Origin of the sequence: Streptomyces sp. NPDC048248 (assembly GCF_043201875.1) — a bacterium.
GTDB lineage: Bacteria > Actinomycetota > Actinomycetes > Streptomycetales > Streptomycetaceae > Streptomyces.
The window spans coordinates 305,712-361,144 of sequence record NZ_JBICZL010000009.1 but is presented as its reverse complement, the minus strand read 5'-3'; the positions used below and the strand labels follow the sequence as shown (position 1 = coordinate 361,144).

General features: G+C 70.0%; 54 protein-coding genes, 1 tRNA gene and 1 riboswitch (2 of these 56 cut by a window edge). Of the genes, 25 read left to right on the top strand and 30 right to left on the bottom strand.

Annotated elements, in window-relative coordinates:
* Positions 1-173, top strand: the final stretch of a protein-coding gene (gene rlmB, locus ACGFZW_RS21805; RefSeq protein WP_393894818.1) for a 23S rRNA (guanosine(2251)-2'-O)-methyltransferase RlmB. Its footprint begins 784 nt before the window's first position; 173 of the gene's 957 nt are visible here — the last part of the coding sequence; its start codon lies off the left edge, out of view; the stop codon is at positions 171-173.
* Between the two features lie 252 nt (positions 174-425).
* Entirely contained in the window at positions 426-2,039 is a 1,614-nt protein-coding gene (locus ACGFZW_RS21800) for a DoxX family membrane protein (RefSeq protein ID WP_393894817.1), read from the top strand.
* 349 nt (positions 2,040-2,388) lie between these two features.
* Here ACGFZW_RS21800 and ACGFZW_RS21795 read toward each other — a convergent pair whose 3' ends face one another.
* From ACGFZW_RS21795 to ACGFZW_RS21785, 3 genes are all read right to left on the bottom strand, one after another.
* Positions 2,389-3,117, bottom strand: a complete 729-nt coding sequence (locus tag ACGFZW_RS21795; protein ID WP_393894816.1) for an NDP-sugar synthase — start codon at positions 3,115-3,117, stop codon at positions 2,389-2,391.
* A gap of 53 nt (positions 3,118-3,170) precedes the next feature.
* Positions 3,171-3,587, bottom strand: a complete 417-nt coding sequence (locus ACGFZW_RS21790) for a hypothetical protein (RefSeq protein ID WP_393894815.1) — start codon at positions 3,585-3,587, stop codon at positions 3,171-3,173.
* Positions 3,588-3,882: 295 nt separating this feature from the next.
* The gene (locus ACGFZW_RS21785; protein WP_393894814.1) at positions 3,883-5,019 is read right to left on the bottom strand and encodes an ABC transporter ATP-binding protein; all 1,137 of its coding nucleotides are present in this window, start codon (positions 5,017-5,019) and stop codon (positions 3,883-3,885) included.
* A 181-nt stretch (positions 5,020-5,200) separates the two neighbouring features.
* Here ACGFZW_RS21785 and ACGFZW_RS21780 point away from each other — a divergent pair.
* Positions 5,201-5,274 (top strand) — tRNA-Thr (locus ACGFZW_RS21780).
* A gap of 78 nt (positions 5,275-5,352) precedes the next feature.
* Here the strand turns inward: ACGFZW_RS21780 and xerC are convergent.
* The 4 genes from xerC to ACGFZW_RS21760 form a co-directional block, all read right to left on the bottom strand.
* Entirely contained in the window at positions 5,353-6,492 is a 1,140-nt protein-coding gene (xerC, locus tag ACGFZW_RS21775; protein WP_393894813.1) for a tyrosine recombinase XerC, read from the bottom strand.
* Positions 6,492-6,692, bottom strand: coding sequence for a helix-turn-helix domain-containing protein (locus ACGFZW_RS21770; protein ID WP_393894812.1), 201 nt, complete (start codon positions 6,690-6,692; stop codon positions 6,492-6,494). Before ACGFZW_RS21770 ends, xerC begins: the two co-directional genes overlap by 1 nt.
* 475 nt (positions 6,693-7,167) lie before the next feature.
* On the bottom strand, positions 7,168-8,643 hold the full coding sequence (locus ACGFZW_RS21765) for an ATP-binding protein (RefSeq protein WP_393894811.1): 1,476 nt from the start codon (positions 8,641-8,643) through the stop codon (positions 7,168-7,170).
* A 3-nt stretch (positions 8,644-8,646) separates the two neighbouring features.
* Positions 8,647-9,507: a bifunctional DNA primase/polymerase gene (locus ACGFZW_RS21760; RefSeq protein WP_393894810.1), complete on the bottom strand. Its 861-nt coding sequence runs from the start codon at positions 9,505-9,507 to the stop codon at positions 8,647-8,649.
* Positions 9,508-9,637: 130 nt separating this feature from the next.
* Between ACGFZW_RS21760 and ACGFZW_RS21755 the strand changes: the two genes are divergently transcribed.
* Positions 9,638-10,660: a hypothetical protein gene (locus ACGFZW_RS21755; protein WP_393894809.1), complete on the top strand. Its 1,023-nt coding sequence runs from the start codon at positions 9,638-9,640 to the stop codon at positions 10,658-10,660.
* 20 nt (positions 10,661-10,680) lie between these two features.
* On the opposite strand, the gene ACGFZW_RS21750 is transcribed toward ACGFZW_RS21755, so the two are convergent.
* From ACGFZW_RS21750 to ACGFZW_RS21720, 7 genes are all read right to left on the bottom strand, one after another.
* The gene (locus tag ACGFZW_RS21750) at positions 10,681-11,145 is read right to left on the bottom strand and encodes a hypothetical protein (RefSeq protein WP_393894808.1); all 465 of its coding nucleotides are present in this window, start codon (positions 11,143-11,145) and stop codon (positions 10,681-10,683) included.
* Positions 11,146-11,349: 204 nt separating this feature from the next.
* The gene (locus ACGFZW_RS21745) at positions 11,350-13,467 is read right to left on the bottom strand and encodes an FtsK/SpoIIIE domain-containing protein (protein WP_393894807.1); all 2,118 of its coding nucleotides are present in this window, start codon (positions 13,465-13,467) and stop codon (positions 11,350-11,352) included.
* 143 nt (positions 13,468-13,610) lie between these two features.
* Positions 13,611-13,772 (bottom strand): pRL2-8, encoded by a 162-nt coding sequence (locus ACGFZW_RS21740; protein ID WP_393894806.1) that lies wholly within the window; start codon positions 13,770-13,772, stop codon positions 13,611-13,613.
* Positions 13,773-13,774: 2 nt separating this feature from the next.
* Positions 13,775-14,092, bottom strand: coding sequence for a hypothetical protein (locus tag ACGFZW_RS21735; RefSeq protein ID WP_393894805.1), 318 nt, complete (start codon positions 14,090-14,092; stop codon positions 13,775-13,777).
* A gap of 53 nt (positions 14,093-14,145) precedes the next feature.
* Positions 14,146-15,006 (bottom strand): protein spdB, encoded by an 861-nt coding sequence (locus tag ACGFZW_RS21730; RefSeq protein ID WP_393894804.1) that lies wholly within the window; start codon positions 15,004-15,006, stop codon positions 14,146-14,148.
* A complete protein-coding gene (locus ACGFZW_RS21725; RefSeq protein WP_393894803.1) occupies positions 15,003-15,260 on the bottom strand; it encodes a DUF6284 family protein in 258 nt (85 codons plus the stop codon). The genes ACGFZW_RS21730 and ACGFZW_RS21725 overlap by 4 nt, the downstream gene beginning before the upstream one ends.
* A gap of 81 nt (positions 15,261-15,341) precedes the next feature.
* Positions 15,342-15,812 carry a transcriptional regulator gene (locus ACGFZW_RS21720; RefSeq protein WP_393894802.1) on the bottom strand — a complete coding sequence of 157 codons (471 nt, stop codon included), beginning with the start codon at positions 15,810-15,812 and terminating at the stop codon, positions 15,342-15,344.
* Positions 15,813-16,282: 470 nt separating this feature from the next.
* Between ACGFZW_RS21720 and ACGFZW_RS21715 the strand changes: the two genes are divergently transcribed.
* From ACGFZW_RS21715 to ACGFZW_RS21705, 3 genes are all read left to right on the top strand, one after another.
* A complete protein-coding gene (locus ACGFZW_RS21715; protein ID WP_393894801.1) occupies positions 16,283-17,095 on the top strand; it encodes a GntR family transcriptional regulator in 813 nt (270 codons plus the stop codon).
* On the top strand, positions 17,092-17,841 hold the full coding sequence (locus tag ACGFZW_RS21710; RefSeq protein WP_393894800.1) for a glycosyltransferase family 2 protein: 750 nt from the start codon (positions 17,092-17,094) through the stop codon (positions 17,839-17,841). The genes ACGFZW_RS21715 and ACGFZW_RS21710 overlap by 4 nt, the downstream gene beginning before the upstream one ends.
* Positions 17,842-17,964: 123 nt before the next feature.
* Entirely contained in the window at positions 17,965-19,455 is a 1,491-nt protein-coding gene (locus tag ACGFZW_RS21705; RefSeq protein ID WP_393894799.1) for a hypothetical protein, read from the top strand.
* A 481-nt stretch (positions 19,456-19,936) separates the two neighbouring features.
* Here the strand turns inward: ACGFZW_RS21705 and ACGFZW_RS21700 are convergent, their stop codons facing one another.
* From ACGFZW_RS21700 to ACGFZW_RS21685, 4 genes are all read right to left on the bottom strand, one after another.
* On the bottom strand, positions 19,937-21,769 hold the full coding sequence (locus ACGFZW_RS21700) for a hypothetical protein (RefSeq protein ID WP_393894798.1): 1,833 nt from the start codon (positions 21,767-21,769) through the stop codon (positions 19,937-19,939).
* On the bottom strand, positions 21,766-22,248 hold the full coding sequence (locus ACGFZW_RS21695) for an ABC-three component system middle component 2 (protein WP_393894797.1): 483 nt from the start codon (positions 22,246-22,248) through the stop codon (positions 21,766-21,768). The genes ACGFZW_RS21700 and ACGFZW_RS21695 overlap by 4 nt, the downstream gene beginning before the upstream one ends.
* Positions 22,249-22,355: 107 nt before the next feature.
* The gene (locus tag ACGFZW_RS21690) at positions 22,356-23,471 is read right to left on the bottom strand and encodes an ABC-three component system protein (RefSeq protein WP_393894796.1); all 1,116 of its coding nucleotides are present in this window, start codon (positions 23,469-23,471) and stop codon (positions 22,356-22,358) included.
* A 752-nt stretch (positions 23,472-24,223) separates the two neighbouring features.
* Entirely contained in the window at positions 24,224-25,750 is a 1,527-nt protein-coding gene (locus tag ACGFZW_RS21685) for a PepSY-associated TM helix domain-containing protein (RefSeq protein WP_393894795.1), read from the bottom strand.
* Between the two features lie 283 nt (positions 25,751-26,033).
* Between ACGFZW_RS21685 and ACGFZW_RS21680 the strand changes: the two genes are divergently transcribed.
* The gene (locus tag ACGFZW_RS21680) at positions 26,034-26,591 is read left to right on the top strand and encodes a PE-PGRS family protein (protein ID WP_393894794.1); all 558 of its coding nucleotides are present in this window, start codon (positions 26,034-26,036) and stop codon (positions 26,589-26,591) included.
* 266 nt (positions 26,592-26,857) lie between these two features.
* Here the strand turns inward: ACGFZW_RS21680 and ACGFZW_RS21675 are convergent, their stop codons facing one another.
* Positions 26,858-27,124 (bottom strand): zf-HC2 domain-containing protein, encoded by a 267-nt coding sequence (locus tag ACGFZW_RS21675; protein ID WP_393894793.1) that lies wholly within the window; start codon positions 27,122-27,124, stop codon positions 26,858-26,860.
* A 49-nt stretch (positions 27,125-27,173) separates the two neighbouring features.
* Between ACGFZW_RS21675 and ACGFZW_RS21670 the strand changes: the two genes are divergently transcribed.
* From ACGFZW_RS21670 to ACGFZW_RS21650, 5 genes are all read left to right on the top strand, one after another.
* Entirely contained in the window at positions 27,174-27,848 is a 675-nt protein-coding gene (locus ACGFZW_RS21670) for a sigma-70 family RNA polymerase sigma factor (protein WP_393894792.1), read from the top strand.
* A gap of 175 nt (positions 27,849-28,023) precedes the next feature.
* A complete protein-coding gene (locus ACGFZW_RS21665) occupies positions 28,024-28,863 on the top strand; it encodes a hypothetical protein (protein ID WP_393894791.1) in 840 nt (279 codons plus the stop codon).
* A gap of 238 nt (positions 28,864-29,101) precedes the next feature.
* A complete protein-coding gene (locus tag ACGFZW_RS21660) occupies positions 29,102-29,839 on the top strand; it encodes a sigma-70 family RNA polymerase sigma factor (protein WP_393894790.1) in 738 nt (245 codons plus the stop codon).
* A gap of 111 nt (positions 29,840-29,950) precedes the next feature.
* On the top strand, positions 29,951-30,139 hold the full coding sequence (locus tag ACGFZW_RS21655; RefSeq protein WP_393894789.1) for a hypothetical protein: 189 nt from the start codon (positions 29,951-29,953) through the stop codon (positions 30,137-30,139).
* Positions 30,140-30,376: 237 nt separating this feature from the next.
* A complete protein-coding gene (locus ACGFZW_RS21650) occupies positions 30,377-31,480 on the top strand; it encodes an aminopeptidase P family protein (protein WP_393894914.1) in 1,104 nt (367 codons plus the stop codon).
* Between the two features lie 114 nt (positions 31,481-31,594).
* Here the strand turns inward: ACGFZW_RS21650 and ACGFZW_RS21645 are convergent, their stop codons facing one another.
* Positions 31,595-32,767 carry an FAD-dependent oxidoreductase gene (locus tag ACGFZW_RS21645; RefSeq protein ID WP_393894788.1) on the bottom strand — a complete coding sequence of 391 codons (1,173 nt, stop codon included), beginning with the start codon at positions 32,765-32,767 and terminating at the stop codon, positions 31,595-31,597.
* A gap of 373 nt (positions 32,768-33,140) precedes the next feature.
* Here ACGFZW_RS21645 and ACGFZW_RS21640 point away from each other — a divergent pair, with 373 nt between their 5' ends.
* Positions 33,141-33,785 carry a pentapeptide repeat-containing protein gene (locus ACGFZW_RS21640; RefSeq protein WP_393894913.1) on the top strand — a complete coding sequence of 215 codons (645 nt, stop codon included), beginning with the start codon at positions 33,141-33,143 and terminating at the stop codon, positions 33,783-33,785.
* Positions 33,786-33,893: 108 nt separating this feature from the next.
* On the opposite strand, the gene ACGFZW_RS21635 is transcribed toward ACGFZW_RS21640, so the two are convergent.
* From ACGFZW_RS21635 to ACGFZW_RS21625, 3 genes are all read right to left on the bottom strand, one after another.
* Complete coding sequence (locus ACGFZW_RS21635; RefSeq protein ID WP_393894787.1) at positions 33,894-34,391, bottom strand: hypothetical protein; 498 nt, start codon at positions 34,389-34,391, stop codon at positions 33,894-33,896.
* A gap of 90 nt (positions 34,392-34,481) precedes the next feature.
* The gene (locus ACGFZW_RS21630) at positions 34,482-35,183 is read right to left on the bottom strand and encodes a response regulator (RefSeq protein ID WP_393894786.1); all 702 of its coding nucleotides are present in this window, start codon (positions 35,181-35,183) and stop codon (positions 34,482-34,484) included.
* Positions 35,180-36,373 (bottom strand): histidine kinase, encoded by a 1,194-nt coding sequence (locus ACGFZW_RS21625; protein ID WP_393894912.1) that lies wholly within the window; start codon positions 36,371-36,373, stop codon positions 35,180-35,182. The genes ACGFZW_RS21630 and ACGFZW_RS21625 overlap by 4 nt, the downstream gene beginning before the upstream one ends.
* A gap of 622 nt (positions 36,374-36,995) precedes the next feature.
* Here ACGFZW_RS21625 and ACGFZW_RS21620 point away from each other — a divergent pair.
* A complete protein-coding gene (locus tag ACGFZW_RS21620; protein ID WP_393894785.1) occupies positions 36,996-37,556 on the top strand; it encodes a heme-binding protein in 561 nt (186 codons plus the stop codon).
* A gap of 105 nt (positions 37,557-37,661) precedes the next feature.
* On the opposite strand, the gene ACGFZW_RS21615 is transcribed toward ACGFZW_RS21620, so the two are convergent.
* Positions 37,662-38,237 carry a TerD family protein gene (locus tag ACGFZW_RS21615; RefSeq protein WP_393894784.1) on the bottom strand — a complete coding sequence of 192 codons (576 nt, stop codon included), beginning with the start codon at positions 38,235-38,237 and terminating at the stop codon, positions 37,662-37,664.
* Between the two features lie 258 nt (positions 38,238-38,495).
* On the opposite strand from ACGFZW_RS21615, the gene arfB reads away from it, so the two are divergent.
* Positions 38,496-38,924, top strand: a complete 429-nt coding sequence (gene arfB / locus ACGFZW_RS21610; RefSeq protein WP_393894783.1) for an alternative ribosome rescue aminoacyl-tRNA hydrolase ArfB — start codon at positions 38,496-38,498, stop codon at positions 38,922-38,924.
* A gap of 133 nt (positions 38,925-39,057) precedes the next feature.
* Here the strand turns inward: arfB and ACGFZW_RS21605 are convergent, their stop codons facing one another.
* Positions 39,058-39,672, bottom strand: coding sequence for a flavin reductase family protein (locus ACGFZW_RS21605; protein ID WP_393894782.1), 615 nt, complete (start codon positions 39,670-39,672; stop codon positions 39,058-39,060).
* 300 nt (positions 39,673-39,972) lie between these two features.
* Here ACGFZW_RS21605 and cdgB point away from each other — a divergent pair, with 300 nt between their 5' ends.
* Both cdgB and ACGFZW_RS21595 read left to right on the top strand, forming a co-directional pair.
* Positions 39,973-41,646, top strand: coding sequence for a diguanylate cyclase CdgB (cdgB, locus tag ACGFZW_RS21600; RefSeq protein ID WP_393894781.1), 1,674 nt, complete (start codon positions 39,973-39,975; stop codon positions 41,644-41,646).
* 362 nt (positions 41,647-42,008) lie between these two features.
* Complete coding sequence (locus ACGFZW_RS21595; RefSeq protein ID WP_393894780.1) at positions 42,009-42,923, top strand: CBM35 domain-containing protein; 915 nt, start codon at positions 42,009-42,011, stop codon at positions 42,921-42,923.
* 87 nt (positions 42,924-43,010) lie between these two features.
* On the opposite strand, the gene ACGFZW_RS21590 is transcribed toward ACGFZW_RS21595, so the two are convergent.
* From ACGFZW_RS21590 to ACGFZW_RS21580, 3 genes are all read right to left on the bottom strand, one after another.
* Entirely contained in the window at positions 43,011-43,940 is a 930-nt protein-coding gene (locus ACGFZW_RS21590) for a 1-phosphofructokinase family hexose kinase (protein WP_393894779.1), read from the bottom strand.
* A 257-nt stretch (positions 43,941-44,197) separates the two neighbouring features.
* A complete protein-coding gene (gene nagA, locus ACGFZW_RS21585; protein ID WP_393894778.1) occupies positions 44,198-45,451 on the bottom strand; it encodes an N-acetylglucosamine-6-phosphate deacetylase in 1,254 nt (417 codons plus the stop codon).
* Complete coding sequence (locus tag ACGFZW_RS21580) at positions 45,451-46,383, bottom strand: ROK family protein (protein ID WP_393894777.1); 933 nt, start codon at positions 46,381-46,383, stop codon at positions 45,451-45,453. Before ACGFZW_RS21580 ends, nagA begins: the two co-directional genes overlap by 1 nt.
* Positions 46,384-46,660: 277 nt before the next feature.
* Between ACGFZW_RS21580 and ACGFZW_RS21575 the strand changes: the two genes are divergently transcribed.
* From ACGFZW_RS21575 to otsB, 3 genes are all read left to right on the top strand, one after another.
* Complete coding sequence (locus ACGFZW_RS21575; RefSeq protein WP_393894776.1) at positions 46,661-47,929, top strand: extracellular solute-binding protein; 1,269 nt, start codon at positions 46,661-46,663, stop codon at positions 47,927-47,929.
* A 55-nt stretch (positions 47,930-47,984) separates the two neighbouring features.
* On the top strand, positions 47,985-48,314 hold the full coding sequence (locus ACGFZW_RS21570; protein ID WP_393894911.1) for a DUF3263 domain-containing protein: 330 nt from the start codon (positions 47,985-47,987) through the stop codon (positions 48,312-48,314).
* A gap of 70 nt (positions 48,315-48,384) precedes the next feature.
* Complete coding sequence (gene otsB, locus ACGFZW_RS21565; RefSeq protein ID WP_393894775.1) at positions 48,385-49,281, top strand: trehalose-phosphatase; 897 nt, start codon at positions 48,385-48,387, stop codon at positions 49,279-49,281.
* Positions 49,282-49,318: 37 nt separating this feature from the next.
* On the opposite strand, the gene ACGFZW_RS21560 is transcribed toward otsB, so the two are convergent.
* Positions 49,319-50,800, bottom strand: coding sequence for a trehalose-6-phosphate synthase (locus ACGFZW_RS21560; RefSeq protein ID WP_393894774.1), 1,482 nt, complete (start codon positions 50,798-50,800; stop codon positions 49,319-49,321).
* A 47-nt stretch (positions 50,801-50,847) separates the two neighbouring features.
* Positions 50,848-51,810 carry a glucosyl-3-phosphoglycerate synthase gene (locus ACGFZW_RS21555; RefSeq protein WP_393894773.1) on the bottom strand — a complete coding sequence of 321 codons (963 nt, stop codon included), beginning with the start codon at positions 51,808-51,810 and terminating at the stop codon, positions 50,848-50,850.
* A gap of 171 nt (positions 51,811-51,981) precedes the next feature.
* Positions 51,982-52,142, top strand: a riboswitch (SAM riboswitch).
* Positions 52,143-52,159: 17 nt separating this feature from the next.
* On the opposite strand from ACGFZW_RS21555, the gene thrC reads away from it, so the two are divergent.
* From thrC to groL, 4 genes are all read left to right on the top strand, one after another.
* Positions 52,160-53,443 (top strand): threonine synthase, encoded by a 1,284-nt coding sequence (gene thrC / locus ACGFZW_RS21550; protein WP_393894772.1) that lies wholly within the window; start codon positions 52,160-52,162, stop codon positions 53,441-53,443.
* 114 nt (positions 53,444-53,557) lie between these two features.
* Positions 53,558-53,836, top strand: coding sequence for a MoaD/ThiS family protein (locus ACGFZW_RS21545; RefSeq protein ID WP_393894771.1), 279 nt, complete (start codon positions 53,558-53,560; stop codon positions 53,834-53,836).
* 413 nt (positions 53,837-54,249) lie between these two features.
* A complete protein-coding gene (locus ACGFZW_RS21540) occupies positions 54,250-54,453 on the top strand; it encodes a cold-shock protein (protein WP_003986833.1) in 204 nt (67 codons plus the stop codon).
* A gap of 319 nt (positions 54,454-54,772) precedes the next feature.
* Positions 54,773-55,433 carry the beginning of a chaperonin GroEL gene (gene groL, locus ACGFZW_RS21535; protein WP_393894770.1) on the top strand. Its footprint extends 965 nt past the window's final position, so 661 of the gene's 1,626 nt are visible here — the first part of the coding sequence; the start codon lies at positions 54,773-54,775; its stop codon lies off the right edge, out of view.

The following is a 55,433-nucleotide window of genomic DNA, read 5'->3' as shown; positions in this document are numbered from 1 at the left end:
TGGCCGGCCCGCTGGTCATCGTGGTCGGCAGCGAGGGCAAGGGCCTGTCGCGGCTGGTCGGCGAGACCTGTGACGTCCGGGTGCGGATCCCGATGCCCGGCGGCGCCGAGTCGCTGAACGCCGGTGTCGCGGCCGGTGTGGTCCTGTGGGAGGCGGCGCGCCGCCGCGCCTGACGAGAGCACGATCGCGGACCGGTCGTCCCGAGGACGGCCGGTCCGCGCAGCGTAACGGGCTGTCGGCTGCCCTCCCGAGCACGGTCGCGGGCGGCCCGTGGAGGGGCGGAATGCCCCTGCCGCGCCCGCATCGCCCAGCTGGGGGCAAAGCCTGACGCTCCGCACTTCTTGCGGAGATCCCGTGATCTTTGACGGGTCTCGGACAGATCGGGCCGGTCAAAGCAGTGTCTTAACCGCGAGTCACTCGGTTAGATGAGCGTGGACACCAGAACACCCCGCACACCTACGGGGGGACGCTCGCCGGGCTTTGATGACGAGCCGGTCCTGAGCTCGGTCAAGGTGCCGTGCGATCCCGCGCAGGTCATCGTCAACCACGCCAGCTTCCGGGTACAGCTAGCCGCCCCTGTGGTGAGCAGCAGCGCCATGGCCGACACCGCGCACATCCCCGTGGTCCGGGGCTCGACCCCCGGGGCCAGACGCAGGGCGCCCGTGGTCTGGAGCGGCCGGACGGCCCCGGGCGGCACTGCCGGTGCCACCACCCAGCTCCTGCACGCGGTCCGCGACGCCGGCATCGGGCTGGACGGCGGCCACGGCGAGGAGATCGGCACGACCCAGGTCCTGCCCCGGGTACGCATCGACGACGCCGCCCCCGCCTCGACCGTGATCGGCCAGCGCGGCCCCACCGACTCCGAGACGACCCTGCTGCGCGGCGTGCGCCCCGTCGGCAGCGCGTACGGCGACAACACCTATGACCGCGGTCGCGTCGACGACGGCTACGACGACGACAGCTTCGAGGCCCGCGAAGCGTACGACGCCGGCTCCAAGCGGCGCGGCAGCGACACAGTCCGGCACGCCTACTACCCCGGGCGCCGGATGAACCTCGGTGTCGTCCTGCTGCCGCTGCGGGTCTTCCTCGGCCTGATCTCCGTCTACGCCGGCATGGGCAAGCTCTGCGACCCCGTGTACTTCGACGGCGGCGAGCGCGGCTCGATGGTCAAGTGGCTCCAGTCACTGGACCCCTGGGCGCTGGCCGTGCCCCTCCGGGACTTCGCCGTCTCGCACCCCGTCGGCGCGGGCCTGACTGTCGCCTTCCTCCAGGTCGTCGTCGGCGTGCTGACCATCTGCGGTCTGTGGCAGCGCCTCGCCGCCTCGTTCGGCGCGCTGCTCTCCGCGGCCCTGCTGATGACCGTCAGCTGGCGCACGGTCCCCGCCTACGACGCCCCCGACATCATCTACCTCGCCGCGTGGAGCCCGCTGATCATCGCGGGCGCCCCGGTCTACTCCATGGACGCCCGACTGGCCGGCGAGGCCTGGCGGCGGCTCGGCCCGCGTGTCGAGGTCGCCGACCTGCGCCGCCGGGTACTTCGCCGCGGCGCGGTGATGACCGCGGTGGTGGCCGGCCTGACGCTGCTCATCGGCTCGCTGCTCGGCGGCGCCGTACGGTCCGCGACGGTCACGCCCGTGCCGCGGCCCGGCGAGCCGGCGATCAACAACCTCCCCGGTTCGCCGCTGCCGCGTCCGTACAAGAAGGCCACCAGGCCCGGCCAGGGCCAGAACGGCAACAACGTCCCGCAGCGCCGCACCAGGCCCTCCGCGGACGCCTCCCGCAAGGCGGGCCAGGCCGGCAGGCCGTCCGCATCGACGCCGGGTGCGGCTCCGTCCGGCAGCGCCAGCGGTAGCGCTCAGCAGCCCGGCGCGACCACCAGTGGCCCGCCGCAGCGGACCACTCCGACCCGGGCACCGGCGCCGTCCCAGGCGCCGACCACCTCGGGCGGCACCGGCGGCGGTACGACCGGTGGCAGCACCGGCGGCTCCGGCGGCGACTCAGGCGGCCGTGGCAGCACTCTCGGCGGCCTCCTGGGCTGACGCCGAAACCCGCGGCCGCGCACCTGCCCCCGATCGCCCCCGAACCCTCTTCGCCTCGACCACGAGGCGCAGGGGAAGGGGCGACCGGGGGCAGAGGTGTGTTCGGGGGAGTCCGGCCGGCCCGGGCGCGGTGCTCAGGGGGTGAGCCGGACTTCGTGCGTATGCCGTGTGGGCGGGCGGGAGGCGCCACGGCGGCGTCAGAGCGTCCCGGGGGGCCTGGGCCGCGCTGGGAGGCGCCCAGCCGGCCTGTGGCGGGCACGTGGGGGGCCTGGATGGCGCGTACGTGCCTGATGGCGTCGGCAGGCCACCCCGCCCGGGGGCTCCGGACTCCGGGCCGCCAGAGGGCCGCTCAACGCCCTTGCGCGGCCAGTTCCTTGGCGGCCTCGGTGAGGTCCTTGGCGGTGTCGATGGCGCGCCAGTAGGCACCCTGCGGGAGCGGATAGCCGGCCAGCCGGCGTTGGCGGGCGAGGCGGGGGAAGGTGGTCCGCTCGTGGTCGCCGCGGGTGGGCAGCAGATCCGTGAAGGCGGCGGAGAAGACGTAGACGCCCGCGTTGATGAGATACGGCGAGGGGGGTGACTCGACGAAGTCGAGTACGTGCCCGAACGCATCGGTCTCGACTGCGCCCCACGGGATGCGGGGGCGGGCCAGAGCGAGAGTCGCTTCCGCGTCGCGCTCTTGGTGGAAGGCGGCCATCTCGCGGAGCGGGAAGCGGGTCCAGATGTCGCCGTTGGTGGCGTACCAGGGCTCGTCGGGGCGAGGGAGGGAGGCGGCCGCGAATTTGAGTCCGCCGCCGCGGCCCAGCGGCTCGTTCTCCACAACGGTCGTGACACGCAGGGGCAGTTGAGCCTGCGAGAGCCAGTCCTGGAGCACCTCGGCGAGGTGGCCGCAGGAGACCACCGCGTCCGTGACGCCTTCCTCGGCCAGCCAGTTCAGCTGATGGCCGATGATCGGGGTTCCGGTTCCGGGAATCTCGACCATCGGCTTGGGTCGGTCGTCGGTGTACGGGCGGAGACGAGAGCCCTGGCCTCCGGCCAGGACCACGGCTTGCGTGGGGTACGGATGCGGGGCGCCTGTCATGGTTCGCACCCTATGCGGTGCGCGTTGCGGTCACTGCGTGGTGCGGAGGGCGGTCACTGGGACGTGGCGACGCCCGTGGCGAAGGAGGTGTCGCAGACCGGCCGGGAGAAGGCCTGGGCGCGGTGTGCGGCGCCGTACTTGGCGACCGCGGCACGGCCGAGGGCACGGGCGATGGACGCGCAGTGCTTGGCCAGCGAGGGCCGCGCGGTGGTCGCCTTCTGGAGGTGGGTCAGGGCGACACCGGGATCCTTCTCCTGGAGTTCGACGAGGAGGCGGTCGCGGAGGACGTCCTGGGGGGCTCGGGGGCCGGCCTTGGTGGAGGCCTTTCCGGAGGATGCGGTCAGCACCTGCGACTCGGTGGCCGTCGACGCCCACGGGACGCGGGTGACCGCGAGGGTCCCGGAGAGGACGAGGACGACGGGGAGGACGAGGGCGAGAGTTCGGCCGATACGGCGGGCTGCGGAGTTCACGGACGTGATGGTAGCGAGGAGTGATGATTTGGCGACATTTGGTCACCTTATCGAGGGACGAATGGCTCGCCGGTGCGGTTGTTGGGTTGACGTACCGGCGAGAAAGGTCGCTTCTGGGAGGTTTGCCGGGGATTTTGTCGACACGGGGGCAGAGGTCGAGATCCCGGCCGAGACGGGCCCGGGGATTCCCGTACGCGGGGAGTCCCTTACGGGGAACGCACCGCGGCGGCGCCCGGTCCGCAGACCAGGCGCCGCCGCTTCAACCGCTTCCCTCGGGCGCTGCCGCCCACTCCGCTCAGTCGGTGAGGCGCTCACCCGACGACGTCGAGAAGACGTGCGTCTCGCCCGGCCGCGGAACGACGTGCAGCCGCGCGCCCTTGTCCGGCACCTCGCGGCCGTTGACCCGCACCACCAGGTCCTTGACCTCGCCGCCGACCTCGGCCGTCCCGTAGACGTAGCCGTCGGCGCCGAGCTCCTCGACGACGTTCACCGTGACGGCCAGGCCGGCCGGGGCGTCCGCGCTCTCCTTGGACAGCGACTTCGCGGCGGCACCGTTCTGCTCGACGATCTCGAAGTGCTCGGGGCGCACGCCGACCGTGACGGTCCTGTCGCCCTTGTCGGCGGCCGCGGTCAGCGCCTCGCGGTTGACCGGGACGACGCTGTTGCCGAACTTCACGCCGCCGTCGGTGATCGGCACCTCGACGAGGTTCATCGCGGGGGAGCCGATGAAGCCGGCGACGAAGAGGTTCGCCGGGCGGTCGTACATGTTGCGCGGCGAGTCGATCTGCTGGAGCAGGCCGTCCTTGAGGACCGCGACGCGGTCGCCCATCGTCATGGCCTCGACCTGGTCGTGGGTGACGTAGACCGTCGTGATCCCCAGGCGGCGCTGCAGGCCGGCGATCTGCGTACGGGTCTGCACGCGGAGCTTGGCGTCCAGGTTGGACAGTGGCTCGTCCATGAGGAAGACCTGCGGCTCCCGGACGATCGCCCGGCCCATCGCGACACGCTGGCGCTGACCGCCGGAGAGCGCCTTCGGCTTCCGTCCGAGGTACTCCGTCAGGTCGAGGATCTTCGCCGCGTCCTCCACCTTCTGCCGGATCTCGGACTTCGGCACACCGGCGATCTTGAGCGCGAAGCCCATGTTGTCGGCGACCGTCATGTGCGGGTAGAGCGCGTAGTTCTGGAACACCATGGCGATGTCCCGGTCCTTGGGCGGAAGGTGGGTGACGTCGCGGTCCCCGATGCGGATGGCGCCGCCGTCGACGTCCTCCAGCCCCGCGAGCATGCGCAGCGAGGTGGACTTGCCGCAGCCGGACGGCCCGACGAGGACGAGGAATTCGCCGTCCTCGATGGCGATGTCGAGCTTGTCGACGGCGGGCTTGTCGGAACCCGGGTAGACGCGGGTTGCCTGGTCGTACGTGACCGTAGCCATGGTGATGTGTCCCTTCACCGGCAGGAACGTGCCGGACGATCCGAGTAAAAGGAGTGATGTGGTCCACTGCTGTGGACTTCGGCGTGACGCTACCGTCGTCCCGGGCCGGTGTCAGTAGCCTTACGGTCACGAAAACCCGGGGACCGGCATCCGGCGCGCCTGGGTACACTTCTTCACGCACGCCTCCTTAGCTCAGCTGGCCAGAGCACCGCTCTTGTAAAGCGAAGGTCGTCGGTTCGAATCCGACAGGGGGCTCTGAGTGTGACCTGCGTCAACGCTCCCGTGATCTCGGATCACGGGAGCGTTGACGGCAGGACTTGACGGCAGTCCCGTCTATCGACGCCGTTTGAGCAGCCGATCCATGTGGCTCATGGCTTCCCGGCGAGTGTCATCGCTGACGTGTGTGTAGACGTTCATGGTGACCGCAATCTGGGAGTGCCCCAGGATCTCCATGACGGTGCGGGGTGCGACCCCGGCCGCGAAAAGCAGGGATGCACACCCATGCCGGGTGTCGTGCAGACGGACCTGCGGCAGACTCGCTGACACTGATACCCGCTGGAAAGACCGGTACAGGTTCCGCGGTTCGATGGGCCGACCACTGCGGGTGGTGAACACGAGGCCGCTGTCGTGCCACTCCGCGCCGAGGGCGGCCCTCTGGCCGGCCTGGCGCATGCGCTGCCACCGGAGTGGAGCCACGCACATCAGCGGAACGGGGATCACCCTCGAACGCCGGTTCTTGGTCGTATCCAGGTACAGCTCTTTGCCGCCGCGGTTGAGCGTGGTCCGGACCGTCAAGGTTCGCCGGTCGAGATCCACGTCTCGCCACTGCAATCCCAGGATCTCCCCACGTCGCAGGCCGAGGGCGACGGCAAGGACGAACGCCGGGTACAGCGGGTCGGACCGCGCAGCTTCCAAGAACGTCAAAGACTCGTCCAGCGACCACGGGCACAGCTCGCGCGGCTCGACTTGAGGGGCCGGAACCAACTGCACCACGTTGCGGTTGATTAGCTCCTCCCGGCAGGCGGCCGTCAGGGCCGTGCGCAGGACGCGGTGAGCCTCCTTCGCGGTTGCCGCCGACGCTTGCGCGGTCACCGCCGAAATCATCCGGCGCACGTTCGCGGTGGTGAGCGATTCCAGGCGGCGGCTGCCCAGGAGCGGCACGAGGTACAGCCGGGTGTGCATCTCGTACTTCACGTACGTGGTGCGCTTACGCTGTGGCCTGACGTGCTCCTCCAACCAGTACGGCAGCCACTCGGAGAGCTTGGCGGAGCGTGTGGGTGTAGGGATGCCCTGACGGTCACGTCGGACGAGTTCCTGGCGCTTCTCATCACATTCTTCCCAGGTAGCGCCGTAGATGGTCTTGCGCTTGCGGGTTCCGTCGGGTTGAGGGACGTAGACACGTCCCTCCCAGCGGCCGTCCTTGCGCTGCCAGATGCTGCCGGCGCCGTTGGGGTTCCTCTTTCGGGCTGCCATCAGGCGGCGTTCTCCTCAAGTCGTTCCTGCATGTAGTGGCGTACGGCACCGACCGGGATTCGGCGGGCACGGCCGGACGTGTAGCTCGGGAGCTGCTTGGAGCGGATCAGGTCGTAGACCTTGCTGCGGCTGAGTCTCAGAGCGGTCATGACCTCCGGGACAGTGAGGGCTTGAGGGTCGCTCGCGACGACGGTCAGCACGTTGAGACCTCCGGATGAGGGCGGGGCCTGCGAATGGAGTTGGTTCGGGGTCTTCTTGGGGCACGCGTCTGTCCGAGGTGCGGATTTCTGCGTCATTGCGTCATCAGCGTCACTTGAGCTTTTGACCTGCAGTTTTGTGTGACGCGGCGGTTTGGGCCTGCGTCATCGCAGCGTCATGGGGTGCGTCATCGCATGACGCAGATGACGCAGGATGACGCAGAGCCCGCTGTCTGCGTCATGGCTGTTGCCGCAGGTCAGGGGATGTTTTTCGGCCTGCATGACGCAGATGACGCAGCGTCTTCCCTCTTAGGACAAAAGAGGGGGTGTCTGTTGTAGTGCGGTGTTCCTCACAGCGTGAAGAAGGAGCCGCTGCGCGGCGCGACCATCGGCGGCGTTCCGCCGAACAGCAAGAGGAGCACCTGTCCACTGATGCGCCTGGTGCTCCTCTTGCTTGTACGGGCGAGCGGATCGCGGGTCAGAACACCCGCTGCCGCTCGTGCGGAGGCGCGGTGGCCGGGCGGGTCATTTCGAGGTACCGGCCTTCGCTGGTGCGGCCGGTGTCGATGAGGACACCGCGAGCGGCCAGCGTCGGTTGGAGGCGCTTGAGCCGGTCGGAGAGGACTTTGCCCGTGGTGGGCCAGCCCTTGGGCAGGGGGCGCAGTTCGTCGCCGCTGTAGAGGCGGCTGAGGCAGTGCAGCCACTCGGTGGAGGTCATCCGCTGCGCCGAGCCCGGCTCGATGGTGTCGGCATGCCGGAGAACGGTCTGCGCGAGGAGATCCCCCTCGATCACGTCATCGTTCAGGTCGTCCAAACTGGCCCGGTAGGCGGTGAGCGCCCCGAGGCCGGTTGCCGCGTCGAGCTGCGCGCACAGGTGCGCGAAGTCCGCCATCCGCAGGTCCGTGGGGGTCTCCGCCTCGGCTGCGCGGACCTTGACCGTGAGGTCCAGGAGAGACCCGAGAACGATGGGCAGCACCTCCGCGTACTCCGCCCACAGTTCCGCCTCGGTACGCCGGACGCGAGGCCGCTCCAAGCGCAGCGGCAGGAGCCGTTCGGCGAGGTCGCCCCGCAGGACGCCCACATCGATACCGGTCAGGAGCAGGGGGCGGCGGTAGCCGACGCGGAAGACGTCCCCGTCGGTGAACAGGGCACGCTTGACGTTCTCGGCGCCGGTGACGATGCAGCACATGGCGTCGGACAGGTCCGGCGTCATGTAGGAGAGGTTGTCCAGGGCGGTGACCCACCCGGCCGCCACCGCCGCGATCAGGCTCTCCTCCTCCTTCGGCGCCCGACGCAGGTCACCGCTCATGCCCTCGACGATCCTCAAGAGCATGCGTCCTGCGGTCGACTTGCCGGCGCCCTGGGGGCCGGTGAGGAACGGGGCAGGGACGGGCACTGACGGGCCGAGGCAGCCGATCAGCCAGGCGAGGGCCAGGCATTCGGTCTCCGCGGTGGCGAAGTTGGTCAGCCTCAGTAGCAGGTCGATGCCCTTGCCGTCGGTGTCCTTGGCCGGCAGGGGCAGTTCCCCGGTGAGCTGGGTGCGCCGCCAGCACACCTCGCGCGGGTCGGGGGTGCAGATGTCCCACCCAGTCGGGTGGATGCGGACGGACAGCCCGTCATCACGGCCCAGGTCCAGCCACGTCGCCCCGTCGAACCCGGGGGCGACGCGGATATGGACGGGCTGCACGTCCTCGGACAGTGCGAGTGCTTCGATCAAGTCCAACGCCTCCTTCAGGGCGCTCCCGTTGAACACGCCCAGCCCGTCCTTGTACAGGCCGACCATGAGTTCCTGTCGGTGGCTGCCGGTCGTGCCCTGGGAGCGGATCGGGCGGGCGACGGGGTGGCCGTTCTTCTGCGCGTAGACGGTGCCGTCGGGGGTGCGGAAGTACCGGAAGTGCGCCTGTGCGTAGTCGGTGATGATTTCGCGGGCGGGAGTCTTCTCGTCCTCAGACATGGCTCACATCCCCAGGGCGGTGCGGGCGTTGGTCCACGCGTCGGTGCAGTGCCGGGGTGATTCGCCCTTGGCCTGCGCTGCGGCGAACAGCCGCGCCATGTGGGTGTCGGTGAGGCAGCCGCACCGGCCGTGCCTGGACAGCACGGCGAGGAAAGCCCGGTAGACGGTGGCGTGCACCGTGCTGGACGCTTCGGCGATGCTCTGCTCGGCCATGGCAATGCCACGGTCCAGATACGTGGGCGTGCGGTGAGGGCACTCCCCGCCCCCGGCCAGTGCGGGCACGGTGACGGCGCCGGGGATGGGGACCGGCGCCTTGACGATCAGGGCACGCACGGCGTTAGGCAGGGGGGCCATGGCGCCGGTGCCGGGACCGAGCCACCGCGCGTACTGCATGGACGACTTGATGTCGACGCCGGGCCGCACGTCGTTGGCAGACTGCATGGTGCCTTGGTAGAGCCAGTGCTCGCCCCGGGTCGTCGGCACGGTCCGGGTGGCAGGCAGGGTCGTACGGGCCCAGGCGATGGCTTCGGCGTTGTCGAGGTCGACGACGGTGAGGCCGGCCCCGCCGGGGTGGTAGGCCACCCCGGCCGCATCCCGCCACGCCCGCGCCCATGTCGACGAGTTGATGACGCCGGGGTCGGTGGTGGCGGCGGCCCAGCCGTGACAGGGCGCCGGGCAGGTGCAGGGGCCGGGGGTTCTCATGTTGGGCCTACCGCCGCAGGTGTTGCCCGCGCAGGTCCGGCAGTTGCCGAACGGCACCTTGCCCCGGCGCAAGGGCAGCACGGGCACGCCGGACGCGGCGATGCTCAGCGCGGTTTGGAGGGGGTACGGCGTCTCTCGCCGGATGACGGTGGGTTGCGTCATGCTGGGAGACCTCCACAGGTCAGATGGATGGCAGGTGGATAGGCGGCGGCCCGGTTCTTGGCGGAAGGGGCCGCCGTCGGCCTTTAGTTGGGCGGGGAGTCTTGTCAGTGGTGCGCTTTACGGTGTGGGCATGCGGAGTGATCACGTGGAACTGAAGCCGGGGTTTGAGACCACCCGTGCCCAGCTGGCGAAGGTGTTTGGGGATGAGGAAGCGCAGGAGAGGGCATCCCAGCCGGGCATCGTCCCGATGCGGAAGCCGTACAAGAAGTTGTTCGTGTTCTCCGACCCGCACAAGAGCAAGGAGAACGGCTACAACTTCGACGGCTGGACCGAAGGCGATGAGCAGGGCCCTGTCTTCGACTACACAGGCACGGGGCCCAACGCGCATCAGGTCTTGTCAGGGCTGAACGGGACGCTCCTTAACCACCAGGAGCAGGGGCTTGAGCTGCACCTGTTCATCTCGGACGGCTACGTCAAGCCGGGCGGTGCGAAGAAGCAGCGCTACGTCGGCCAGATGGTCGTGGACGCCACGCACCCCTATGAGGAGCGATGGGACTATGACCCCAAGGACATGCTGCGGCGGGTCTACGTCTTCCGGCTGCGCCCGGTGGATACGGAACTGACGGACAGGCGGCCTGGCGACGCGGTGCAGCCGGCGAAGAAGACGGTGGTGTTGCCCATCCCGCCGCGGGAGAAGACTCTGCCGGCCGAGCCGGGTGCCAAGAGCAAGAAGACCGAGAAGCACAGCACCGGTCAGACCATCGCCAAGGTGTCCGTCGGGGAGCGCATCGTGAACCGTCGCGAAGGCCAGTTGTTCACGGCCTTCGAGGAGCACTTGGAGAAGGCCGGGCACACGTTCAGCAGCTTCCAGATCACGGTCGCGGGCGAGACCACTCGACTCACGCCGGATCTGTACGACGAGACCGACCACGTGCTGTACGAGGGGAAGGGGCTGACGAACCGGACCAACGTCCGCATGGCCATCGGCCAGTTGGCGGACTACAGGCGCCACTTGAGAAAGGCGGACACGCTGCGGGTCGCCGTCCTTCTGCCGAGCGAGCCCACACCCGACGTAAAGGCCCTCTTGGAGGCGGAAGGCGTTGCTCTGGTCTTCCAGACCGACGGCGGATTCGCGGGCTTCCCTCTCCCGTAGAGCCTTCCTTCTGGGCCGTACTAGCCGTGGAAGTGGTTGCGCTTGATCACGGCCTTGCGGATGTTCACGGTCGTGCCGCCCTGGTGGCCGCTCGTACTGAAGAGCTGCACGGCGATCCATCCGCCGAAGATGACGGCGGCCAGGATGATGAGTTGGGTGATGAGCGCGGTGAGCGCGGCGATGACTGAGGTGAGCAGGAGCAGCCCGCCGCATACGGCGAGGAAGCCGATGCCCCCGAGGGCGACGTTCACGGCCGTGCTGGAGACGGCCGGCTTGACCGTGACCGGTTCCGGGCGGGTGGGTTCGATGGCGTAGCCGGTGACGACGCGGCCGTCCGGGAGGACGATGCTCACCACCGCCGGAAGGGCGCCCGGCTGCACCGGAACGATCGGTGCCGGGGCGGGGACGGCGGGCGGGTACGGGGTGGGTTGGTGGACTTTCACGGCCCGCTGTACGGGCACGTGCGGGGCGTGGTCGGGGTACATGCGGAATCCCTTCCGGCGCGTGGCCAGGGAGGCACAGACACCCCCTTCGAGGTGCCGTGTGGAGGAGTGTTCGGGGGGTCTGACCTGCGCGCCTCCCTGACTCCCTGAACGATCACTCGTGCAGGTCAGGGCCAGGGAGACGGGTCAGGGAGGCGGTCAGGGAGTTCTCCCTGCCTCCCTGACCCGTCGGCGGCGCACTCCCTGTCATCCGGCGGCAGAAGCGGAACCATCTCCGTCGCGGTTGGCGAGAGCGCGGGCGATGCGGTCGCGGGCGACAACCATCACGCCGTCGGACTTGTAGGGCTCCGCGCCGGCGTCGTCCAGGACGCGCTTGAGGTCGATGAACGACCAACCGCCGTAAGCGTCCGGATTCCGCGTCGCGAGCCGCGCCAACACGTCCTTCGTCCGCACGCGGGGCGCGTCGCCGACGACGGCGGCAATGTCGGCAAGCGCATCGTGCTCTTCTTCTCGCTCGATGGCGTGCAGGGTGGTGACACCGTCGCGCAGGGCCTTCGCCCGGTCGGTGATGGCCTCGGCGGCGTCGTCGTCGATGTAGTGCGTGCGCACCGTGATGGACGACTGCCCGGCCGGGATGTCGATGCCGCTGGAAGCCAGCACCAGCGTTCCCTGGTCCAGGCCCGGACGCAGCAGGTTCGGAGCGGCGCCGCCGTCAACGGCCTTGTCCCCCAGAGCCATGCGGGCCTGGGACTCCGTACCGAGGGCGAGGGAGGCGCGGGTGTGGGCGCCCTCGCGGACCAGCTTGGGAAGGTTCTCGTTGGTCGGGTCCTGGGTGCCCTGCCACATCAGCACGTTCACGGCCCGCCCCTGGTTGTGGATTTTCCGGACGGCCATGAAGTACCGGGAGTTGGCCTTCGAGCCGCCGTAGGGGCGCTTTTCGGCGTCCTTGGCGGGGCACATGAACGCCACCTGCGCTTCGTCGACCAGCACGATCAGCGGCGGGAACACGGTGCCGGGCGGCGCCTGGATACGGCGGTTCATTTCGCTCACCGCGCCCTCGACCATTTCGGTCACCTGGATGACGTGCTCGTCCGTCGGCCCCTGGATCAGGGTCGTGGCGAGCCCGTCGAACATGTTCCAGTCGCCCACGCCCTTGAGGTCGCCCATGAGGAACTGCACCGACCTATCCAGCGCGAGCCACAGGGCCAGGGAGCGCAGGGCCACGGTCTTGCCCTGGTTGGACAGGCCCGTGATGAGCAGGTGGCGCTGATACAGGCTCAGCGCGGCAGCATCTCCGCGCAGGTCCTGGCCCCAGGGGGCGCGGCCCTTGGCGTAGTCGGCGGTCATCGACTCGTCGGTGACCAACGGGGACGGGCCGATCGGCTCATCCAGCGCCCCGGAGTCGGCCACCCACAGGCGGACCGTTCGGGCGGCCTGGGGGATGGTGATGAACACTTCGTGTTCGTGCCGGGTGAGGTTCTCGGCGAGCTTGCGGCGCTTGCCCTGCACCTCGTTGGTGGACACCCCGGAGGGGAGGGTGACGTCGACTTCCACGCCGCATCCGGCGATCCGGATCGGCCCCAGCATGCTCGCGCCGGCGTCGCCCATCTCCTTGATGGCTCGCGCCAGGGCAGGGACACCGAGATCACGCAGAGCCTTGACCACGATCGACGGCGTGATCGGCTCGCCCTCACCGTTGCGGACGTTGGCGGGCAGTGCCCAATTGGGGGCGGCGTGCTGCTTGCGGCCGACGGACCACAGGGCGAGCAGGGCCAGGAACGGGCCGACCGTGAGTGCCGGTCCCCATACGACCTGCACGATCCGGATCAGCAGGGCGATGAAGTCGATGGTTGCCGACAGCGGCGTGATGACGTCGGCGACGTGGCCGGTGTTGAGGGCCATGATGATGCCGAGGGCGACCAGGACACCGACGCTCATGCCTGCGCCGACGGCCACGCCTTTTGCGGCTTCCACGGGCGAGTGCAGGAGGTCCATGCGGCGGTGGTGGCGGGCGGCGCGGAAGCGTTGCAACCGCTCCTCCCACTCCTCGGCCGCTTCCAGGTTCCCTGCGGCTTCGGCGGCACGGATCATGCGCTCGTAGCGGGAGCCGGTGCGGCCGTCCCAGGCCCGGCGGGCCACGATCCGGCCGCCGTTGAGGGTGTAGAGGCTGTGCCGGGCCGCCGCCCGCACCGTGGCCCGGGTCGACTCGTGGGTGACGGCTGTCTTCACTGCACGCCCGGAGCGGACCCACAGCGGCACGGGCCGCGCGGGCGGGGCGTCGGGCACGACGGTGAGCACGGTGGGTGCGGTGTCGGTGGTGGGTGGGTCGGTGGGCTTGTGGAGGTGGACGACGTTCTCAGACATGCTGGAAGCGCTCCTGACTGCCCCACAAGGGGCCGGAGTTAGGGAGAGAGCCGGGGCGGCCGGGTCGTGGCAGGGACGGCCACCCCGGGCAGCAGAGACGGGCGGTGAGCGTCACGCGGCGGGCAGTGCGCCGGCGGGCGCGGTCACCACCAGCGGGACTTCTTGGGCACGAGGTGGGGGTGGCCGTTGACCATGTGGTCAACGCACTGCGGACAGTCCTCGCGGGGCCCGAGCTTGCGGTGAATGCTCCGGTCGTGGGCGTGCTGCCAGCACTGCGGGCACTCACCAGGAGGCGTGTCCTTCATGGTCACCACCACCCCGACGACTTCTTGGCCGCCTTGTCGCGGGCGGCCTCGGTGATGAGCCGCTGACGCTCGCCGTGCAGGGCGGTCAGCTCCGCGTTCAGCCGCATCTCGGCAGCGCTGCCGAGAGAGTCGATCTGTTCCTCAGCGCGGGCGGTGCTGCGGCCCCGGGCGGCGCGGTAGGAGCCGCCGGCCAGGGCGCGGGCCATGGCCCGGCGCTCGCTGCCGTTCATCGGCCACGACTCGCCCCGTCGGACCGCTTCCAGCTTCTTCGTGGTCGCCTGGATCTCGCGGTCCAGGCGGCGGATGTCGGAGTTGCCCATCTCAGGTGCTCCTCAGGGAATTCGATGAGGGGAGGCGGCCAGGCCGAGCCGCGTCACGCGGCGACGCGCTTCCATGCGGCCCGCAGGCGGACCTCGGAGGCGGAGTGGCCGGCAGCCCGAAAGCGGACGGCCATCTCGCGGTAGGACAGGGCGGGTGTCTCGCTGTACCGGATCTGGTCGACGAGCGCGTCGAGGGCTTCGTCGGTGAGGCCGGGTGCCGCCTCCGGGAGTGCGGGGACCGGCTCGGTGGGGCCCCAGACGGGCAGTTCCCAGCGGGGCGTGACGCCGGGTGTGACGGGGGCCGTCACGCTGGTCAGCGCTGGTCCGGTGTCCTCGCCGTCCCGTGCCGTCTTCAGCGTCGACCATGCCCGCGAGAGGCTGTGGGCGGTCTTTGCCTGGACGTGTGCGACGCGGGCGCCGGCGGCCGTCACGGCCGTCAGTCGCGTCTCCTCGGTGACCGCCTCGGCCCGCAGTCGGGCGCGGGCCACGGCTGCCTCGTCGCGGGCCTCTTGCTGGATGCCCCGGATCGCTCCGAGCGCGCCCGGGGTGAGCGCGGTGCGCTCCCACAGACTGTGCACCAGCCACAGGGCCTTAGCCGCGATCGGCAGCCATGCAACGGCCAGCCACGCGCCGGCGGATGCTTCGGCGGTCAGCGCGTGCGCCACCAGGACGCCGGCGGCCAGTAGACCGAAGCACCAGCCGACGGCGGTGACCGCGCGGTTGTGGTCGCCTTGGGCGGCCAGGCGGCGTTCGTAGGCGAGGGTGGCCAGCCATCCCCCGTCGATGCCGAGACCGACAACCAGGGCGATGACCCAGGGCACCGCGGTGCCGAGCCACATCACGACCACGGCCAGGGTCAGCACCATGGACACCGCCGTCATCGCGACGGCGGGCAGGACGGTCTTGGCTTTCATGCCGCGTCCCCCGTCCCGGCCTGGTTGGCCAGCTCACGGCGAGCGGCGAGTACCTTGCGCCGGGCCCGGCGGATGCGGCGGGCGTCCAGCTCGTTCGGCGTGCGGTCGAGCGTCATGATCTGGGCGTCCAGCAACTCGACCTCGGCGGAGATGACCGGCAACTCCCGCTCGATCCGGTCGAGCTCGGCGCCGGTTGGCTCCAGATCGATTGCCGTGGCGGTGAAGAGATCCTGGGTGGGGAGAATGAGCTTCATGGGTCGTGGTTCCTCTCGAAGTGACGGCCCAACAGCGGCTCCGGTGTTCCAGCACCGGAGCCGCGCCGTCGTGTGGGTGGTTCAGACGGTGGCGATGATGAGCGCGGCGACCAGTAGCCACAGGTGGTGGAAGGACTGGTCCAGCGCGTAGGCGCCGGTACCGAGGTGGGCGGCCGGACCGCCCTTGGCGGTGACGGGATGCGCGGGGTGGGTGGCGGTGCCGAGGCTGTAGAACTCGGCCTTGCCGGTGACCTTGGCCAGCCACGCCAGCGTGCTCCGACGGTCGGCCCACCAGTGCGTCACCGCATCCACGCCGATGCCGGCCACCAGTCCGACGGCGGAGAGGTTCAGACCCAGCAGGGCGGCGACGGGCAGCAATAACGCGAGCTTGGTAGCGGTCAGGGTGGCGACGTGCCGCGCGCCGGCCAGGCGGCCGACCCATCCGGGGCGACCCTTGTCTGCGGACTGGCAGGAGGTCTGCACCCAGTGATCACCCACGCTGTGAGCGACGTACAGGGCGACGAACACGACGGCGAAAGCAGTAGCGGACATCGAGGTCCCTTCGGAGATAGATCCGGACTGTCCGGCTCCCCTCAACCCCGCCCGTACGGCAGCGAGCCGGACGGGCGGAGGAGGCAGCCGGCCCGCCGCAACAGAGCGCAGCGGGAAGGCGTGGTGGTGTGTGTCTCCTTCAGGCCAGCAACTCCCGTACGAGGTAGAGCCGCTGTGCCTGGCGAAGGCGTATGGAGACATGACCTTTCGGTCTAAGCCCTCCGGTGAATGACAAGGCGCCGGGCCGCCTCCCCCCGTCCGCTGCGGGGCTCCTGGGTGGTTCACCTGGGCACAGGTGAAGGCGCCCAGGCAGCTAATGCGTGGTGTGGGTGCCCTCAGCCCGGGTTTGTTGTCCCGGGACTGCTGGGCACGCCATGAGATTGCCACGATGTCCCGGGACTGTCAACAGTCCCGGGACATCGCTATCCCGGGACTGTGGTTCACTAGCGGGGTTGAGAGAGGGGTACTACATGGCACCCAAGACGCCGCAATGGCGCGGACTCGCAGAACAGATCGCGCAGGAGATCGCGGCTGGCACCGCCGGGTATCGCCCGGGAGATCAGCTGCCCCAGATTCGGGAACTGGTCGCCCAAGGTCGGGGGTCAAAGACCACCATCCTCGCGGCGTACAAGGCCTTGGAGGCTGAGGGCTTGGTCAGCATGGTCCGAGGGCACGGGACGAAGGTCCGCGAACGCCCGCCGCACCAGATCCGCCGGCATCAAGAGCGCTACGTCTGGGAGAAGAAACTGGCGAGGCGGGCCGATGAAGTGCGCCGGAGCCAAGGGGTCATAGACAAGGACACCAGCCGGTCCCACGACGAGATCGAGACCCACGCGACGTTCAGCGCCATCCCCGCAGATGCAAACCTTGCCGAACGGTTCGGGGTGGATACCGGCACCCTGCTGCTGCACCGGCAGTACTGGCACAGCATCTCTGGGGATACGACCGCGCTGTCGCTGATCGACTCTTACCTGGTGCACGAGGTTGCTGCCCGAAACCCCGATCTGCTGGACAGCTCCAAGGAGCCGTGGCCCGGCGGTACACACCACCAACTGAGCACCATCGGGATTGAGATCGACCGCATCGACGACGGGGTCAGGACGCGTCTAGCCACCCAGGCCGAGGCTCGGAAGCTGGGCATCCCTGTTGGCAGCGCAGTGATCTTGCTAGACAAGACCAGCGTGTCTACCGATGGCGACGTCGTCGAGTACTCCCACGTGGTGCTTGCCGGCGAGCGGACGGAGCTTCAGTACTCCGTGCCGCTGGAGAGGTGGACCCAGTGACCCAGTTCGTGTCGATCGTGACGCCAGTGCACGACACAGCGTTGAGCTTCCTGCCTGAGGCGTTCGCCTCGCTCCGCGCACAGGAACTGCCGGACGGCTGGGAGTGGGAGTGGCTGGTCCAGGTCGACGGCGGCAGCCAGACCGACGTGCCCGTCGACATCCGCGAGGACTCTCGCGTCAAGGTGAGCGACAACAGGCGCGGCGGCCCTGGAGTGGCCCGGACCATGGCTTGGGGGCGCGGTCGGGGTGAGCTGGTGAAGGTTCTCGACGCCGACGACATCCTGCCCGCGGGCGCTCTCGCGCGAGATATCGAGGTCATGGAGGCAGACCCGTCCGTCGGCTGGACTGTCTGTCGGGTACTCGATCTCATGCCGGACGGTTCACTTCAGCACAATACGCTCGGCGACCCCGAACCCGGTCTGCTGGCCCGAGGTGACATGTATGCCTACTGGACAGCTACTCACCGACCCCAGGTTCACCCCGCCTCGCTCTGCGTGCGAGAAGGCCTGATCGCGGAAGCGGGTGGATGGATGGCCCTACCCGCGTCCGAGGACACCGCCCTCCTGATAGCCCTCGATGTGATGGCTGACGGCTGGTTCATCGGTGAGACCGGTCTCCACTACCGAAAACACCAGGGACAGACGACCGCCCACCCTGACCACCGCTCGGGTGCGGAGTGGGAAGCCCGGATGGCAGCGATCCGCAAGCATGCGGATGCGCTTGCGCTGCGGCACCTCAGAGGCTGAGAGTCAGGCCCGCGGTTAAGAAGACCTGACTCACGCGGCTTCGTCAGCCACAGCAGGCCCTGGCGGGAGCTTCCGGTAGGGAAACCGCGAGCGTCCGGAGAGCGGGCTGTCTAGTGTGAGGGGATGACCAGGAGGCCTGCGCGCGAAGCGATCGTAAGAGGGCTGGCCCGGGCGATCGCTCGCTTCGAAGAGATGGCCGAGTCCGAGATCATGAGTCTCGGAGACGCGGGTGCAGGCGGGAAGAAGAGACGGCGAAGCACCTTCTTCGACAAAAAGATTGCACGCAGTCGCGCACTAACTGCACTCCTCGACGAAGAGCTACCCGACGGTGATTCTTTAATTGCTGCAGCCATCACTGAGGGGGACTATTGGGAGAGGTCATCCCTTAGACCTGCTTTTGTCAACAGCCCTAAGGATGGCGCCGGGGATAGAAATCGACTTGCGAAGGTCGCATTGGGTCTGCGCCGCGATATGGAAAGTGCGAGCATTCTGGAATGCGTAGAAAGGGCTGTCGGTTGTGCATGTGGGCCGCAGATTCCTGACTGGGAATACGTAGGCGTGAATATCACGCCAGAAGACTCCGAATCCGCTGATATTGGCGGATGGCAAATTGCCGGGTTCGACTATGGGCGGGACCAGACCTTGCCCATCAACGGGGCGCCTGGAATGTCGGGAGACCTGAACTCGCCGGAAACCTACCACTCCGTGTTTGGCTACGGGTTGTTGCGGCGCCCGCTTAACGAATTCCCGGTGCCCACCGACGATGATGAGCCAAGAGTGCTGGTCTGGCCGCTACTAACGCTAAACATGGCCTTGGATCCTCCCGTACTTGCCGGGCCTCGCTACTGTGTGGAACCTGGCAGGGGTTCTGCGGCGCAGTACCCGGGGTGGGGCACTCCTTCTGAGGTATTTCGCTGGGGCTACGCATCAGAAGCCGGCATCGGGAATCGGGCGCTGGTAATTCCTGAGGCGATGCTTAAGGATGTTGCTGCGTTCTGCCGGGCGGCCCAGCGGCTAATCGATTTTCTTGATCCGCGCTCTAAAGAGCAGCTCGCGCGTGCTGCTGATCACTTCATGTTCGTGAAGTGTCACGTCCTCGGCAGCTCTTCGGTGCCCACCTTGCACTCTAGTGAAACGGCCTTCAGGCTGACAGCCGCACTGGAATGCCTCCTTGCCGGGGGGAGTGGGGGGCGTGTTGATTTGAGCAGAAAGGTGCAACAGCGGGCGTCCGTATTGGTAGGGCAGGATGATAGCGACCGACTGCGGGTAAGAGACGTTGTATCAGCCGGTTATTCAGCCCGATCGGCCTACGTTCACGGGGATAGGGAAAGGGCCTCGGACCTTCTAACTCTCAAGTCGATTACGAGAAGAGTTCTCGCTGCTTGGCTAGTGCAGAGTGCACACTGTCAACGCCAGTCGGGACGCTTCGGTGGAAAGTATGGGGTGGCCAATTTGCTCGACGACGCATTGCTCTCACGTCAAGTGTTCGATGCGCACGTCGCCGAGCCGCGTCGTAGGTTCCTTGGCGAAGTGGCGCCGTCGATCCCGTTTCCACTTTCTCGCTACCGATCGGACTACAGGTCAAGTGGGCCTCTACTGAACATTTTTGATTGACTCGCAGGTAAGCAATTAGTCGTCGCTGTGAGCGCCGCTTCAGCGACCTGAGGCCTGTAAACGCCAGGAAAAAAACCGCTCACAGGCCTACCAGGCATGGATAGGTCAGCACCTGATCCGACCTGTAGCCGTCGCCTACCGCAAGCTGGTACGGGCGCTCGCTCGCTGACTGTGGCGATGCAGCCTGCATTTGAACGCGGACGCGACTGAGGTGCGGTGGATGAGTGCCAGGAGTTGGGCCAGCTCGCGTGGCCGGCCCGTGGGCCTGCGCTCTCGATTGGCCTTAGACGCCACTTCATTTGGCGATACGGCGTGCGCTCAAGGACGGTGGGAGGCTTGGTTAAGGACCCCAGACGGCGGGGTGCCCAACGAGACGGGACAGTTGGCTCGTTGACGTGCGGGGGCCGCCGGTCGGCCCGTGCCAATGCCCAGTGGCTATGCAACGTGGAGCGTCCAGCCTCTGACCTGCTACGCCGAGCGCTCAGTTTTCGGTCTGTGCTGGGAAGAATCCGGAACGCTCCGATCCCTCCGTGCTGAAGGCGTACACCGCGGCGTAATCGCCCAAGTCACTGGGCGGGTCGCCGTTCTCCACCACGACGACCTGGCCCGGTACGTCGCTGAGTAGACCCTCATAGAAGTGCTCGACGACGTTGTGTGTGAGCTGAACGTCCTGCTCGTGTGGCTCCCGATAGGTGAGGACCGGTGAGTCGAGGACGACGAAGCCGGGGTGCGGCAGGTCGTGGGCGGCTGTGTATCTAGCAAGCGCGGTGGAGAACGCGGCGTGGATGACCGAGCGCATCCCTTTGCCGCGGCTGTGCCGGGGGCGGCCGTCGACGGTGATCTCTGCTGTGGTCTGGTTATACGCGACGCAATTGTCGCCAGGCACCTTCCAGGACCGCAGAATCTGCTGGACCATGCGTTCGAACTCCGCAAGGTCGGCTGAGGGGATGCCGTCTGGGCGGGCCAGCGGCGGTTCTTCTGGCGTGCTCGACTCCAGGTTGGCCTTCATGTCCTCGAGCCGCTGGATCTGGGCGTGGGCGGCGAGGTCCGCATGGATCCGGGAGCGGGTGGCCAGGAGTTCTTGGCTGTCGGCGTTCAGGGGGGTCAGGCGTTCGTCGAGATGCGTCAGGTCGCGACGCATGCCCTCTTCTTGGTCCTGGCTGGCGGCGTGTTCGCTGTCGAGGCCCGTCAGCTGGCCTTCGAGATCCTCGATCGTGGTGAGTAGATCGGTATGGAGTTCGGCGGTCTTGCGTGTCTCCGCAACGACGGCGGCCTGAAGCTGTGTGGTCTCGTGAAGGTGGTGACCAGCCTGCTGATGTTCGGGGGTGGCGCCGCAGAACACACACGTTCCTGTTCGGAAGTATCCGAGAAGAGTGCCGGCTTCGGCAACCATCTGCAGGCGGGCAAGGTCTGACTCATACTGCTCACGCAGCAGGTCGAAGCGGGCTAGCAGGGAGCGGACTTCACCGGCGCGGGTGCGGTTGTCGGTGGTCTGAGCGTCCAGAGCGCGCATGCGTCCCACGAGTGCCGACCGCCTGGCAGTCAGGTCTCCAGCAGCTGCGGATGCGCTAGCCAGTGCGGTTTCGAGACGGCCGAGTTGTTCCCGCAGCTCGGCTTCGTTTGCCTCGATGGTGAGGATGTCCCGGGTGTCTGCGATGACCTGGTCGAGGATGTCAATCTTTCCCTTGCCGACCTTCTTGTCGACGTCGCTCGCACCCTGCGGCCCCTCCGGTTCATCTGCACCGGTCAGCAGGTACTTGAAGGCCGACTTCTCGGCGGTGGTGCTGGTGTTTTGCCCGCTGGTGAGGACGGGTGAGCGGGGAGCGGCCATCTGTGTCTCGCTGATGAGGCAGAGGTGGGCCAGATGGCGGAAGCTGAGGGAAATCCGGTCGCCACGTTGGTTTTTCAGGAGGCTGCGGCCGTCGGCGCCGATGAGCATGAGCAGATAGCGGGAGAGATTGTTCTCGCTATTCGCGCTGTGCCTGACCCTGAGGGTCTTATCCGGGGGCGCGGTGGTGAGTGCACGAATGTCGCCACTGTGAATGTCGACCTTGTTGTCGTCGAGGGTGCGGGACAGGGTGACGGTCTGGCCGTCGGCCAGACGGAGGCCGAGCAGGATGCGGGTGTAGCCGTCGGCCTCCTGGATCTCTTTGAGTTTGCTCGCGCCGAGCATGTAGTCGATGCCTTCGACGATGAAGGACTTGCCTGTGTCCGAGGCACCGTAGATGACGGTCAGGTGCGACCCGAATTCCACAGAGGCTGGCGCTTTGCCGGGGCCGACGAAGGTGAGGTGAAGCAGGGTCAGGGCAGTCACTGGATCTCGTCCTCCCCATGGTTGGGGGCGCCGGCACGGGTGTGGTCGGTCCAGTCCTGGGTGATCTGCTTCATGCCGTCGCGGACGTCCGTTCCTTCATGCGTGTACGCCGAGGTCAGCCACTCCGCGCGTTCCTGGAGCTGGCCGAGGTAAGGGGCTTCGAGGACTTCGAGGAAGCTGGCGGCTTCGTCTGTCGCGCCGTAGAGGAAGCCGTCCTCGGTCGCGGTCATGTCGGCGAGACCCGCACGCAACAGCACGACGAGCCCCTGTTCGATGAGACGTCGCCGCATGCCCAACTCGCCCGGCCCGACAGGTAGTTCCGGGTGGAGACTGGCCGGCCCGCCGTCGAGATGGCCGCTGTGGAGCATGGCGTGATCGAGGTAGACGAGCTGCGCAACATCTAGCCGTCGCGGGAAGGTCTCGGCCAGCAGGACGAGGGCACGGATACCGACTTCAAGCGGGCTATTGAGAGGATTCACGGCGGTTGCTCTTCGCCGTCCCTCACCAGGCGGTTGTTCGCCTGACGGCGGCAGAAACCCGTCGGGCCAGGGACCTCGTTGACGGCGGCGAGGATTCATCGCGACTCCTATTTGCGCCAGGTCAGCTTTTTGTCGTTGGCAAGGTGGTGGCACAGGCCCTTGCGGTCGCGGACGGTGATGACCGGGGCAAGGATGTTGCCGGGGTTCGGCTGATGGTTCACGGCTGCGTCCAGTACTGCCGTCAGCCGCTCGTAGCCGAGGTCGTACTCGCGCTCCTCGGCCTGGATCACGGCCTCGAATAGGTCGGTCTCGACCGCCTCGTACGTCTCGACCGGGACGCTCTCACGGGCGAATACACGCAGCGACTCGGCGCTGTAAAAGGCTTCCCGCTGGCGTGCCAGGTGCTGCTGCGTCCGAGCATGATCTCGAGCCTCTTGGAGCGTCTGCAGCTGGAGGCCGTATTTCTCGTTGTAGGCCGCCAGGAGTTTCTGGACGTAGACCGCCTCGTCCGCGTGTGGTTCGGACGGAGGCCGCTCGACTGCCGGGCGGGGTCGGAGCGGTGTCGGGAAGCGCCGGGCATGATGCGGCGTGGTGCTATGCAGCTCAACGATCCAGTCGATGTCCCGGGCCTCGAACATCGAGAAGTCTGTTGCGTGGGCGAGCACCTCGACCGCCGTACGGATGCCCGCATCCAGGTCCGAGCCGAGCTTGGAGTCCGCCTTGTTCCAGGCCTTGAAGAACTCTTCCTTCAGCGTCGCCGGATTGGCCAGGTAGCGGGTCAGATAGGAGCCGATCTTCGGCGCCACGAAGACATAGCGGGTCGGCAGCTCGTACACCCTGAGTACCTTCGCAACGAAGATCTTGACCATCTCCGGCCATGCATCCGCCGGCCGGAGCGGGTCTTCGTAGTGCTTGCACTGATAACAATGCCACTCACCGGCCGTGCCCTGCCGAGTCAGGCAGGCAGCGACGTCCGCACCCCGGTCTCCGGCCCCACCCATGCGCGTCACCAGTACGTACGGGTGTCCCAGTGCGCGGACCCACTCGACAGTGAAGTCTTCCCACTGCTCATCCGAGTAGGTGTACAGGTACTGCTTCGCGTTGAGCAGCGGGGCGCCCTGCATAGCCGGAGCCAGCAGGACAAGGGAGGGCGAGCTCGGTACGGGGATGCCCTCGAAGACCGGCCCGTTCTCCTCGCCAGCCGCTTCCCCCGCCTCAGCCATATCCCCCCCACAGCGTGACGTAACGCTAGATCAACCCTACGTAGTCATACCATCCGGCCCGCCCGCGACGGAATGCGTCTCGGCAGGCTTCCTTCGGCGAAGGGTAGCGATACGGAGCGACCTTCAGCTGCTCGGCGGACGGCTTGAGGGGTCTGCCGTAGCGCACATCCCGCCGTTGCCCTTCCTCGGAGGGCTTTAGCGCATGACCAGAGAGCGGGGCCACCACTTCGGTGGCCGGATGAGTGAATCTCGTCCGCCCGCGCCCTGCCGCAACACGGAAATCGAACCGGGCTGCAGTCGCTCAATGAGCGGCTTCCCTGGTCGGCCGACCAGGGGCCCGGCAGGTTCTTGCCGTTTGCTCGGCTTGACGGCAGAAGGTGACGGCAACGGGGACGCACGTCAATGACTCTGACGACCCGTCCGCGCACATCGCATGCCGTACGGGGCACCGCGCCCCTCTCTCCAGGAGGGGCGCGTACGAACTTGTAAAGCGAAGGTCGTCGGTTCGAATCCGACAGGGGGCTCTTTTCAGGGACGCTGTGACCTGCGGTTTCTTTCGTGGGGGCGTTTCGTTCGGCCCCGGGCTTCTTGTCCGGGGCCGATTGTTTGTGGGGTGTGTTGTGGGGAGCCGGCGGCGTTGGGTCGGTCGGCTCGCGGTGTGGCCGTGGGTGCTGCGGTGTTTTTTGTCGGGTTTGTGTGTCGTGTGTGTCGGGGTGGGCCCGGCTGTTTCCTTGATTGGCTCCCCGGCGGGGTCATGTGGTCGTGGTGGCTCGTTGGGTGCGGCGGCGGTGGAGGGTTGCCAGGGCGATGTCTGCGGCCAGGAAGGTGAGCAGGGGGATGCCCAGCAGGGGGAGGAAGTAGCAGATCGCCGCTGCGAGGAGGAGCGAGGGCGCGAGTATGTGCAGTGGGATGCGGCGCCATGCTCCTCGGGCAGGGGGCCGGCCCACGCCTCGGCGGTCGGTGCGGGTGGGGCGGCGTAGCCACCACATCCGGTAGCCCCAGATGATCACGCAGATCAGCGCGATCATCAGGATGGCCAGGGCGATCTGGTTGGTGAGGCCGAACAGCAGGCCCATGTGGGCGTCGATTCCCCAGCGGCTCAACTTGGCGGCCAGTGGCCAGTCCTGGAAACGCACCACGTCCGTCACGGAGCCCGTGGTGGCGTCGACGGCCACCGCGTCCTGCTTCTCGGGCCACGTATTGCGGATCTGCTTCACCGTATAGGCGGCGCCGGGATTCGCCGGGTACGTGATCTCGACCGGGTCGGAGAGCCCTTCGCCACGGGCCGCCTTCAGCGCTCGGTCGACTCCGACGTCCGCCTTGGGCATCGAGTGGGCGCCGTGGTCTGTGGCTCCCTGGTGATGTGCCGATGCCTCGCCGGACACGGCCGGGGTCTCCCAGGACAGCGCTGCCCGCAGGTCGGTGACGTTCTGTCCGGCGTACTGCGACCACGTCAGGCCGGTTGCGGAGAGGAAGAAGAAGCCCAGGGCGGCCCAGATGCCGACCGCGCCGTGCCAGGACATGGTTCGCCGGCGGCCGGTCGCGGCCTGCTCGGGCAGCAGCGTCCGTCGCAGGCGGTTGGCCGTGCGGCGGCGGCCGATCCACAGGGCGACTCCGCCGGCCGTCACCACCCACAGCCAGCTGGCGGCGAGTTCGCTGTAGATCCGTCCGGCGTCCCCGAGCAGGAGGCTGCCGTGCAGCTGGTCGATCCAGGTGCGCAGGGGCAGCGCGCCGGAGCTGCCGTAGCTGTCCAGGGCGCCGCGCACCGTGCCGGTGTAGGGGTCGACGAACACCGCCAGCCGGTGGCTCTCCTCCAGGCCGGGTACATCGAGCAGTACGCGGGTGGTGGCATCCGGTTCGGCACCGGGACGGACGGCGTTGACCGTGCCCTCGGGGTGCGCGGAGCGTGCCGCGGCGACCTGCTCGGTCAACGGCAGCCGGTGGTCGCCCACGGGGACGCGCAGCTCGTGTGCGTAGACGATCTTCTCCGCCTGGAAGGAACCCGCGTACAGCAGGCCGGTCACGGCGGCGATGAGGAGGAACGGCGCGATGAGGATGCCCGCGTAGAAGTGCAGGCGGAGCAGCAGTGGGCGCAGTGCCGGCCACCCTCTCGGTGAGGGACTGGTGGGTTGGGGCGCGCGAGGGCGAGAGGGGTCCGCTTCTGTGGCGTCCGTTGCTCTCTCCGGGGCGCTGTCCCGTGCGCGATCCGCTACGCCGTCCGGGGCGGGATCCGCTGTGTCGTCCTGGGCGATCCCGGCCGACTCGCTGTTGCTCGACATCCTTCTCCTCCGCGGCGTGGGCCGGCACCACCCAGCCATCACCTCAGTCGTCGGCGAGTTGGGCGTACGAGTTCCCCGCGTGCGGTGTGTTCCACGTCACGCGAAGGCGGCTGCGTGGTCATCGTGACGGGGCTCGCGTCGCCATGCGGTACCCGCGCCACGGCGGCTCGACGAATTCGCTCAAGGATTGAGCACCTTCCGCACTCCGGGGTCGGAGGGAGCGAGCGGGGTGCAAGCTGGCCCCGACATGGAATCCGGATGCGTTCTCAGGGGCTTACGGGCCGTGGTGTTCGCCACCGTCTGTGTGCTGCTCACGGCTCTTGGACACGTGCGGTCGTCCGGTTCGCCACTGCCGTGGCACGTCGTGGTCGCGGCCGTCGCGGGGGCTGCCGCCGGCGCGTGGTGCTTCGCCGGGCGTGAGCGCGGGGCGGTCGTGGTGGGGTTGCTGACCGCCGGCACCCAGGCGCTGTTGCACACGGCGTTCGCTCTCGGCCAGATGGCATACGGCGGCGGCCCCGTTCGTACCCCGATGCACGGCATGCCCGAGTCGCCGCATGAGGGCATGCAGGGCGACGGGCACTCGATGATCGCGGCGCATGTGCTGGTCGCGGCGGTGAGCGCCTGGTGGATGTGGGGCGGGGAACAGGCGGTCTTCCGGGTCGTACGGACCGTGTCCCTGTTCCTCTTCCGGCGGCTTCTGACGGTGCGGCGCCCCGTACTTCCGGCAGTTCGGCACGCTGCCCGGGTGCCGGAGCAGCGGCCGCGCAGGGTCATGCGTGAGTGGCTGCTGGCGTATGTGGTGTCGCTGCGTGGTCCTCCGCGGGCTCCGGCTGTCCGCTGACATCAGCTGATACCGGGTGCGGCCGTCGTGACGTGGCAGTCGCGGCGACGGTGCCCGGACCCGGCCCCGCCGGTCCGTCCGTAGTCACGGCGACCGGATCACGCGAAGGACTCCAGATGATGACGCCTGTCCGGACGTTGGCATCCCAGGTGCCCACGGTCGATCTCGTTCCATCCACCCGAGCCGCCACGTCGCAGACCCGAGCCGCCACGTCGCACACCCGAGCCACCACGCCGCACACCCCTGCGCCGACCGAGGGCCGCGGATCAAGCGTCAGGCCGACCCGTATCGGTCGAGGGCCTTTCGGTGCGGCCCGCGCGCCTCAGCCGTTCCAGCAGAGCGCCGGTGGGTTCGCTTTCAGGCTGCGCCACGTCCTGAAAGAGGGAGCGCAGCCGTCGGGCCTTGCGGTCCCAGCGGCTGCATTCGACGCACCCCGCGAGGTGCTCGCGGACCGCCTGGTCGGTGACGCCCTCCGGCAGGCACTCGCCGTCGAGGCGCGCGGAGAGCGCGGTGCGGGAAACGGAGCAGTGCATCGGCCCATTCTCACCGAGCCGCACGGTGACCGGCGAGGGGAGGCCGCACATGCGTGAGGCCGAGGACGCGCTGGTGACCCGGTGGGCGCTGGCAGCCCGAACGGGCGACGAGGAGGCCGTCGAGAAGTTCGTGCGGGGCACCCGGCGTCATGTGCTGCGCTACGTGACGCATTTGAGCCGTGATGCCCAGGCCGCGGACGACCTGGTGCAGGACACCTACCTGCGTGCCCTGCGCAGCCTGCCCGGATTCGAAGGCCGGTCCTCGGCCCGTACCTGGCTGCTGGCCATCGCACGGCGCACGGTCGCCGACCGGATCCGTGCGAACAAGGCGCGGCCGCGGGTCGCCGGGCTCGCCGACTGGCAGGTCGTGGCGGAGCAGGTACAGCGTGAGAGCGGTCCGGGATTCGACGAGGGGGTAGCCCTGGCCGATCTGCTCTCCGCCCTGGCACCGTCCCGGCGGGAGGCGTTCGTGCTCACCCAGCTGATCGGACTGCCGTATGCGGAGGCGGCCGCCGTCGTCGGCTGTCCTGTCGGCACGGTCCGCTCCCGAGTCGCCCGGGCCCGGGAGACGCTTGTCGCGCTGCTCGACGCCGCTGACGGTGATCCGGCGTGCGGGGACGCTGCGGAGAACGGGCGCGAGCACGGGAGCGGGAACGGGCACGAACACGTGATCCCGGCGGGGGCCTTGGGGCGGGAGTTGAGGACGTCCGCGTCCCTGGCGTGACTCCGGTCCCTGGCGTGACTCCGTAGGGGAGCGAGGCGCCGTGACCCTGCCGGACACCCGTACACGTCGTGACGCGTGCGGGTGTCCGGCACCGCGCGGATGCCGCGGCCCTGCCCCTGCCGGCCCGCCGACCCACCCGGCCAGGGCTCTTGAACCGAATGGCACGATGTCCCGCATGACCACCGGGCCCGCCGCACGCGCCGCACGCGCCGCGATCTTCGCGGCCGTCTGCGTGGCGACAGCGGCCCTGGGACACGCGTTGATGTCCGCGGCGCCCCTGCCCTGGTGGGCCCTCGCCGCGGCCCTCTGCGCGACGAGCGGGGCGGCGTGGTGGCTGGCCGGACGGGAACGCGGTCCGCTGGTCATCATCGGTTCCACCGTCATCGCGCAGCTCGGTCTGCACTCCCTGTTCAGCCTGGCGCAGACCCCTCCCGTTGGGCAGGCAGGTCCCGCATCGTCCGCGGCCGGGTGGACGGCACAGTTCCTGTGCGGGACGTCAGGAGCCGCTCCCACGTCCGCCTCGCAGGAGGCAGTGATCCGGCTGCTGCACCACGCCGGACTCGGACCTGCGAGTGCGCACATGCCTCCCCCGGCGTCCGCGGGCGGCATGCACGGCATGGAACACACGGCTCACGCTGGGCAGATGGCTCATACGGGGCACATGGCTCCCGCTGGCCACATGGATCACATGGCGGCCGTGTCCGGCGCCATGGATCACCTGCCGATGCCGCATGCGGGCCACAGCTCCATGGGAATGTGGCTGGCCCACGCACTGGCTGCGGTGTTGTGCGGACTGTGGCTGTGGCGCGGCGAGGCGGCGGGATTCCGGCTCGGACGCAGCCTGGCGGCATCGCTGTTCACCCCCTTGCTCCTGGTGCTGACGACGCTGCGGTGGGCCGGTCGTACGCCGCCTGCCGCGCCGGTGACCAGCCCGACCGCGGTGCGCCTGCGCGGCGTGCTGTTCCCGCACGTCCTCTCACGAAGGGGCCCACCCGCGCTCTCGATGTGCGGCTGACCACGCGTCGCCGGTGAGCTCCGGTCGTAGGGAGCGTTGCCGCGCCGACGGGTGGCGTACCGGTGTGCCCGCGCGGCCGTCCTGAGCGGCCTCCCGCGCTCCCGCACGCCCGGCCCCTGACCATGTGGTGCTCTCCCGGACCCCCGGCCCCCGGGCCGGTGGACGCAGAGCACCGCTCGCCGGCGGAGCCGTGCCGCGCCATGGCACAGCCCCGCACGTCACCGAGAGACCCTTTGCGATGACTCCTGTCCTACCCGCTGTCCTACCCGCGACGACCCGTGGCGCGCGGTCCACCGCGGACGACGAGCGCGTGACCGCCTTCGCCCTGGCGGCGCGAGACGGAGACCCCGACGCCGTCGACCGCTTCGTCCGCGCCACTCACCAAGACGTGTGGCGGTTCGTGGCGCACCTGAGCAACGACCTCAACGGAGCCGATGACCTGACCCAGGAGACGTTCCTGCGGGCCCTCACCGGCCTGCCGGGGTTCGCCGCCCGCTCGTCGGCACGCACCTGGTTGCTGTCCATCGCCCGCCGGGTGGTCATCGACCGCTACCGGGCGGCCGCCGCCCGCCCGCGCATCACCGATGTCGGGGACTGGCAAACCGTGGCCGAGCACACCCAGCCACGCGAGTTGCCGGGGTTCGACGAGGGACTGGCGATGGGCGAGTTGCTCGAGGCGCTGGACTGCGAGCGCCGTGAAGCGTTCGTGCTCACGCAGTTGGTCGGCCTGCCGTACGCGGATGCCGCAGCGGTGGTGGGCTGTCCTATCGGTACGGTGCGCTCGCGCGTCGCCCGCGCACGCGCGGACCTCATCACCTGGCTGGAGACCGCGGAGCGCGCAGCCACCGCCTCCCGTGGCGTGGCCGCCCAGCGAGTCCGGTCGAGTGGAACGAGCGCGGTGCGGGTGGAGTTGACCCCGCACGGTGCTCGTTCCACCGCGGGATTGAACGAGTCCTCCGGCCACGGATTCGGCTGACCGGAGACGTACTCTTCTCGCAAGGCAAGCGCCCTACTGCTCGCTTGATCGCGGCTGCAACCGGGTCGGCGCGGAGGCGAGTTGGTTGCGTCGGGCGCCGGGGGGCATGGCATGAGCCGAAGACGGTATGTGGCCAGAGGGGTTCCGGGCGGATATCGCATCTGGGACAACAAGGGGCGCCGTTGGTGGGGCGACCACTACGAACTGTGTCCTGATGATCTCCTCGTGGAGCTGAACGGTGCCGCCGACCACGTGAAGATCACGGCTCTCCTCAAGCGGTACAGGTCCCTGAAGCGCTGACCGCCGTGCCGGGGCGTGCCCTGTGGGTCGGAGTCGAGCGGGCAGTGCGGGTGAGCCGGCTGGTGATGGCGGGACCTTCCAGGGGCTTCGCCGAGGGCGCGTCGCTGTGGAATGTGCCGTCGGCATGTGTGCCTCACAGAGGTGCGCGCGGGCGCCGGGAAGAGGGCCGGGACGCGCCCGTTCCCGCACGGACGGCGGGGCTGTCGGCGGCGTAAATTCGCCGGCATGGTGACTTCGATGACGCACGAGGACTACGAGCGACGCATGGAGCGAGCGGGGCAGGCGGCCGCCAATGCCGGGCTGGCCGGACTCGTCGTGACCCCTGGGCCGGACCTGGAGTGGCTGTGCGGCTACCGGCCGCCGGCCGCCACCGAGCGGCTGACCGCGCTGGTCCTCCAGCCCGGGCAGCGGCCGCGGTTGCTGGTTCCCGCGCTGGAGCTGACCGACGCGAAGCGGTCCGATGGCGCCAAGGCGATGCGGATCTCCGGGTGGCGCGACGGTGCGAACCCGTACGCGGAGGTCGCCAAGTGGATGGACGGCGACAGCCGTTACGGGGTGTCGGACTCGACCTGGGCGATGCACCTGCTGGGTCTTCAGCGCTCGCTGCCGGGGAGCGCGTACGGCGCCCTGACCGAGGTTCTGCCGATGCTGCGCGCCGTCAAGGACGCCCATGAAGTGGAGCGTCTCGCGGCGGCCGGTGCGGCGGCGGACGCCACGTACGAGAAGATCCTGGGCTTTCCGTTCGGGGGCCGCCGGGAGCGCGAGGTGGCGATGGATCTCGCGCGGCTGCTGACCGAGCACGGGCACAGCCAGGTGGACTTCACGGTGGTGGGGTCCGGGCCCAATGGCGCCGACCCGCACCACGAGGCGGGGGAGCGGGTGATCGAGGACGGGGACATGGTGGTGCTCGACTTCGGCGGCCTGAAGGACGGCTACGGGTCGGACACGACGCGGACCGTGCATGTCGGGGAGCCGAATGCCGAGGAGCGCAAGGTGCACGACATCGTGCGGGAGGCGCAGCAGGCGGCGTTCGAGGCGGTACGGCCCGGGGTGGCGTGTCAGGAGATCGACCGGGTGGCCAGGAAGGTGATCAAGGCGGCCGGATACGGCGAGTACTTCATCCACCGGACCGGGCACGGCATCGGGGTGACCACCCACGAGCCGCCGTACATGGTCGAGGGGGAGCATCTGCCGCTGGTTCCGGGAATGTGCTTCTCGATCGAACCGGGGATCTATCTTCCGGGGCGGTTCGGGGTGCGGATCGAGGACATCGTGACGTGTACGCAGACGGGCGGACGCCGGCTGAACGACACGGCGCGGGAGATGGCGGTGGTGGGGTAGGGCCCGGCGGGGTGAGCGCCCGATCGCGGCGGGGGGTCACCTCGCGGCTCGGAGGAAACCGCGTACCTCCTAGGAGGTGACGTTCCGGGTGACCGTGCCCACCACTCCACCGCCTCACGTCTGGTTGAGGTCAACCCCGGTGAGATGGGCCGTGCCGGCTCCCAGGGCGAGCGAGACCGCCTCGATGGCACTGCTGAACGACACCTCGCTCAGGACTCCGGGGGCCGCGACCTGATCGCCCGCCAGGTAGACGCCGTATCCGCGGTCCACGGCCGGGCGGTCGCACCACGTGGTGCCCGGCGGATCGACCGCCCCCGTACGACCGGTGGCCAGCGACTCGCGGCGCCAGGTGGTGCGTTCGCGCCACCCGGGGAAGCCCGCGTCCAGGAGGCGTTCGGCGCGTGCGACACCGTCGGCACGCCGCTCGTCCGGGGCGATGCCGATCTGGCCCTGGAGGAGCTGCTCGCCGCGTGGGGCCAGGCCCGGGTCCTGGGAGGTGAACCGCTCGATCCAGCCGGGGAAGTCCAGTCCCGAGAGCGCGAACGGATCGCCGCGCCTGGTCCGCACGGCGATGTCGAGCAGCACCGTCCGTGCGCCGTCCCAGTGGAGGCCGTCATCCTTCAGGAGGGTGCGGGCGGCGTCGAGGTGCGTGGCGACGATGACCGGATTCTCCTCCGGAAGTGAGTCGACATGGGAGCCGGTCTCGATGCGTACGCCGAGGCCGCGCGCGTGGCCGGCCATCCGCGCGATCAGTGCGCCCCAGCCACCGCGGAGATAGTGGGCCTCGGGCGGCAGGCTGGTGGTGCGGCGGAGCCGTTCCTGCACGAACGCGGCGGAGAGGAGGCCGGGGTCGTGGTGGAAGGTCGCTACGCCCACGTAGTTCGCCGCCGCGCGCGCGGCCGACTCGCCGACCTGGCCGCTCGCCCAGCTGAAGAAGTCCTGGTCCACGGGGGCGTTCTTGCGTCCGCGCAGCTTCAGGAGGCCGCGCGGCGGCAGCCGGTGCAGGCTGCCGTGGTGGCAGAAGCGCAGCCCGGCGAGGTCCCGCAGCGGTGGTGCGGCCAGCGGCTTGAGCAGGCCACGCCGCTTGAGCCAGGACCAGTGCGGGCCGCCGTTGTAGAGGGCGTGCGGGCCCTCGTTGGTGCGGTACGGCGCGTCGGCGGTGCGCGCGCGGCCGCCGAGGGTCCGGTGTCCCTCGTGGAGGGTGACGGTGGCGCCGGCCTCCGCGGCCGAGATGGCCGCGGTCAGGCCCGCGAAGCCGCCTCCGATCACGGTGATCTGCTGGGGCATGGGGGCTCCTTCGTGGGTCGGCCGTCGTCGGCCCTCGTCGGGCGTGTGGGGCGGCCGGTGGTCGATGGCGGGGTTGCGGGTGCGGTCGTGGACTTGGACGGATGGCTGGGGGTCGGATGTGACACAGGCTGTCGCGCGCTTCGCGGATCCGGTGTTTTCGCAGGTCGTGCGGGTGGCGGGGGATCGTGCTCGCGGTCGTGTCCGCGGCGTTGTCAGTGGTGTGGTCCACGATGGGTGGGCAGAAGCGGACCGGGCCGATGCGCGGTCCGTCGATCGGGTCCTTGGCACGTCCTGGCGCAGTGCTGGTGTGCCGAGGGCGGGACGCGAGTGGCGGGAAGGCGGTGATCGCGTGGCGGGACGCGGCAAGGAGACGGTGCGCGCGGTGCGGCGGGCCGAGGTGCGGTTGCCTGAGCTGCAACAGCACGACGGTGGCGACCTGGAGCCCGAAGGGGACTACGACGGCCTGGAGTTCGCGGAGGCCGACTGGGCGGGTCAGGCGGCGCGCGGCGCCCGCTTCATGGACTGCGCGGTGCGCCGGTGCGCGCTGGACGAGACGGTGCTGAGCCGGGCCAGGATCATCGACAGCGTGCTCAGCTGTGTGCGCGGCGTCGGGACGGACCTGTCCGAGGCGTCACTGCGCGATGTGGAGCTGACGGACGCCAGACTCGGGGGGACGCAGCTGCACGGCGCGGTGCTGGAGCGGGTCGTGGTGCGCGGCGGGAAGATCGACTTCCCCAATCTGCGCAAGGCCAAGCTGCGGGATGTGGTCTTCGAGGGGTGCGTCCTGGTCGAGGCGGACTTCGCGGGCGCGGAGCTGCAGCGGGTGACGTTCGACGACTGCACTCTTGCTCGGGTGGATTTCACGGACGTGCGGATGAAGGACGTGGATCTGCGGGGTGCCGCCGCGGTGGACATCGCGCGCGGGATCGACCGACTGTCGGGCGCGGTGATCAGCCCTGCCCAACTGCTCGATCTGGCGCCGGCGTTCGCGGCGCAGATAGGAGTCCGGGTGGAGTGAGGGGGCCGTGGGGGCGACGGCGGGCGGGGCGCGGCCGGGGCTGATCGGGCGTCCTCGGGAGTGACGGGCCAGCCGGGGGGAGACGTCGTCCAGGTCAGGGGGACGTCGTCAGATACGGGGGAAGCGGGCCTGGAGGTTCCAGATGATCGGGTTGTCGCCGAGGCCGTCGTGCATATCGGTGAGGTCGGCGATCAGGTCGTGCAGGAAGTCGCGCGCCTCCCGGCGGAGTGCCGAGTGGTTGAAGGTGAGCGGGGGCTCGTCGGTCGGCATCCAGTCGGCTTCGACGTCCACCCACCCGAAGCGGCGCTCGAAGAGCATCCGGTCACTGGATTCCGTGAAGTCCAGCTCGGCGTGGATCGAGCGGGCGGAGCGGTTGCCACGCGGGTCGGTGTCGAGCTGCTCGACGATGTCGCACAGCGCCCAGGCGAAGTCCAGGACCGGAACCCATCCCCATGCCGTGGACAGCTCGCGGTCCGACTTGGTGTCGGCGATGTAGACGTCGCCGCAGAAGAGGTCGTGACGCAGCGTGCGCACATCGGCGGTCCGGTAATCCATGTGCGAGGGATCCGGAAAGCGCCGGGAGAGGGAGTAGCCGAGGTCGATCACCTCTTGATGGTGTCACGCCGGTGGGACGGGACCTCGCCCGCGTCGGACGCGGGGGAGTGCCCACGGATCGTGGCCCGGCCGCGGCTCCGGTCAGGGCAGCAGGCGCTGCTCCTTGGCCACGGAGACCGCGCCCGAGCGGGTGTCCACCCCGAGCTTGTCGTAGATGCGGCCGAGGTGCGTCTTGACCGTCGCCTCGCTGATGAACAGCGCGCGGGCGATCTCCCGATTGCCCAGCCCCCGCGCGAGCTGGCCGAGGATGTCGCGTTCCCGGTCGGTGAGGGTGGGGCGTGGGCTGCGCATCCGGGCAAGGACACGGTGGGCGACCGGCTCGGAAAGGGCGCTGCGGCCCTGTGCCGCGGCGTGGATGGCGGAGAAGAGTTCGTCCGGGCGCTCGGCCTTGAGGAGGTATCCGGTGGCGCCGGCCTCGATGGCGCGGGTGATGTCGGCGTCGGTGTCGTAGGTGGTCAGGACGAGGACGTGGGGGGCCGAGGGAGCGGCAGGAGAACCCGCGGAGGGGGCTGTCCGCGGAGCGGTGATGCGGCGGGTCGCCTCGATGCCGTCGATGCCGGGGCCGAGTTGCAGATCCATCAGCACGACATCGGGTCGGAGCTTGGCGGCCATCGCCACGGCCTCCTCGCCGTTGCCGGCCTCCCCGACGACCTCGATGCCGGGCGCGCTGCTGAGCAGGGCGAGCAGCCCGGCGCGTACGACGGCGTGGTCGTCGCAGAGCACGACGCGGACCGGCGGGGGCGGTGACGTCGGCACGGGCCACGGGGTGCGAGAGGTGCTCATGGGGTGGGCTCCAGGGGGACTGCGGCGGACAGGACGGTGCCTTCGCCGGGTGCCGACTCGATGGTGAGGGTGCCGCCGAGCTGCCGCACCCGGGCCCGCATGGCGGGCAGACCGTGGCCTCGATCCGGTGCGGGATCGGCGGGTCGCTCCGGGCCGGCGCGGCCGGACGCGTCTGCGGGGTCGAAGCCGTGGCCGTCGTCGGCGACGTCCAGGACGACCTGGTCGCCGAGGTAGCTGAGGGTCAGGGCGACGGAGCTCGCGAAGGCGTGTTCATCGACGTTCGCCAGGGCTCCTTGGGCGACGCGCAACAGTGCCGACTGCACCCGGTCGGGCAACGGCGTGGGCGTGCCGTCGAGGTGGAAACGCACGGCGAGCGCTCCCGTGGCGTCAGGCGTCGACCGGCTTGCCCGGGCGGCCAGTTGGCGGAGGGCATCGGGCAGGGGCGTGCCGTCGGCGAGGTCCGCGGGGGCGAGGTCGTGGACGAAGCGGCGGGCTTCGGCGAGGTTGCGGGCGGTGATGTCAGTGGCCGTACGGACGTGGCCGCGAGCGGTCTCCGGGGACGTGTCCCACGTGCGGTCGGCGGCCTGCAGCAGCATCTGCTGGCTGGACAGGCCCTGGGCGAGCGTGTCGTGGATCTCCATGGACAGCCGCTGGCGCTCGGCGAGGGTGCCTTCGCGCCGTTCCGTGGCGGCCAGTTCGCGCCGCGTCCGGATCAGGTCGTCGATCAGCGCACGCTGGCGCGCGGCCTGCCGCTCCATGTGGACGAAGACGGCGGTGGCGAGCGCGGCGATCGCCGGCGGGGCAAGCAGCAGATTCGGGTCGAAGCCGGTCGACAGCCGTAGTTGGGCGGCGACCACGAACGCGGTCAGCACCCCGACGAGCAGCGACGCGGCGCCGGCGGGCAAGGTGCGCAGGCCCGTATAGAAGAGCGGCACAGCGCACCAGGCGAAACTCGGCGCCAGGAGGACCAGGACGACCCAGATCGCGACGACCGCGCCCAGCCAGATCAGCCTGCGTGGGGTGGGCCGCCGCTCGTCGTGCGTACGGGGCCCGAGCGCCGGCCCGAGGACGTAGAGCAGGGCGAGGGCGAGGCTGAGCACGATGATCCACGGGGTGCGTGGCTCGCCGGGGTGCCGGATCAGGAAACGGGCGAGCGAGGCTCCGAGCAGCAGGAAGAACGCCACGTGCATGACCGGCCCCAGGAGGCGCGCGTCCGGAGGGGGGTCCTGACCGGCGTAGCGGTCGTCGCTGCGTACGGTGGCCCGGCCGCTGCGTCGTTCGGCGTCACGGAGAACCTCCGCCGGGGAGGGGGAGGGGCGCTGCTGCGGTGTGTGCACGTGGGTCTCCTTGCCCGGGCGCTGCCGTGATCGTCACCCGGGGACGCCGCCGGAACCCGCCGGAGCGGCTGGTACGGCCGGACCCGCCGGTCCGTGCGAGCGCCGCCCTCGGGAGTACCGACCGCGGGGTGCTCGGGCACCAGGAGCCAAGGCGATAGCCGTGGCCGTGGCAATGCCGATGACCGTTGGCGCGGCCGTGGCCCTGGGTGGTCCTTGCCCGGTGGTCGTTACCCCGTAGTCGTAACCCGGCCGGGGAGCGTCCCGCATCAACCGATCGGCTGACACCCGTATCCACCATCATGCACGGCCACCCCAGCCGGTAAGTCGACCCGAGTGGCCCCACCCCGCTCCGAGGATGGATGTGGGCCGACACGGCAGGTCCGACTCGGCAGGCCGGAACCGGCGTGTCCGATCCCTCGCCGTCGTCCTCAGCCCACGACCCCGCCCCCCGCGTCACCTCAAGGAGCCCGAGATCATGAAGAAGCTTTCCCTCCGCGCCCGTGTCGTCACCGGTGCCGCCGCTGTCGCCCTGGCGGGCGCGGGCACCTTCGGCGCCGTCTCCGCGACGGCCGCACCGTCGCCGGCCGCCTCCCAGCCGGCCGCGGCCACCGCCGACGCCGGAGACAAGAACCTGACCCGGTCCACGCACCTCACCATCGACGCCGCCACCAAGGGCGCGCAGGCCGCGCTGGACGCCGCGGAGAAGGCGGGCCAGAAGGTCTCGGTCGCCGTGGTGGACCGCGACGGCAACACGCTCGTGCAGCTGCGTGGCGACGGCGCCGGCCCGCAGTCGTTCGAGTCGGCGAGCAAGAAGGCCTACACCGCCGTCGCCTGGAACGCCCCGACCTCCGAGCTGGTCAAGCGCCTCGACCAGGCGCCCACGCTCAAGGACATCCCCGGCACCCTCTTCCTGGCGGGCGGCGCCCCCGTGCAGGCCCAGGGTGCGCCGATCGCGGGCATCGGTGTGGCCGGCGCCCCGAGTGGTGCCGCCGACGAGCAGTTCGCCCAGGCGGGCGCGAAGGCGCTCGGGAAGTAACCCGTCGCGATCGTCCCGCCCCTTGCCGGGTACGAAGCGCCGAGGGCCGGCTCCCCATGGGGAGCCGGCCCTCGGCTGCGCTGAACGCGACGGAACAGGGTGTCGTCAGACGTTGACGCCGAAGTCCTGGGCGATGCCGACGAGGCCGGAGGCGTAGCCCTGGCCGACGGCGCGGAACTTCCACTCGGCGCCGTTGCGGTAGAGCTCGCCGAAGACCATGGCGGTCTCGGTCGCCGCGTCCTCGCTGAGGTCGTAGCGGGCGATCTCGGTGCCGCCGGCCTGGTTGACGATACGGATGAAGGCGTTCCGCACCTGGCCGAAGTTCTGGCTGCGGTTCTCGGCGTCGTAGATGGAGACCGGGAAGACGATCTTCTCGACGTCGGCCGGCAGGCCCGCCAGGTTGACCTTGATCTGCTCGTCGTCGCCCTCGCCCTGGCCGGTGACGTTGTCGCCGGTGTGCTCGATGGACTGGTCCGGCGTCGCCTTGTTGTTGAAGAAGACGAAGTGCTGGTCGGAGTAGACCTTGCCGCTCGGGTTGACCGCGATGGCGCTCGCGTCGAGGTCGAAGTCCGTGCCGGTGGTGGTCCGGACGTCCCAGCCGAGGCCGACCGTGACGGCGGTCAGGCCCGGTGCCTCCTTGGTGAGCGAGACGTTGCCGCCCTTGGACAGGCTTACAGCCATGGGGATGCCCTTTCCTCGTCGAATTCGTCGGGCTCCGTACTGCGGACGAAGCTACCGTCATCCACCTCAACGCCGTCAGGGGACCACGAGGTTCCAGCTGCCTTTACTTTCTTTGCCGAATCCTGATGCCGAGTCCCGCGAAATCCTCAGGTTGGCCGCCTCATCCGGTCACCCCACCGGCGGTTCCGCTCCTACCCAGCGGTGTGCCCGGGGAAAAGTGGGTGACGGGACGCCCGCGAAGGCGGGATCATGGGACGCATGTCCGGGCCCTATGTCATCCGTGGTTCGGTCGTCCTTCCAGAGGCCGAGCTCGTATGGCGTTTCTCGCGGTCCTCAGGTCCGGGCGGCCAGCACGTCAACACCAGCGACAGCCAGGTCGAACTGCGCTTCGATCTCGGCAGGACGCAGGCGCTGCCTCCTGTGTGGAAGGAGCGCGCCCTGGAGCGGCTGGACGGCCGGCTGGTCGACGGCGTGCTGTCCGTACGGGCCTCCGACCACCGCTCCCAATGGCGCAACCGCGAGACCGCGGCCGTCCGGCTGGCGGCGCTGCTGGCGCAGGCCACCGCGCCCCCGCCCAAGCCGCGCCGCAAGTCCCGCATTCCGCGCGGCATCAACGAACGACGGCTGCGGGAGAAGAAGCAGCGCGGCGACACCAAGCGCGGACGCTCCGGCCGCGACTGGACCTGAGCAACCCGTCCCGGCGCCCGGGCGCCATCGCTTCGGTCGCCACCCCGGCCGCCGTCCCCGCTCCCACGCCGATCCTGCGCGGGAGCCGGGAGCCGGGAGCCGGGAGCCGGGAGCCGGGAGCCGGGAGCCCGCCTCAGCCCAACCGTCGGTACTTCCCCCGGAAGTACGTCAGCGGCCCGTCGTCGTCCGCCAGGGCCGAGGCCGTCAGGACGCGGCCGATGACGAGGGTGTGATCGCCGGCGACGACCCGCTGTTCCGTGCGGCATTCCAAGGTGGCGAGGGCGCCGCCGATCAGCAGCGCTCCGGCCGCTTCGCCGCGTTCGTGCGCAATGCCCTCGAAGAGCAGCCGGTCGCTGATGCGGTTCTTCATCGCGAAACGTCCGGCAATGTGGCTTTGGCCTGCCGACAGCACCGAAACCGCCCAGAGCGGCTGTTGCTCCAGGAGGTCGTCCATGCGGGAGTCGTTGCGAACGCTCACCATCACCAACGGCGGTTCGAGCGATACGGACAAAAAAGCCGTCGCGGTCATGCCGACGTCCTCGCCGCGCGGCCCGTCGTCCGGGTCATGCGCGGTGATCAGTACGACCCCGGCGGCGAGTCGGGACAGGGCGGCGCGGAACTCCTCGTCACTCACCCCCACAGAATGCGGGATCGACGGGCCGCCCGGCACGGACGTGGGTGTGACCGTGGGTGCGGCGGCGGGGTCGGCGGTGGTGGGCCGGTCTGCGGCGGCGGTTTTCGTGAACACGCCATGCACGCTAACTTCGTCCCCCCACTGCGCGCATCGGGCCCGGGGACCACGTGTGTCCTAGGTCTGTCGACTGAGGGGTACGCAAGGGCGGATTTGCGTTCAGGAAGTGTAGGAGCGCTCCCACCCAGGTTCCCTGGTGGAGCACCAACCACTCCCCATCTCTTGTGACTTGAGTCACAGCCGGCGCTAATTGTTGACCCTGTGTACCGAGTGAACAGCTCACTGTGATTCAGTGAGCGTGGAATCGGACGACCAAGAATCGTGGAGTTGCTGTCGAGGTCTCAGGGAGAGCGAGCGATGGAGACCGAGTCGGAGCCATACGTCCGTCTTGCGACCCTGCGGCAGCTGCACCAAGTGGTCGCCGAGCTGAACACCGCACGCAGCCTTGCGGACACGTTGCAGACAGTCGCCGACGGCGCGATCGCCGGGCTGGGCTATGAGCTGGCCGCGGTCAATCTCGTCCGTCCCGACGGCGACCTCGTCGTGGCGGCGGTGGCCGGCAGCGCGGGCGCCGAGGCGTTGATGGCCGGGCGGGTCGGTTCCAGGTCCTCCTGGGAGCGCCGGCTGGCCATGGGGGAGCGGTGGGGCGACCTCTGCTTCATTCCGCACACCGAGGGCTGGGTGCTGGACGACGACGACGTCCCGCAGTGGCACACCGCGGGCCCCGCGCCCCGCTTCCCCGACGAGTGGCACCCCATGGATCGCCTGTTCGCGCCGATGTACGCGGCGGCCAACGGCGGTGGCGAGCTGCTCGGCGTGATCTCCGTCGACCGGCCGCGCAACGGCCGGCGCCCCGGTCCCTGGGGCCAGGAGGCGCTGCAGATGTACGCCTTCCAGGCCGCGATCGCGATCAGCAACGCCCGGCTGCGGGCGAACATGCAGCGTGCGCTGGTCCGGCTGGAGCGCGATCAGCAGGCCCTGCGCGCCAGTGAGGAAAGCTTCCGCCAGGCCTTCGAGTACGCGCCGAGCGGGATGGCGGTCGCCGAGATGGGCGGCGACCAGCACGGCCGGCTGCTGCGCACCAACGACGCGCTGTGCCGGCTGCTGGGCCGCCCGGCCTCCGCGATGCGCCGGTACTCCTTCTCCGACCTGGTGCACCCCGAGGACATCGGCACGCTGCTGCGCACCTCCGCGGAGGGCGGCCGCGCCGAGCTGCGGCTGGCCCGCCGCGACGGCACCTACGTCTGGGTCTCGCTGCGGAACTCCGTCGTCGCCGACACCACGGACGGGCCGCGTTTTCTGCTCACCCACGTCGAGGACATCGAGGAGCGCAAGCGGCATGAACTGCAGCTCGCGCACCGTGCCAGCCATGACTCGCTGACCGGCCTGCCGAACAGCGCGGAGCTGCGCTCCAGGCTCGGTGCCCGGTTGTGCTCCCGTCCGCCCAGTTCGCTGGCCGACTCCTACGCCGCCTCGGCGACCGTCTTCGCGGACCCGCGGGACCCGCACGGCTTCGGGGCGGACGGCAAGGAGCCGTTCGAGGGGGTCGACGGGTTCGAGGGCAAGGGCCCGACCCCGTACGACCACCATGTGCACACCGTCGCGCCCCCGGACGGCGCCGCGGACGACGGGTCCAAGGGGCTCGCGGTGCTCTTCTGCGACCTCGACGGCTTCAAGTCGATCAACGACAGGTTCGGGCACCACACCGGTGACGCGGTGCTGATCGAGGTCGCGCGCCGGCTGACCAGCGGCGTCCGTGACGGCGATACGGTCGCCCGGCTCGGCGGCGACGAATTCGTGGTGCTCGCGGACGGGCTGGGCACCGCCGACGCCCAGGACCTCGCCGTCCGCCTGCGGAACGCGATCATTCCGCCGATCCGGGTGGACGGCCGGGCGGTCCGCGTCGGCGCCAGCTTCGGCATCGGCTGGGCGAGCTGCGGGATGACCGCCGAGGAGGTTCTCGCGTCGGCTGACCAGCGGATGTACGTCGAGAAGCGGTCCCGTTCCAAGGCGAACCGGCGGGCGGGCTGAGGCCCCGGCCCGCTCCCGGCCGCGGATGCCCGGCCGAGCCCCGTCGGCCTGAGACTCCGGTCACCACCAGGTGCTGCGGTTCGCCCGCCGAGGTGCCGTAAGGTGCGACCCGCCGCACCCCTTTCCGCGCGCCTGTCGTCCCAGCTCATCAGCTCGCCGCGCGCGTCGCGCACCGCACCCCCGCACCACCCGTTCATCGATTTGTAGCGATCTTGTGGCTGTCCGGGCCCGGCGTGGCAATGCCCGAAAGGGGTAGGCTGCGCCGATGCGGCGCGGTGCCGCCGGGGGCCCGAAAGAGACAGTTCGCGCATCTACGTGCGAACGCGTACACACGCGTACAGATCGCTTGGGAGTGACACGGAATGACGGCCGGCAACAACGGCGCGGACACGCCGGAGAACGACGACCCGTTCGCCTATCTCTACCGCTCGGAAGGCGGCGAGGGTGGCGCGGGCCCGTCGGGCGACGGCGCGGCGGCGCGGCAGCCGGGAGTTCCACGTACGTCCTACAACCAGGTGCGTGCGGTCGGCCAGCGGCAGTACGGCGCCCCCCAGCAGGCTCCGCAGCAGGCGTACGGGCAGCAGAACGCCCACTACGCCGCGCCGGAGACGCTGCCCGGCGGTGACCGCGCGCGCAACGGGTCCGGCCCGGCGTACGGCGCCGGCCAGGAGCCCCGCCGCAACCGCAACGGCCTGCTGATCGGTGCCGTCGCGGTGGTCGCGGTGGTCTGCATAGGCATCGGCGTCGCGATGCTCACCAACGGCAAGGACAGCGCGGACGACAACGCGGGCGGCGCCGGTCCGTCGGCCGGCGAGTCGGTGGCCCCCAGCAAGGAGCCCACCAGCAAGCCCAGCGCGGGGGAACTCCCCAAGATCGACGCGGGTGGACTGCGGCTCGACGGCGGTGCGAGCACCGCGAAGGACGTCCCGGGCGCGCGCTCGTCCAGCGGCGCCTACGTCGCCGGGATGAACGCCCCCGGCGCCTCGGCCACGTGGACGGTGGATGTCGACAAGGCCGGCCAGTACAAGCTCTGGGTCGGCTACGGCGTCCCGGGCAAGGACGCGAACCTCACACTGGGCGTGAACGGCACGGCCTCGGCCCGTCCGGTGAACATGAAGAACTTCGCCGGCGCCGACGAGGGCGCCTGGGACAAGGGCTGGACCAAGACCTGGTCGTACGTGCAGCTCAACAAGGGCACGAACAGCATCAAGCTGTCCTGCGAGAGCGGCAACCAGTGCGATGTGAACCTCGACAAGGTGTGGCTGGCCGACAAGTAGGCCCCGGCGTCCGCTGACAGCGGGCGCCCGCCCCTCCCCCCCCGGCGCGGCTCGCGTCGGGGGCCGCTCATTTCGGCCCGGGAACGATCACGCCGCCGTCGGATGCTCCGTCACCGCGACGTGGGACAGCAGCTCTTCGTAGGTCGCCGTGTCGAACTCCCCTGCCGCCGGAGCCCGTACGGTCGCGGCCGAAAGGGCCACCGCGCGGGTCAGGCGCTCCGGCCAGGCAAGCCCCTCGACCAGCCCGGACAGCAGACCGGCCACGGCCGAATCGCCTGCGCCGGTCGGGTTGCCGGCGATGCGGCGCGGCGGGGCGGCCTGCCAGGCGCCGTCGGCCGTGACGACGAGCATGCCGTCGGGGCCCAGGGACGCGGCCACCGCGTGGGCGCCGCGTCGACGGGCGTCGCGGGCGGCGCGCAGCGGTTCGGTGCTGCCGGTGAGGGCGGCGAGTTCGTCTGCGTTGGGCTTGGCGAGGTCGGGGCGGGCGGCGAGGCCGCGCCGCAGCGGTTCGCCGCTGGTGTCCAGCAGGACCGGCACCCCGGCGCCGCGGGCGGCACGGGTGAGACGGGCATAGACATCGACCGGGACGCCCGGCGGGAGGCTGCCGCACAGCGCCACCGCCTGCGCGTCGCCCAGCAGTTCGCGGTAGGTGCCGAGGAAGGTGTCCCATTCGGCGGGGGTGACGACCGGGCCCGGTTCGTTGAGCTGGGTGGTGTCGCCGGAGGCCGCGTCGACGACGGCGACGGTGCGGCGGGTGGCGCCGCCCACCGGGACCAGGGCGTCGGTGACGTCGCTCTCCTGGGTGAGCAGGGCGCGCAGTGCGTCGCCGGTGCCGCCGCCGGCGAAGCCGGTGGCGATGGTGCGGTGGCCGAGCGCGGCCAGTACCCGGGCGACGTTCAGGCCCTTGCCCCCGGGCCGTTCGGTGACCTCGGTGACCCGATTGGTGGTGTGCGGTCGGAGCCCGGGGACGCGATAGGTGATGTCCAGGGCGGCGTTCAGCGTGACCGTGAGGATCATGGTTCCCCCTCCCGCGCCGTGCTCGGACGGCTTACCGGTGGACAGCAGCCGTTGGCCGGGCAGTCGTTGGCCGAGCAACCGCCGGTCGGACGGCTGCTGGTATCGCAACCGCCCTCGGCGGTGGCATGCGGACAAGTGCGCGAGCGATCATGCCATCGCCGACCGTCGTTGGCCCAGACCCGGGCCGGTCACCTTCCGATGAGCGGCCGGCCACCGGGCGGCCGGCCGCTCGCCACCGGACGTTCCCGTGCGGGCTGTCAGACGCCTGTCGGACGGACCAGCCACTCGCCCCGGCGCATGACGCCCACCAGGTCGTACGCGGCGTCGAGCACCACCAGGTCGGCGTCCTTGCCGGGCGCGAGGGAGCCGGCCCGGTCGTCGATGCCGAGCAGCCGGGCGGGGTTGGCGGAGAGCGCCTGGACGGCTTGGTCGACCGTCAGGCCGTCCACCGTGACGGCGCGTTTGAAGGCGCGGTCCAGGGTGAGCGTGGAGCCCGCGATGGAGCCCGCCGTGGGGCCTTCGCTGATCCGCGCGACGCCGTCCCTGACCTCGACCCGCATCGGGCCGAGCGGGTACATCCCGTCGGTCATGCCGGCCGCGCCCATGGCGTCGGTGATGAACGCGACGCGCTCGGCGCCGGCGTCGCGGAAGGCCATCTGCAGGATCGCGGGGTGCAGATGGGTGCCGTCGTTGATCAGCTCGACGGTGATCCGCTCGTCCTCCAGCAGGGCGGCGATCGGGCCCGGGGTCCGGTGGCCGAGGCCCGGCATCGCGTTGAAGAGGTGGGTGGCGACGGTGGCGCCCGCGTCGATGGCCTCGCGGGTGGCGTCGTAGGAGGAGTCGGTGTGGCCGATGGCGGCGATCACGCCGGCGTCGGCGAGCAGCCGTACGGAGTCAAGGCCGCCGGGCAGTTCGGGGGCGACGGTCATCATCCGGGCGGCGCCGTGGGCGGCGTCGACGAGCTTGCGGACGTCCGCCGGGTCCGGGTCGCGCAGCAGCTCCGGCTGATGGGCCCCGCAGCGGTGCGGGGAGATGAACGGGCCCTCGAAGTGGATGCCGACCAGCTCGTCCTGCTGGACGAGTTCGGCGAGCACCGCGGCCTGCCGCGCCAGTTCGGAGAGGTCGCCGGTGACGGTGGAGGCGACCATGGAGGTGGTGCCGTGCCTGCGGTGGGTGGCGGCGACCTTCAGGCATTCCTCGGGGTCGGCCGAGGAGAAGGAGCCGCCGCCCCCGCCGTGGACGTGCACGTCGACGAAGCCGGGGACGATGAGATGGCCCGTCAGGTCGACGGTGGTGCCCGCAGCGGGCGGCGCGACGTCCCCTCTTCTTCGGCTGTCCCCGCCCCGGTTGCCGCCCCGGTCGGCATCCCGGCTGCGGATGTCGGCGATGCGGCTGCCCTCGACGGTGATCCGGCCGTTGTCGGCGACGCCGGACGGCCGCGCGATCCGGGCGCCGGTCAGCACGGTGCGCCCGGCGTCCGAGGGCCGTCCCGCGGATTGTTGCTGTGCCATCAGGCGGTTACCTCCGTGGAGAGAAGATCCCAGGCGAGGAGCCCTGCGCCCAGGCACCCGGCGGCGTCCCCAAGGGCCGCCGGAACGATCGAGGGGAGCCGCTGGAACGTAACGCGCCGGCGGACCGCTTCCCGCAGAGGCTCGAAGAGCGTGTCACCCGCCTCGGCGAGTCCGCCGCCGATGATCAGCGTCCGCGGATCGAGCAGGGTGAGCCCGGTGACCAGGCCGTCCGCGAGGGCGTCCACGGCCGTCCGCCAGACGGCCAGGGCGCGCGCGTCGCCGGATGCCACGGCCTTGGCGGCGTCCGCGGCGCCGGCCTGCGGATCGCCGCACGCGGCGGCCCAGTCGCGGCCGACCGCGGCGGCCGAGGCCAGCGTCTCCAGGCAGCCGCGCTGACCACAGCCGCACTCGCGCCCGCCGGGGCGTACGACGATGTGGCCGATCTCGCCCGCGCTGCCGTGGGCGCCGGCCTCGATGCGTCCGCCGATGCCGATGGCGCCGGCGATACCGGTGCCCAGGGGCACGAAGAGGAAGCGGTCGGCGTCCTTGCCGGCGCCGATCCGTCCTTCGGCCAGGCCGCCGGTGCGGACGTCGTGGCCGAGGGCGATGGGGATGCCGCCGAGGCGCTCGGAGAGCAGGGCCCGCATCGGGACGTCCCGCCAGCCGAGGTTGGCGGCGTAGACGGCGATGCCGCCGGCCTCGTCGACGATGCCGGGCACGGCGACCCCCGCGGCCACGGCGGGGGCGCCGAAGCGTCCGGCGCCGACGTCGCGGAGCTCGGCGGCGAAGCCGAGGACGCTCTCCACGACTTCCTCCGGGCCGCGCTCGCGGCCGGTGGGCCGCCGTGCCTCGTGGAGCAGCCTGCCGTCCGCCCCGACGAGGGCGGCTTTCATCCCGGTGCCGCCCACATCAAGGGCGATGACGTGTCTCACGGGAACAGTTTCGCGCGATCCGACATGAAAGGTCTAGTCCACTCACCGTACGTTCTGGTTTCTGTGCACGGTATGACCGCCGGCGCCTGTCCGTGCGGCGCCGAGAGGGACCGGCCTGCCCGGGGAAGGGCGCCGGTGAGAAGAAAAGATGAGTGGTGTAGACCTTGTGTCGGAACGCGGGAGACACTCGCTGTTCATGCCGGCCGAGGGCGATCCCCGAGGCCGCGGGGGCATTCCCGTTCAGCACGGAATTTCAGGACAAAGGGCGGTAGTAGCAGTGCAGCGGCGGTATGTGAGCCTGGCGGCGGCGGGGATAGCCACCGCCATGACACTGACTCTCACCGGCTGCGGCAGCTCCGGTGACGACGGCGACGTCACCCTCAAGCTCGTCGCGGCGGACTACGGCGACAGGCGGTCCAACGGCTCCCAGCACTACTGGGACCGGCTCGGCCGCGCCTTCGAGAAGAAGAATCCCGGCATCAAGATCGATGTCGAGGTCCATCCCTGGACGGACGTCGACAAGAAGGTCGCCGACATGGTCGAGGCGGGCAACGCCCCGGACCTCGCGCAGATCGGCGCGTACGCCGACTACGCCGCCGACCACAAGCTCTACAGCGCCGACGAGCTGCTCTCCATCCCCACTCAGGCCGACTTCACCCCCTCCCTCGCGGAGGCCGGCGAATACGAGCGCATCCAGTACGGCATGCCCTTCGGCGCGAGCACCCGGCGGCTGTTCTACAACAAGAGGCTCTTCGCCGAGGCCGGCATCACCGCTCCGCCCAAGAGCTGGGACGACATCGCCCACGACGCCGAGCTGCTGAAGGCGCACGGCGTGAAGATGCCGTTCGCGCTGCCGCTCGGCCCGGAGGAGACACAGGCCGAGACGCTGATGTGGATGCTCAGCGGGGGCGGCGGCTACACCGACAGCATCGGCAAGTACACGATCGACTCGCCGGAGAACATCAAGACCTTCCAGTGGCTCCAGAAGGACCTCGTCGGCAAGGGGCTCACCGGCACCGACCCCGCCGAACTCAACCGCGCCGACGCCTTCCAGGGCTTCGCCGACGGCGAGGTCGGCATGCTCAACGGCCACCCCACGCTGATGAAGCAGGCAGCAGCCAAGGGCGTCGACTACGGCACCGTCGAACTGCCCGGCATCAACGGCAAGGCCAAGGCCACCATGGGCGTCGCCGACTGGATGATGGCGTTCAAGCAGAACGGCCACCGCCGGCAGATCGGCAAGTTCCTGGACTTCGTCTACAGCGAGAAGAACGTCCTGAGGTTCTCCGGAGACTACGGCCTGCTGCCGGTCACCCAGTCGGCGTCGCAGGCCATGCTCGCCGACCGCCGGTACGCCAAGCTGCACGGCTTCCTCGAGCAGCTCGGCGACGCCGAGTTCTACCCGGCCGACAAGACCTCCTGGCCGCTGGTCTCCAAGACCATCAAGGCCAAGGTGGCAGGTGCGGTCGGCCCCAGGGGCAACCCGGAAGGTGTCCTCACCGACATCCAGAACACCGCGGACACCGCGGACAACACCGCCGAGTGACGGTCGCGACGGCCCACCGGGAGCTGTCGGACGGTGGGCTTATCGTGGAATCGTGATGACGAGCGGACCGGGCGGCGCGGGGCGTGGCGCCGGCGGAGAGGCCGAGGCGGGCGGGAGCGCAGCCGGGGCGGACGCCGCTGCCGTCGACGGGCCCGGCATAACTCCCCTCTCCGCGCAGGACGAGGCGGTCCTCGCGGTCGAGCGCCGCTCCTGGCCGGGCCCCGGCGCCAAGGAGCGCGTCGTACGCGAGCGCCTCGGCATCTCCCCGACCCGCTACTACCAGCTGCTGAACGCCCTGTTGGACGACCCGCGCGCCCTCGCGCACGACCCGGTCACCATCAACCGGCTGCGCCGGGTACGGGACGCCCGCCGCGCCCGCCGCTGACCGCCGCCCGCCGCCCGGATGCCCCCGTGCACCCGGCGTGCGCCGGTGGTCCGCCGGTAGGGTCGTCGGCATGGGCAGCCTCTCGAACGACGCGCCACAGTCCTCACCGACGCCGCACTCCGTGCCGACGCCGGCCACCGCAGCGGGCCGTGAAGGCATCGCCGCGCTGCTGGCCCGGCCCGAACGCGCCGCCATCGCTCTCGACTTCGACGGCACCCTCGCCGACATCGTCCCCGACCCCGAGAAGGCCCGCGCCCACCCCGGCGCCACCGCCGTCCTCGGCCGGCTGGTGCCCCGGCTGCGCGCCGCCGCGGTGATCACCGGCCGCCCGGCCGGCGTCGCGGTCCGCCTCGGCGGCGTCGCGCACGCCCCCGGCCTGGAACACCTCGTCGTCCTCGGCCACTACGGCGCGGAGCGCTGGGAGGCCGCCTCCGGCGCCGTCCAGGCCCCGCCCCCGCACCCCGGCGTCGCCGCCGTACAGGCCGAACTCCCCGCCGTCCTGGAGGGCACCGGCGTCTGGCACGGCCCCTGGGTCGAGACCGCCGTCGAGCTCAAGGGTGGCCGGGCCCTCGCCGTCCACACCCGCCGCGCCGCGGACCCGCAGGCCGTCCTCGACCGGCTGCGCGGCCCACTGACCACGCTCGCCGAACGCCACGGCCTGATCGTGGAGCCCGGCCGACTGGTCCTGGAACTACGGCCGCCGGGCATGGACAAGGGCGTCGCGCTCGCCGACTGGGTCCGCGAGACGGGTGCAAAGACAGTTGTGTACGCCGGTGACGACCTCGGCGACCTGGCCGCCTTCGCCGCAGTGGAGAAGCTGCGCGCCGAGGGCCTCACGGGCGTGCTGGTGTGCAGCGGCAACAACGAGGTCACCGAGTTGGCCGAGCGCGCCGATCTGGTCGTGGACGGCCCGGCCGGTGTCGTCGAGCTGCTCGACGCGCTGGCGCACCGGCTGGCCGCCGGCTGAGCGCGCGGGCGCACCCGCCAGGGCAGCCCCGCGCGCCCTACGCCTGGAGCGCCCGCAGCTGGTCGAGGAACCACCGGGCCGGCGGCAGCGCCGTGGCCGCAGCGGCAAGCCGCCGGGTGCGCTCGGCCCGCTCCTCGCCGTCCATCGACAGTGCCGTGTGCAGCGCCTCCGCGGTGGCGTTGACGTCGTACGGATTGACGGTCAGCGCGTCCTCGCCCAGCTCGGCGTGGGCTCCCGCCTCCCGCGAAAGCACCAGGGCGCAGCCCCCGTCGGAGACCACCGGGATCTCCTTGGCGACCAGGTTCATACCGTCCCGGATCGGGTTGACGAGGGCGACGTCCGCCAGCCGGTAGGCGGCGAGCGAGCGCGCGAAGTCGTCCTTGACGTGCAGCACGACCGGCTGCCAGCCGGCCGTGCCGAACTCGTCGTTGATCTCCTCGGCCAGCCGGCCCACCTGGTCGGTGTAGTCGCGGTAGACGGCCAGATCCTGGCGCGAGGGATAGGCGAAGGCGACGTGCACGACCCGCTCGCGCCACTCGGGCCGGTCGGTCAGCAGCCGGCGAAAGGCGAGCAGCCCGCGCACGATGTTCTTGGACAGCTCGGTGCGGTCGACCCGGACGACGGTCTTTCGCTCCACCCCGCCGATCTGCCCGCGCAGCGCCGTCAGTCGTTCCTCGACGTCGGGGCGGTGCGCCCGCTCGCGCAGGAACTCCGCGTCCGCGCCGAGGCCGTACACGCCGATCGAGGTCTTGCGCGGCTTGCCTCCCGCGGGGGCCGTCAGGAGGTAAGGCGCCTCGTCGCCGGGGTGGCGCGCCTGGCAGTCCGCGCCGAGCGCCGTCTCGCAGCAGCCGATGAAGGCCCGCGCCCACCGCTCGGTCAGGAAGTTCGCGTGGTCCGCGCCGAGGATGCCCGCGGCCAGCTGCCGCTGGATGTCGTCGGGCAGCATCGCGAAGTACTCCGCCGGGGCCCACGGTGTGTGCGAGAAGTGGGCGATGCGCAGGTCGGGGCGGCGGTCGCGGAGCAGGCCGGGCACCAGCGCCAGGTGGTAGTCCTGGACGAGGACGGCCGCGCCGGGTGCCGCCTGCTCGGCCAGCGCGTCGGCGAAGGCGGCGTTGTAGGCCACGTAGGACGCCCACTGCGCACGGAAGGCCGAATCGAAGGCGGGCTCCAGCGGCGTCTGGTAGAGCATGTGGTGGACGAACCACAGGACGGAGTTCGCGATGCCGTTGTAGGCGTCGGCGTACACCTCCGCCGGGATGTCCAGCATCCGGACGCGCTGTCCGCCGGTGTCCTCCGCGGACAGCAGCCCGCCGGTGCGCCGCACCGCCTCCCGGTCGCCCTCGCCGAGCGCGGCGCACACCCACACCGCGTCGGTGTCCGGGCCGATGGCCGACAGGCCCGAGACGAGCCCGCCGCCGCCGCGCTTGGCGCTCAGCGCGCCGTCCTCCCCCAGGGTGTAGGAGACCGGACCGCGATTGGACGCGACGAGAACCTCGGCACCACTGCGCTCGGAGACCATGCCGCGAGACTAACCCGCGACAGATCCGCTCAAACGTACGGAGTCGGTCAGGCCGCCCGCCGCTCGGCGTATTCGGGGACATCGGCCATCGGAGGCCGCTCCTCGGTGTCCACGTCCGTCGTGCGCGGCACGAATCCCTCCTGGCCGCGATCGAACTGCGTCAGCCGTGGCCGGATCAAGTGGCCGCGGGTGAGGCGCAGTTGGGCGGTTCGGTAGATCGCCGCCGCCATCCTCCCGAGAGCCTGGCCGTCCTGATGGCGGTGCTTGCGGACGCCCACGTCGACCTGCGCCAGGGCGTCCAGGCCGACGGTGTGCAGGGCGTCGACGAGCAGGCCCAGCTCGACGCCGTAGCCGACCGGGAACGGCAGCCGCTCCAGCAGCGAGCGTCGGGCCGCGTACTCACCGCCCAGTGGCTGGACGAAGCCCGCCAGCTGCGGCCAGTGCAGGTTCAGCAGCGGGCGGGCCACCAGCTCGGTGACCCGGCCGCCCTGACCGGCGCCCGAGCCGTCCACGCCGGTCTCCAGCGGCCGGTCGTACATCGCCTTCACGAACTGGATGTCCGGATCCGTCAGCAGCGGGCCGACGATCCCGGAGACGAACGACGGCGAGAACTCGCGCAGGTCGGCGTCGACGAAGCAGACGATGTCGCCGCTGGTGGCGAGCAGCGAGCGCCACAGCACCTCGCCCTTGCCGGGCAGCGCGGGCAGCCGCGGCAGGACGCTGTCGCGGTGCACCACCCTCGCCCCGGCCGCCGCCGCGACCTCGGCCGTACGGTCGGTGGATCCGGAGTCGAGCACCACCAGCTCGTCGACCAGCGGCACCGCCTCGGTCATCAGCTCGCCGCGGATCGCCGCGACGATCGTGCCGACCGTCGCCTCCTCGTCGAGTGCGGGCAGTACGACGCTGACCTTCCGGCCCGTCTGCCGCTTGGCCTCCAGGAGCCGGCCGAGCGGCCGGTCGGCAGCGGACCAGGAGCGGCTGCTCAGCCAGCGCTCCACTTCTTCCAGCACGTCTACGATCTCCTCGGTGGCCGTCGAACGACGACCGTGTGATCCATCTCGCGGTTCGGACGACTATCTCAACCCTCACTGCCTTCGGTTACAGTCTTGAACAACGCGGATCACCGTCGTATGTCGGGGGTGCCGCGGAACAAACGCCTGGGTTTCGGCCCAGCGCCATACCGCTCATCCAGAGGGGCAGAGGGAAACGGCCCGTTGAAGCCCCGGCAACCCTCCAGCCGGTCTTGCCGCCAGGACGCTGATGTCCCGCGCGCGTGAGGCTCCCGGCTAGGGAAGGTGCCAAATCCGTCTCGTGGCGAGATGCGCCGCGAGGAAGATGAGGAGAAAGGGCCTCGCCTCCATGGCTGTGCAAGTCACCGAAAACACTCCCTCCGTCGCTCTCGGTCCCGCCGCCGCGCTCTCCTGCCGCGAGTGCGGACAGCGCTTCGACCTCGGCCCGATCTTCGCCTGCCAGGAATGTTTCGGGCCGCTCGAAGTCGCGTACGACCTGCCGAGCGGCGACCCGGAGGCCCTGCGGAAGCAGATCGAGGCCGGCCCCGACAACATCTGGCGCTACGCGCCGCTGCTGCCCGTCCCCGCCGACGTCGCGGACAAGCCGAACCTGAACCCGGGGTTCACCAAGCTGGTCAAGGCCGACAACCTCGCCCGTGAGCTGGGCGTCACCGGCGGTCTGTACGTCAAGGACGACTCCGGCAACCCCACGCACTCCTTCAAGGACCGCGTCGTGGCGATCGCCGTCGAGGCGGCCCGCGCCTTCGGCTTCACCACCCTGTCCTGCTCCTCCACCGGCAACCTCGCCGGTGCGGTCGGTGCCGCGGCGGCCCGCGCGGGCTTCCGCTCCTGCGTGTTCATCCCGCACGACCTGGAGGCCGGCAAGGTCGTCATGGCCGCGGTCTACGGCGGCGACCTGGTCGGCATCGAGGGCAATTACGACGACGTCAATCGCTTCTGCTCGGAGCTCATCGGCGACCCGCTGGGTGAGGGCTGGGGCTTCGTCAACGTCAACCTCCGCCCCTACTACGGCGAGGGCTCCAAGACACTGGCGTACGAGATCTGCGAGCAGCTGGGCTGGCAGCTGCCGGACCAGATCGTCATCCCGATCGCCTCGGGCTCGCAGCTGACGAAGATCGACAAGGGCCTCAAGGAGCTCATCGCGCTCGGCCTCGTCGAGGACAAGCCGTACAAGATCTTCGGCGCGCAGGCCGAGGGCTGCTCGCCCGTCTCGACGGCCTTCAAGGCCGGCCACGACGTGGTGCGGCCGCAGAAGCCGAACACCATCGCCAAGTCGCTGGCCATCGGCAACCCGGCCGACGGGCCGTACGTGCTCGACATCGCGCGCCGTACGGGCGGTGCGGTGGAGGATGTCAACGACGAGCAGGTCGTCGACGCGATCAAGCTGCTGGCCCGGACGGAAGGGATCTTCGCGGAGACCGCGGGCGGTGTGACCGTTGGCGTGACGAAGAAGCTCATCGACAGCGGTCTGCTCGACCCGTCCCTGTCCACGGTCGTCCTGAACACCGGCGACGGCCTCAAGACGCTTGACGCCGTCGCCCCGACCACGGGGCCCTCGGCGACCATCCGCCCGAGCCTGGACGCGTTCCGCGCGGCCGGTCTGGCCGGCTGACCCGCCGTACGCAGCCATACGGCCGCCGTACGCAGCCATACGGCCGGCGAGCGCAGCCGTAGGCAGTCGCACAGCCCCGAACTTGTACTCCGAAGTCGCTGGAAGGCAGAACCCATGAGCGTCAACGTCCGCATCCCCACCATTCTTCGCACCTACACCGACGGCAAGGCCGAGGTCGCGGCAGACGGCGCGACCCTCTCCGAGGTGATCGCCGACCTGGAGAAGAACCACCAGGGCATCGCGGCCCGGGTGCTGGACGACGCGGGCAAGCTGCGCCGTTTCGTGAACGTCTACGTCAATGACGACGACGTGCGTTTCGAGCAGGGCCTGGAGACGCCGACGCCGGACGGGGCGGGTGTCTCGATCATTCCGGCAGTGGCCGGCGGGTGCTAATTCGCGCCATCTCTTCTCTCGCTTGACTGGAATTGCCCCGTCCGCCGAAAAGCGGACGGGGCAATTCCGTTCTGTGAAAGGGGATACCATGGCGATGATCCCTCTCCGCGCGCGTGCCGAACGCATATGAGACCGCGGCGAGTTGTGCCCAAAGTGTGTGCGGCATTTGTCGCCCAGGTGCGTTATGCCCGGCCCGGCTTGCCCAGGGAAAGCGGTGTTTCACCGCATATTGCCGATTCTCCGGCGCCAGAATTCTCGTCCGATTGACCTGTTGCGCTGGGCAGTGGTGCAGATACATTCAGCGGCGGTCGACGCGTTCCGGCGCACACCCCGCGGGCCTTTCGGGGGGTGAGGTCTGACCCGGGTCCGCGGAGTGCGGTCCTGTGCAAGGGCCAGTAATAGGGGAGTTAGGCATGGCTCAGGGCACCGTCAAGTGGTTCAACGCGGAGAAGGGGTACGGCTTCATCGCGGTCGACGGTGGTGCGGATGTTTTCGTCCACTACAGCGCGATTCAGATGGACGGCTACCGCACCCTTGAGGAGGGTCAGCGGGTCGAGTTCGAGATCTCGCAGGGCCAGAAGGGGCCGCAGGCGGACATGGTCCGGGTGGCCGGCTGAAGCGCCGACCGACTGCAGCGTGATGAGGGTCCGCATCCCTGAGGGGGTGCGGGCCCTCTGCTGTGTGTCCGGTGGCCGTCGTGTCCGGCGGGTGTCCGGTGGGCGTCCGGAGGGTGGGCCATCGCGGGAGGCGCTTGCACTCGCACCCCCCGAGTGCTAATCATTGCGTTAGCACTCTCCGAGTGAGAGTGACAGTTAAGGACCGACTCGGTGAGGTCGGCAGGCCGGTGGGGCAAGGAACCACAGGCTCGCAGACCGTCCGTCGCGGGCGCCAGCGCGGTCCGGAGCAATCCACCCCTGTCCGGGAGGACCACTTCACATGGCCAAGATCATCGCGTTCGACGAGGAGGCACGGCGCGGTCTCGAGCGCGGGATGAACCAGCTCGCCGACGCCGTCAAGGTCACCCTCGGCCCCAAGGGCCGCAACGTCGTCCTCGAGAAGAAGTGGGGCGCCCCCACGATCACCAACGATGGTGTTTCCATCGCCAAGGAGATCGAGCTCGAGGACCCGTACGAGAAGATCGGCGCCGAGCTGGTCAAGGAGGTCGCGAAGAAGACGGACGACGTCGCCGGTGACGGCACGACGACCGCGACCGTCCTGGCGCAGGCGCTGGTCCGCGAGGGCCTGCGCAACGTAGCCGCCGGCGCCAACCCGATGGCCCTCAAGCGTGGCATCGAGAAGGCCGTCGAGGCCGTCTCCGCCGCCCTGCTCGAGCAGGCCAAGGACGTGGAGACCAAGGAGCAGATCGCCTCCACCGCCTCCATCTCCGCCGCCGACACCCAGATCGGCGAGCTCATCGCCGAGGCGATGGACAAGGTCGGCAAGGAAGGCGTCATCACCGTCGAGGAGTCCCAGACCTTCGGTCTGGAGCTGGAACTCACCGAGGGTATGCGCTTCGACAAGGGCTACATCTCGGCGTACTTCGCCACCGACATGGAGCGTATGGAGGCGTCGCTCGACGACCCGTACATCCTGATCG

Coding starts and splice junctions, on each gene's coding strand:
- ACGFZW_RS21800 (WP_393894817.1), top strand. CDS start 426: ATGAGCGTGGACACCAGAACACCCCGCACACCTACGGGGGGACGCTCG.
- ACGFZW_RS21795 (WP_393894816.1), bottom strand. CDS start 3,117: ATGACAGGCGCCCCGCATCCGTACCCCACGCAAGCCGTGGTCCTGGCC.
- ACGFZW_RS21785 (WP_393894814.1), bottom strand. CDS start 5,019: ATGGCTACGGTCACGTACGACCAGGCAACCCGCGTCTACCCGGGTTCC.
- xerC (WP_393894813.1), bottom strand. CDS start 6,492: ATGGCAGCCCGAAAGAGGAACCCCAACGGCGCCGGCAGCATCTGGCAG.
- ACGFZW_RS21765 (WP_393894811.1), bottom strand. CDS start 8,643: ATGTCTGAGGACGAGAAGACTCCCGCCCGCGAAATCATCACCGACTAC.
- ACGFZW_RS21760 (WP_393894810.1), bottom strand. CDS start 9,507: ATGACGCAACCCACCGTCATCCGGCGAGAGACGCCGTACCCCCTCCAA.
- ACGFZW_RS21755 (WP_393894809.1), top strand. CDS start 9,638: ATGCGGAGTGATCACGTGGAACTGAAGCCGGGGTTTGAGACCACCCGT.
- ACGFZW_RS21750 (WP_393894808.1), bottom strand. CDS start 11,145: ATGTACCCCGACCACGCCCCGCACGTGCCCGTACAGCGGGCCGTGAAA.
- ACGFZW_RS21745 (WP_393894807.1), bottom strand. CDS start 13,467: ATGTCTGAGAACGTCGTCCACCTCCACAAGCCCACCGACCCACCCACC.
- ACGFZW_RS21740 (WP_393894806.1), bottom strand. CDS start 13,772: ATGAAGGACACGCCTCCTGGTGAGTGCCCGCAGTGCTGGCAGCACGCC.
- ACGFZW_RS21735 (WP_393894805.1), bottom strand. CDS start 14,092: ATGGGCAACTCCGACATCCGCCGCCTGGACCGCGAGATCCAGGCGACC.
- ACGFZW_RS21730 (WP_393894804.1), bottom strand. CDS start 15,006: ATGAAAGCCAAGACCGTCCTGCCCGCCGTCGCGATGACGGCGGTGTCC.
- ACGFZW_RS21725 (WP_393894803.1), bottom strand. CDS start 15,260: ATGAAGCTCATTCTCCCCACCCAGGATCTCTTCACCGCCACGGCAATC.
- ACGFZW_RS21720 (WP_393894802.1), bottom strand. CDS start 15,812: ATGTCCGCTACTGCTTTCGCCGTCGTGTTCGTCGCCCTGTACGTCGCT.
- ACGFZW_RS21715 (WP_393894801.1), top strand. CDS start 16,283: ATGGCACCCAAGACGCCGCAATGGCGCGGACTCGCAGAACAGATCGCG.
- ACGFZW_RS21705 (WP_393894799.1), top strand. CDS start 17,965: ATGACCAGGAGGCCTGCGCGCGAAGCGATCGTAAGAGGGCTGGCCCGG.
- ACGFZW_RS21690 (WP_393894796.1), bottom strand. CDS start 23,471: ATGGCTGAGGCGGGGGAAGCGGCTGGCGAGGAGAACGGGCCGGTCTTC.
- ACGFZW_RS21685 (WP_393894795.1), bottom strand. CDS start 25,750: ATGTCGAGCAACAGCGAGTCGGCCGGGATCGCCCAGGACGACACAGCG.
- ACGFZW_RS21675 (WP_393894793.1), bottom strand. CDS start 27,124: ATGCACTGCTCCGTTTCCCGCACCGCGCTCTCCGCGCGCCTCGACGGC.
- ACGFZW_RS21670 (WP_393894792.1), top strand. CDS start 27,174: ATGCGTGAGGCCGAGGACGCGCTGGTGACCCGGTGGGCGCTGGCAGCC.
- ACGFZW_RS21665 (WP_393894791.1), top strand. CDS start 28,024: ATGACCACCGGGCCCGCCGCACGCGCCGCACGCGCCGCGATCTTCGCG.
- ACGFZW_RS21660 (WP_393894790.1), top strand. CDS start 29,102: ATGACTCCTGTCCTACCCGCTGTCCTACCCGCGACGACCCGTGGCGCG.
- ACGFZW_RS21655 (WP_393894789.1), top strand. CDS start 29,951: ATGAGCCGAAGACGGTATGTGGCCAGAGGGGTTCCGGGCGGATATCGC.
- ACGFZW_RS21650 (WP_393894914.1), top strand. CDS start 30,377: ATGACGCACGAGGACTACGAGCGACGCATGGAGCGAGCGGGGCAGGCG.
- ACGFZW_RS21645 (WP_393894788.1), bottom strand. CDS start 32,767: ATGCCCCAGCAGATCACCGTGATCGGAGGCGGCTTCGCGGGCCTGACC.
- ACGFZW_RS21630 (WP_393894786.1), bottom strand. CDS start 35,183: ATGAGCACCTCTCGCACCCCGTGGCCCGTGCCGACGTCACCGCCCCCG.
- ACGFZW_RS21625 (WP_393894912.1), bottom strand. CDS start 36,373: ATGCACGTGGCGTTCTTCCTGCTGCTCGGAGCCTCGCTCGCCCGTTTC.
- ACGFZW_RS21620 (WP_393894785.1), top strand. CDS start 36,996: ATGAAGAAGCTTTCCCTCCGCGCCCGTGTCGTCACCGGTGCCGCCGCT.
- ACGFZW_RS21615 (WP_393894784.1), bottom strand. CDS start 38,237: ATGGCTGTAAGCCTGTCCAAGGGCGGCAACGTCTCGCTCACCAAGGAG.
- arfB (WP_393894783.1), top strand. CDS start 38,496: ATGTCCGGGCCCTATGTCATCCGTGGTTCGGTCGTCCTTCCAGAGGCC.
- cdgB (WP_393894781.1), top strand. CDS start 39,973: ATGGAGACCGAGTCGGAGCCATACGTCCGTCTTGCGACCCTGCGGCAG.
- ACGFZW_RS21595 (WP_393894780.1), top strand. CDS start 42,009: ATGACGGCCGGCAACAACGGCGCGGACACGCCGGAGAACGACGACCCG.
- ACGFZW_RS21590 (WP_393894779.1), bottom strand. CDS start 43,940: ATGATCCTCACGGTCACGCTGAACGCCGCCCTGGACATCACCTATCGC.
- nagA (WP_393894778.1), bottom strand. CDS start 45,451: ATGGCACAGCAACAATCCGCGGGACGGCCCTCGGACGCCGGGCGCACC.
- ACGFZW_RS21570 (WP_393894911.1), top strand. CDS start 47,985: ATGACGAGCGGACCGGGCGGCGCGGGGCGTGGCGCCGGCGGAGAGGCC.
- otsB (WP_393894775.1), top strand. CDS start 48,385: ATGGGCAGCCTCTCGAACGACGCGCCACAGTCCTCACCGACGCCGCAC.
- ACGFZW_RS21560 (WP_393894774.1), bottom strand. CDS start 50,800: ATGGTCTCCGAGCGCAGTGGTGCCGAGGTTCTCGTCGCGTCCAATCGC.
- thrC (WP_393894772.1), top strand. CDS start 52,160: ATGGCTGTGCAAGTCACCGAAAACACTCCCTCCGTCGCTCTCGGTCCC.
- ACGFZW_RS21545 (WP_393894771.1), top strand. CDS start 53,558: ATGAGCGTCAACGTCCGCATCCCCACCATTCTTCGCACCTACACCGAC.
- ACGFZW_RS21540 (WP_003986833.1), top strand. CDS start 54,250: ATGGCTCAGGGCACCGTCAAGTGGTTCAACGCGGAGAAGGGGTACGGC.